The sequence below is a fragment of the Pradoshia sp. Z6_59 genome (genome assembly GCF_058267515.1).
Window position 1 is genome coordinate 1 of record NZ_JBZCPP010000026.1, and the last position, 45,207, is coordinate 45,207.

A 45,207-nucleotide genomic window follows, 5' to 3' on the forward strand; every position below is an offset into this window, starting at 1 on the left:
AAAACTTTATTTTAACTCGAACGTAGGAATGCGGGTTGGAGGGGTGTGTTTTCGGAAAACTTTATTTTGATTACACATAGGAGAGAAAAGAAATGTAGGTGTTTTGTAATATTTCATCTTAATTATGGAGATAAAAGAAGTGGAGAGCTAGAATGGCAACTGATTGGTGAAACACTCTGAATGCTCAAGGTGAAGGGGGAATTTAGGTATAAGGAGATATTCCGAGACATACAGTACTATAACCGGTTGGAGCGGCATAAAGAGTAATAAGCTCTCTTTTATGTTTTCATTAATCACATTTAGAACCTAAGCCATATATTATATAAAGAAAAGATGGGAATACTAAATGAATTAGTGTCTGATTATTACCATATATGTATGATTTGCATAAAATGGTTTTAGTGACGCATTAATTTGTTGACAATTGTCAACAAGTTAATAATTGACCGTTGATACTAAAAAATGTAAAATTAGTATGTCAAATACAGTTGTTATTTCAATTTATTGGTATTAAAGAGGAGAGAGGTGGAAGACATAAATCATAAACAATCTATAGCATATTCTTTGGTATATAAATATTTGTTGGGAAGATACCCTTCTATTGATACTTATGATGACAGAATTATTGCTCAAAAAGTAGGGTATTTAACCCAAATAATGGGTATTTATATCGGGGATATAAAATTCTTTTGGCATCAAAGAGGACCTTATTCTAGAGTTCTCACCTCTCTTTTATTTAATATTAATAATAATAGGAATTATATAGAGGAAGAATGCACCAAATATAGTATATCTGAAGAACATAAACCACGATTAAACCGAGTTAAAAGAATAATTAACAATAAGCCTTCTGATTGTGAGGAAGTATATTGGCTTGAAATATGTGCTTCGTTGATATATATAAGTAAAGAATTTCCAAATGAAATGGATGATGGAGTAAAAAATATTCTTCTAAAAAGAAAACCCTTTTTGAAAAATCATATTAAAAGTATAGAAAAAGCAAGTTCGTTAGTTTTATGATATTAACCAAAATTAACCAATAAAAGGATTATTGTGGTATGATTACCATTATAATCCTTTTTTTTAGGTGGGTGCTAAGATTGAGAATAGCAGAAGCACGCGATTATGTTGCTTGTAGTGGAAATTTGTCCTTATGGCTCGAAAAGATCAAATCTTTTGAAGATATATCTAATTTTAGTGAAGCAGATACTCGTTCTAAGCTTATAGATTCATTATTTAAAGAAGTACTTAAATGGGATGAATCAGAGATAAAAAGAGAAGGTCATGTAAATAGTATTGGTTTTTATGATTATATTTTTAGATCTTCTCAAAATGTCTTTGTATTAGAAGCAAAGAAAACAAAAGTGGATTTTTATATGCCTAAAACTCTAACTATAAAATATCAATCACTTAATGATAAAAAATCTCCATTAAAGGCTGCTATAGAACAAGGAATTAACTATGCAACGATTAATAATATTGATCTCGTAGTTGTCTTCAATGGAAGTCAATTGGCAATAACATACATTCCATATATCAACTATCAGAATTATCATGACACATATTTATTTCAAAATATAGATGATATCCAACATCGTTTTTCTCGTCTATTCAATATATTATCTCCCTTATGTAAGGGGAGCAGTTCTCTTGAGGAACTATTGAAATCAAATGAAAATGCAGTTTTAAGAAATAGACCAGCATTTAAAGATAAAATAACAAGTACACAAGCAGATATTAATGCTAAGGAAAATGGAAATATCTTAGCTAAATATTTTCAAGAAATACACGGCAGATATTTTTCCGATATTACTACAAATAAGGAATTATTAAGAAAATGTTATTGCGAAAGTGAAGCTGCTGGAAAGTTAGAAAGAGAAATAGAAATGGTAATAAGAGATAGGTCACCTTTAATAGGTTACCCAATACAAGATATTGAAACGACAAAGAAATCTGCTGGGAATTTTGAAAAAGTTTTCTTACGTGAAAAAAACAGTACAAAGTTATTTTTGTTAATTGGTGGTTCAGGAGTAGGGAAGACAACCTTCATATTTCGATTTTTTGATTTTATATTGTCAGATACTGATAAAGAGTTCTTAGTATGGCTATATCTTGATTTCAAGAAAATGGATGAAGAAGGAAGAGATATAGAGAATTTTGTATTCGAGCAGATAGAAGAACAACTATCAGAAAAGTATAACGAACTAGAATTATATACTGATCCCGAAAAAACAAAAACTATTTTTCATAAAGACATCAGAAAAGAAATGGGTACGATTGCCCTATTTCCAACTGAAGAAGAAAAAAGAAGGGAAATTGCTAGAGTAATTATAGAAAGCAAAAAAAATAAAAGACACCATGTTAGTAGAATCTTTGATTATCTTCGTTCAATTGGCTATGGTACTTGTATTATTTATGATAATGTTGACCAATTAAGTGCAGAGATGCAAAAACGTGTATTCAAACATTCAAATACTTTAAGAGAAAACTTAAAGAGTACCGTAATCTGTACTCTTAGGGAGGAAGTATACTACGGGCATAGAAAAGAAAAAGATTTAAATTATGCTGAAATTGAGAGATTTCATATTCCTTCTCCTAGGCTCGTTAATGTCATTTCTAAACGCATTAAGATGTTAAAGGAAGAGACGGAAGAGGATGAATTTTACCGTATACCAACAGAAAATGGAGCTGTTGTGACATTAAGAAAGTTAGATATAGTTGAAGTAATGACGCAAACTTTTTTAGGGAATCCAGAAAATTTGCTGATGATTGAAATGCTAGCTAATAATGATTTGAGAGATTGCCTGAAGTACTTTAAATCAATCATGTCATCTTATAACATAAGCTTTGAAAATTTGATTGCATCAGCTATTAAACAGGCAACTGGTACACCATCTGTGAAATTCATTGAATCTAATCAATTATTACGAGGATTAGCTTTGCAGGATAGGATTCATTTCAATGGTAACAAGACTGAACCATTAATTAATATATTTTATATTGATAATGACGGCTTCTTTTCACATTTTACGAAAATAAGAATCCTAAGATATGCTCAATCAAGAATTGGTATTTCACGGGGGCAATTACCTCAAGGATATTTTTCTATTAGTGATATGTATGAAGAAAAATTTAGAAACACGGTAGTAAGACTAGAAGCATTCATGGACATTTTAAAAAATCTGCAGAGGACTGGAGCTATAATTAATTCGAATGGCACATTAGATATAATTGAAGCAAGGGATTCTGTTAGACTAGGCCCGGCTGGAAAGTATTACTTAGATTACCTGATTCATAATCCTTATTACTTGTCATTAATGGCAATAGATACGCAAATAACTGATGAAGAGAAATATAACAGAATAAAAAAAATATATGAACTAGCGTTAAATGAAACAGGTAGTATAAAAATCAAAAGATTTGAGGCTATGTCTAAAATATTCGTTGAGTATCTAGTTGAAGAAGAACAGAAAGAGATTAAATTTTTTGAATCAATGGGATTAGAAGTTGAAGATGATTATTATATTTCAGAGCTAATCCAAGAAAGATTTCTAAAATATATTGGATAAAAAGAAATGAAAGGAAGAAAATGTACATTGGTCTTTTAAGTTGGTCATAAACGATAGTTACCCTCCAAAAATTTTCTGGTAGACCTTCTTTTTTTATGCCAAATCAAATCAGTATAGACTTTCAATCCTTTATCCTAAACACTAATTGCCTATTTGTTAGATCGAGTGCAAAAACTTCCTATCTTGAATAGTCTGTACTCATACCTCTCACAGAATGTAAAAAAGTGGTTTTTTACACTTGCTTATCAGTTTTTAATTTGCTGGTTCTGTTGAAGAAAGGTTCTAAAAAAGGATACAATAAAAAAGTCCACCCACTAATGCAAGAGTGGTGGCTGTCATAAAGCGGATTTGTAAGTCATGCCATCTTTTACTGGCGGGTGAGGGTGGCAACAAGTTTGACCCAACAAACAATGCATAGAAATCATTGAAGAGCCGAGAAGTAATTACTGTGGCGAAGTAAACGTTATCCAGAACGTTGCTACGGTATTGCTTCTCGGCTTTTTCTTTTGTTTATGTTATCTATACATTATTGTATACTGTTCAATTTCTCTTTACTGGCTAATGGCTTTTATATAATCACTTCAAAATTTCTTTAACAGTTGGCTACCTGACTATATAAAACTGTGATTTCATTTACTCAAAATAAAGGGAAGGACAAATGGATATGAAGAACCTTATTGCCAATAGGCAAAACAAAGCACATTTTCTCCGCTCAATTTTGCAGAAACGGCAAAACACATTGGACAAATCTTCCGCTCATCATTGCATGTTACCAGTGATTTTTATCTGTTATTATCCCGTTTTATTGCCTAAAGGCAAAATATCACACAATTTTCCCGCTTAAAAATGCAGAAAAGATGAAACTACGCATAAATCCTCCGCTTAATTTTGCAGTTTTGCTCTAAACTAGCCTCCTGTTTTTTGCCTAAAGTCAAAACTATGCATGAAACCTCCGCTCAAAAATGCAGAAAAGACAATCTGTAATCCACAGAAGAGTAAATATATTGTTTATAAAGATTGTTAGATATCTAATAAAAAAGACTAAAGGATCTATCAAATTTGCTCGAACTTACTAAGACATGAAAAAGATTATTTAATCTGGGTTTACATGTAAAATAAAGAAAACAATTAAAAGGTTTCCGTTCGCCAGTGAACAACCTTCTGTATGTCTCTAGATAATTCTCAAGCCTTAAACCCATTCATTTAGGTTTCCTCTAAAAAGCTATTATTCATGAAAGATTGTCCATCATGTATCGCCTAAAACACTATCTCAGTTTGTAAATAAAACTAGAAAAGGTCTGATTGGCCTACCATGATATGTGCTTTTTAAAATGAATTCCCAATCCATGTTCTCATCAAGGAGGTTTTAATTATGAGTTTAGCAGAACAGCTACTCCAAAATTCAAGTACAGATTCAGAACGAGCCATTAAGGAATATAAAAAAAGAAATAAACAGGCATTGCTAGAATTACCATCGGTACCTACTTATGCCCCCAAAAATCAGAATACCTATTGTCCTTATCAACCAAGGGACATAGATGATTTATTGGAGGTGATGATTGGTGTTCCTAAAAATGTCTTGGATATAAATCTAAGGAACTATGGTTTCTCTGAACACCGTTTGTATGCTTATCAGAAATTAGGATTAACTGAGGGGAAAAAACGAAAAAGGAAAACCGTTAATGCTCCTTCAAAAATAAAATCCTCTTCCACTCACTTATCTGAACTGACAGATTTCTTCTCCTTTGCTTTTGATACAGAAGCCAATGCTTTTGTACACTTGTTGAATAAAGAAACAGGAGAGACATACTTCCAACCCATACAATCCCTAAAAGATAAAGTCAAGTTGCATTCAATCTTGCAATCGAACCGTTTTGCACCAAACGTAGATTTGATGTATTCTCTATCAACCTACAAAACAATGAGGAGTGCTACAGAGGACAACGTGTTTTCTGTTCCTTTGATACAGATAGATGTGGATTTTCGAAAAATACCAAAATATAAAAACAAGAATCCTCAACAAATTTGGCAACATATTCTAGAAAATGAGGTAGGGAACACTATTCCACATCCATCTGCTATCGAATATGGCCATCAACTAAGGCTGCTATATAAAATGAAGGACCTCTACGTAAAAATTGGTTCTGACGGATCCAAAAATGTAGCGAGGAGGATATCAAAGGTATTTGCTAAACGGCTGTCCATGTACGGTGCAGAAGCTCAACCGACAACTTCACACGGAAGAATTCCTGGTAGTATCAATAGCAAGGATGGCAGTAAAGTTAAAGTAGAGGTATTTGGATATGAATATGAGGTGGAAACCATAAAAGGGAAGTGGTTAGATCCTTTGCCAGATTGGTATCCAGCATGGAAATCCAAGCCGAAGAAAAAGAGTAAAGTCATTTATCTCCGTAACACATATACCCTCAACACAAACAGATTAAGAGACTTCTTCAAGATTGTCGACTATTTCAATGGTGACTTAGATGGTAGAAGGTTCTTATGCCTCCTCGTTCGATCACATGCTCTCTTGGCTGGATTTACTCCTACGGAAGCAAAAGAAATGATGTTCGAACTGAATTCCCACTTTAAAATCCCACTAAAACAATCCCTCATTGACCAAGATACCCGGAATGTTGAAAGAAAGCAGTATTTATTCAAAACCGAAAAGATTTTAGAAAGGCTAGGTATAACGCCAGAGATGGAAGAAAAGATGCAACTAGAGACGATAATAAGTGGTAAAGAAAAAAAGAGAAGAAACAGAATGCAGAAAGTGAAGCGGTACAGAACAGAAATGTATGGAAATCCAAACGTAAGCAAGAGGATTTTGATGGAAGAGGAGAAACAAAGAATAAGGGGACTGTTAGGCGAAGGGCTCAAGAAAAAGGAAATATGTCGCGAATTAGGTATACAGCCTAAGACATTGCAAAGGCGGATAAAGGAGATGAAAAACGAAGGTCTACACATATAGGCCTTCGTTTTTTTTGTTTGTTAGGTCCATTTTGTAAACTTTATTGCTAATGGCAAAAAAGATAGATAGATTTTCTCTGTCTCCTTGTTCCGCTAAAGCCCCCTTTTGTTTAAGTGCATTTATTCACAACTTAATATACTTTTTCATTGCCTATTGGGAGTTTCTCACCCACTTTAACTCGGGATAGAAATTTTTAAAATAAGAAAACCACTAGAATCTAGTGGCTCTTGTTATTCTCCTGTATTTACGCTTTCATCATCTACAGTGTTAATAATAAAGTCCTTAGAATCGACAGCAACTCCAACACTATTAATTTTATCGCTTATCTCAGCTAACTGGAATGCTATTACTCCTAAAACCACAACGAGGAAAGCCAATAATACAACTATCGTTCTTTGGATACTATCATCAGTCAACGTAATCACCCACTTTACCATATTTAACATTTAATTCGTTATTCTGTCTCGATTTTCCTTCTTCCGCTAACCTGCCCCGTTTCTACCATAAGGAGTTCAACAGAAAAGGTTATTTAATATTTTCTATTTTGAAATCGTTACTATTTTTAATTTAATGAGCTTTCCACTAACGTATTATTCAACTAATTCAACGGATAGGGTATTAATTTTAGCAGGACTGGATTCTTGCATTACACCATCATAACCTACTTCTATTTCGTCCCCAATTTGAAACGTTACTGCACGATTTACCGATAGATCAACAACTATTCTACCGCCTTTGGAATCGACAACAATAGCACTATCCTCATTGATTTCTTCAATGGTTGCTCTAAATTTTACTTCTTGAATACAGGCAAATAACAAAACGCTTACTAAACCTATAAATAAGGCAATAAATTTCTTATTCAATAAATATCACCTCTTTGACACCTATTTTTCACATTATTCGATAAATATTAAATGCATTCCTTCTTCAGCTAAACTGCCCCTTTAACGGAATAACAAAAAGAGCTGATCACAGCCCTTCGGAGTAATGACCTGGTACTTTAAGAAAACTGATACAAGGCATACATAAGTAAGAACCTATTAAAAGGAAATCATAGCTCCACGTTCATCGAATACTGAATCTGGATTCCAAGCAATCTCCCAAAGGTTGTTTTCAGGGTCCGAAAAATAAGCTGTTCTTCCTCCCCAGAAGGCATCGCTTGGTTCTCTTAAAATATTCCCACCTGCTTTTTTAATAGCATCAATTGTTGTATCAACTTCTTCGGGTTTATCTACGTTGATTGAAAAAGATACTCCACGAAAGGTATCTACGCTTTGAGTAATTTCAACTGCTGCATCCTTAGCCAATTCCTCAATAGGAAATATTGAAAGATTGACACCTGCCGTTTTAAAGACAGCGTAATTATCAGAACTTATCTCTGTTTCTTCCCATCCTAAATTTTTATAGAACGAACGTAAAATAGGCAAATTGAATGCACCGATAGTAATTAGGCTAATTCTTTGCAAGACCATTTATATTCCCCCTCATATATTTTTATAAAGTAATGATTTCAACAAAACGTTTAAATTCTCCTTCTTCAACTAAACTGCCTCGTTAGTTGAAGAGCTAACTTTATTTAAACGTTTCTATTTAGAAGCAACAATTTATATGAAAACAGTCTTTGTTAAAATAGAGTTTTATTTCATTTGGGTCACTTATAGTGCTATGTTTTGTATTTTTAAAGTGGATATTTTTTTCTTCTTATATGGGGGAACTAATGTGGTACGACAGGAACACATAGATATAACTAGCGTCATTATATGGTATCTATGAGAATTAAATATCTTAGGTGAAGAAAAAGGATCTAAGGGTCTGTATCTACTGCTCTTTTTGTTCGTCATTCCATTCCTTTATCCAATCTACATAATAAGAGACCTCGGGATCTTGTTTCATAATCTCGATTGCTTTATTTATGTATTGCTCATCAATGCTCTTGATTTTATTTCCATAATAAAAATAAAAGCCAACCTCTTCTTTCACTTCTTCTTTTTTGTGTTTAAACAAGTCGAAAACATGAGCTTCAATAATCTTGGGATTTGGATAATGGCTGAGATAGGTAAGGGCTTTGTTAACGCTGATTCTATTTGAAGCACTCAGGGTTTTGACTAATTCCTCATCTATAATTTCACCATTATTCCAACGTTCTTCCTCATCTGGATCTTCATGCTGTGGCAATTCTTCTTCTATATAAAGTTGATTAAGAAATTCATCTAAACTAGAGGCAATCGTAACATCTACCTCTGATTCATTGTCCAGAAAGACGATAGATGGCTCTTCTTTGTTTTGTCGATAATCAAGAGCTATCCAGGAATGTCCATCACCACTTAACAATATGAGGTCAGTTGGCATTTCCCATTCTTCTAATAGCCAAGGTGAATCCAAGATACCGAGATCCTCACCCACTCCCATCAAGTAAGTCAACTCAAGATAGGGTTCATCATGAATGGTTACATTCTCTAAGCGGACGGCATTATATCGTATGCTTCCTCCGTTTTGTTTTTTCAAAAGGGTAACGAAGGTTTCGGGTAGTCTATGACCAAGAAATTTTTCTGCCTTATGCAATGCAGCTTCCGTAAGTCTTTTGAATCGGTAAGGGTCATCTTTTTGTTTAAACCATAGCTCCATTTCCAAACCTCCAGCTTAATTAGATGTTAATTAGATATAATTCGACAAGCGATAGATAATTACCTTTCACTTCATTCTCAAAATACAGTGTCATGCAGACTATTTCATAAAGAATTAAATAGGGATAGCGAATGCCTTCAGGTGAATAAGAAAGTGGACATTTTTTTCTTCTTATATGGGAGAGCTAATGTGGAACGAGAGGAACACATAGGTATGACTAGCATCATTAGGCAGACTATTTAAGGAAATCACATAAGAATCATTTTCTTTTATCTTTTGCTTTTGATCCTATCGATTCTTTCGAGTGTTTTTCCTAACCATATAGAATTGGTCAGCAGCCCTTATGCCTAAGCTATTCATACGGAATGAACATCACCCGTATATATAATGGATTCATGAAGTGTCCAGTTAGTATCAAAGAAGGATAAAAGCTCTTTTCCCTCTTTTCAACAGGGAAAAGATATTCTACATGGAAAAACACTTCATAATCATGATTATCTCGTTGATGTTTTGAGGTGCCTCTAAAATCTTGCCTTATTTTAAGTTTGTCTTTTTCTACAAAAAAAATCAAAAGAATAAAGGAATTTCCAATCTATTGGCTGAATTACTCTATTGTAAAATAATTAGAAAGGACCAATGAACTTGAAGACATTAGACTCATTAAAACAACGGTTAAATGATGGTCAATTGTTGATCCAACAAGAAGATGGAGAGGTGCTTAACGCTTCTTTTACATTCAATCTACCGGCTACCGAATCCGAATTAAAAAAGCTACCCGATTTTGCTCCGAGAGCATTGAGGGAGTTTTTAATGCAGCATAATGGAGCCACCCTTTTTGAATATAAGGGAGGTGATGGGACTACCTTATTTTCTATTGAAGAAATGGAAGAACATAAGGAATTATGGGAGTGTCCAGATAACTTTATTCCGGTGGGTGTCGGATTGGACGGAATAGAAATAGTCTGTGAATGCGATTTAGAGAGCGGGACTAACAAGATGTGGTTAGGAGAAGCTATGAATTTTGAAGATGAAGAGCTTGTTAAATTCCCATTTGGATTTGCTTCATTTTTAGATTATTTCATCGTGGCTCAAGGCACATCTTTTTGGGAATGGTTTGTAAGAGTAGGCGAATGAATCTAAACTAAATAGAAGAATGAACGAAAGACGTTGAGTAATTCAGCGGCTTTTATCGTGTAGTGGTGAATCAAAAAAAGCCCACCTAATGGAAGGATCCTGGTTTTGAAAGAGGACAATTTTTTCTTCTTATATGGGAGAGCTAATGTGGAACGACAGGAACACATAGATATGACCAGCATCATAAGGTGACTTATACGAGGAATATCACATAGAAAGCATTATAATCACTTTGCTAAGGTATATTAGAAGATATGTATGAATCGTATCCCGGATACTGAACAAATCACTTCATTCATAGTAATTAACCTCACCATATCAAGTAAGGCAGTCCCTCTTTTGCCTGTGCTATTCATTTAGAATGGATATAACAAGCAAATATATTGTCATTCAAATATCTAAAAGGATAATAGCATACCTGTAATTACCATATCTAAAAGACTGGATATCAGTTAGAATTAATGTATCACTAGGAGTATAAAGGCATATGAAACTGTATAACATTTTTTTTATTGAATACATAACTATATATTGTCAAAGTAGAGCACGTTTCCATTGAGGAGCGTGCTTTTTTTATGCCATTGCCTATAGTTGATGGGAAATGTTTGCGTATCACATATGTCTATAAACCTAGTAAATAAATATACGAAAGGATGACAAATATGAATTTAAATTTAATTACTGAAAAGGGCGGGTTACCGGTAATTATGAATTGTGTAAGGACGAAAGGAGAAATGGATGAGGTAAAACGAAGAATTGATGAGTTAGACACTGCGATATGGTATCCAGAAGATGAAGGAGAGTGCGTTCAAGACATTCGTGTGGGTACGGGGATAGATTGGTATTTTTACACCACAATGATTGAAAAGTGTGATGAAGTATATATTCATATCACTTTGACCAAAGATAAAAATGATGTTCTTATACAAGGAAGAGTAGATAAGGATGAGGATTATGCTAATTTCCTGGCTGCATACAAAGAAAGTAGCCATCATTATAGAGTTGGATTTTATTGTTTGGAAACTCGAGAAGAATATCATTACAGCACGATGTTTTTGCAGGGACCTATGAAATTTGTAAAAGAAAATTCAGGTGTCATTTGAATTCTATAACCAATGTCTTGACTTGAGGAGTAGTTACTTATTATCCCTTTAGGCAATTATGATTTCAATCGTTCGAAGAAATTGGTAGAATGCTGTTTTAATCGAGGGCACCTAATCAAATTTCCCTCTATATGGGCTAAGCTAGAAAAGTATAAGAGAAGAGTTATAACTCCTTCATTACTCGAGTAGTATACCAAGTATTTAAGAGAAAACAGGAACTATTCGTAGTTATTGAAGGAGGAAATAATGATGGAGAAAGAGGAATCATTTGAATTTGGTAAATTGGTTAGAGAACTAAGAGGTAAGAACTTTTATTCCCTAGAGGATTTGGCTCAGAGAGTAAATCTTAGTCCAAGCTATGTATGGCGAATTGAGGCTGTTTTAAGAGAAGCATCACTGGAGACAAAATTAAATATCCTTGTGAATGGATTTGATTTTGGATTAGAGCATCCTTTAGTGAAGGAAATCATAAGGGAAAAAATAAGCATAAAGTAGTTACGAAGATCAGATTGAATTTATGGAAAAGGTAGCAGTTATATTATTGCTGCCTTTTTCTTTATGTCACAGTGTCAGAGGGCGTAGGGTGGAGTACTTTTAATTATAAATAGGTCTTGTTGGTTGATTATTCCTTTTATTACGAACTCATTGACTATATGATGGTTAAAAAGGGAGAGTTGAAATGGATAATCAGATTCTCTTGAAACAACTTGAGAAAGTGCCAGGTTTAAAGCTGAATTCAATAAAGAATAATTTAGTTAATGGAGAATGTATCACTAGAAAGAAAATAGGCCGTAGAAAAAATGTCATTGGTAACATTTCAAAGACAGGAAGTTCATTTTTACTTTATAAAGATGGAAAATGGATACCGCGTACACAATTGGGGGTCAAAACCATTGAAGAAACCATTGAGTGGGTTAAAAGGGACATTGAGTCTCTAAGTTAATAAATCTCAATTAAAGAGGAATAGGAGGCTTTCCGATGGATTCCTTGAGAAAGAGTGGAGTTAAACATGAAGACTTATTGAAGGAGTTGAAAATGGAACTGGAGTATTTAAGAGGTGGTGCGACGAATTACAGAATTAAGACAGCGGAAATGGCATTAAAAATTGCATGCACCATAACCGAACCCGCTCTCTTTGATACTCGAGAAAAGTCTTACGAGACAGTGTCTAATCTAATACCTGGAATGGATGAAGAACGCTTGAGGGATGTTTCAAAGATGATAAATGTAATATATGGTGATCTCTATATGAAGGCAAATCAATCTGATGAAATGGCTGCATGCTTAGCGGAAAGGCAGAGAAGACCACTAAAGTTAGTAAGGAAGTATTAGAAGAGTTGGTATATCTGGCTTTTTTCTACTTGAACATATTCGAAATTTTCTATTAGTTACCTTTATGACTAATTCAAGGTGAACCAAAGTCGAAATCATTTTCGGCCTTCGACACATTTTAAGAATCCTACTATGATTGATTATAAAGGTGAGGAAATCAGTACAGTCGAAGCATTGAGTTAGTTAAGCAGCTCCATGTCGAGGCAGATCAGTTACGCCTATTTCACCATACAAATAGGTACTTTCCACTAATGCAAGTGAACGGAAGACCTTTAGTTTACGAAGTGTACGAACGGAACAGTATGTGATGTTGGCTAATTGATGTAATTCATCCACACCTACATTTCCTGTACTGTCTGCAAGTCCAAGGAAAGAGAGTAACTGTTTGATCATCGTGCGATTCCAGCGAACACTTAGCCATTCATCTGGGATAGTAGTGCTACTCATAGAGTTTCTTCCCATCTATTGTTTTTGCATTTTTATTAAGACCTTATAAAGTAATAAGCAATTTATTTGCAACTGGTACATGATTTTTGAAAACAAGCTCCATGAGTTTACACCTCCCAAATTATGGCTAGATGTTTGACTATTTAGGTATACCAATTTTCACTACAATTCGTCAAAGCTACAAAATTATGCGGAAGAAAAGTGCGTAGTTTGGTTTTTCTGCAAAATTGAGCGGAGGAAAAGTAACCTGTTTTGCCTATTGGCAATAAAAATGGATATATTAGGAGAAGTATGAGTGGGTTTTTGCAAAATTGAGCGGAGAAAAAGTAACGCGTTTTGCTCAAACAGTGACTTCGAATGATTGGGGTATCTATCTAAATTATGGACAATTGAAAAGCAGAATCTAAAAGAAAGACCTGGACCCCATAAGTGGGAACCAGGTCATTTTTTATTAACCTTTCTTTCTTTTGAAGAGACATCGGCCACTAAATACACCAATGAACTCCCAACCTTCCATCCCTAACTCATTGAGCTTCTCAACATCAAGTTCCTGATAATATGGTTTAGTCAAAGAGCTAAACACAACTTGTTTATATTCAAAGGTATACATGAGAGCTCCTTTCCAATGCGTCACACCATCTGCAAAATGCTTTTAAGATGGGCTGTGTATTTTCGCTATCCAATTCTCCCGCAAAGCCAATGAATCCGTCTTTGTTAAAGGAGATGGCTTCCCTTGATTCAAAATTACTTCCTTTTACTTTTAGGTAAGCATATTCTAAACCGGTATCCATTACTTTTAGATCCTTTTTCAATACTCTTCGGACTTTCATATCCATCGCTTCGGCATGTTCCCATCCTGAACTTTTATACAGCTTCAGTTCCTCAGCCAAAATCTTGTTGAGAACTTTAATATCCTCTTCACGAATGGCTGAATAGGTCAATCCTAACTCCTTGAAATAGTTCCTTGCCCCATCATTTGTCATCATTTCATTGTCTCCTCCAAATAATTGTAGAAAAAAAGAGAGACACTTTAGGCATCTCCCATTTCTTGATTTAACTTTTTACGCCCATCCATGAGTAGAGACTTGGCGACACCGTGAGAAGATTTCTTCTTTAGTTGCCCCCTCTACCAAATAGGGTTTCAAATACGCATATATCTGTTCTTTTGCCTCTGCTTGCGTGAGTTGTTTAAACTCTTTTGGTTCACCATCCAAAGCTGGGTTGTATTGATCTAATGCTACCATAGGTTTATCTTGAATCAAGGCGAAAATGCCATTACCCGCAGATGCCGTATCTTCGACAACCACTGTAGATTCAGCCGGAACAAAAAATTGCATAGATTCGATGGTTTCTATCCAATCCTCTGACTTCCCGCCTAGTGCCATTGGATAAGGAGAAAAATCCATTCCACCCAGTTGCAAGTTAAATCATTAATAAGAAATTAATCGCTTCAAAATAGCTACAAAGATTGATGACATTGGTATTCAATTTGTTAATGCTGGATGTGGATTCATTGCCATTAAAATTTCAAAAGCCGACATTTCGGGCAATTGGTTGGCAAATTCGATTAATTCTAATTTTGAATGGAAGGTAAATGCTCCAATTTCGTGTGTCGGGTAAAACTTTTGGTCTTCATCACATATTAATTGATAGAGCCTTAATAAATGTAAATTCTTTATTCTACCGGATACGCCAGATACGCCGACGCTATTATTAATGGGGCTTACTACAATGAATTCGATTTTCTTTCCTTTTAATATTTCATCTGGAAATACGACTTGCGTGTTATCATTAGCATTAAACAAACTAATCCCTCCTTGAATAACCATCGAACCTATTTTAAAAGATTCACCTCTCTATATGTTAATAAAATACAAATTGTTCTTATTTTGACATAACTTTATGGCGGAAATTATACGGTTAAACAGTAATCATTTTATAGGAGGCTTTTAATGGAGCTTCAACCGTTCCAGTTAGCTTCCTTACTGGATAGGATCAGTTTCTGTTCTTGTGTATTTTCTATTGTATCTATTGCTGAAAGTGGTGATTTTCATGGATTATTTAAGTTTATTGAGTAAGAATGACGTACCTGGTTTAAGGAAATATTTAAAGCAAAACGATGTAAATGAAGAGGTTCAGGGACAGACTCTACTGTACTGGGCAGTTTTTAATAATTGTATTGAATTTGTAACGGAACTTATTGAATGTGGTGCTAATCCTAACATGAAAGATTCTCTTGGAAGAACGCCGTTGTCCACATCGTGCTTCTTTAATTTTGTAGACATTACAAAGTATTTATTAAAGAATTATGCCACAATAGAACCTCTTTCGTTGGATCGGGCATATTTTGGATGGAATGGTGAAGTTCAAACTGAAACAATTAAGTTACTTCGAGAATATGGATGGGTCAACCTCTATTTGGATGATTTACGAGATATACCAGAGGGGTTTATTGGTGTTAAAACAGTGGAAGGGGCTGTCCATGTAATAGAAACTAAAAAAGTGCATATTCTTTCGTTAGACCATGACTTAGGGTTGAATGAAACAGGTGAAATACAAAGGACTGGCTATGATTTAGTAAAAATCATTTGTGAAAATGGTTTAAGACCTGGGAATAAAATTTACATTCACACTGATAATGTTGTTGGTCGAGAAAATATGTATCAAACGTTAAAGGCTGCACAGAGAAGGGGATTTATTGATAAGGATATCGAAATTTATCATTATCCGTTTATGCCTAATAAATATTCAGGTGAAGAGTGGTAGATGCAAGAAGATCTACTATTAACAAAAGAAAGAGAATCCTGTGCTACTTCTCAGGACTCTCTATTTCTTTATGACCATATGTTTTGACGAAATCAAGAAGACATTTACTGAAGATGTCACGAAGTCGTAAATGTGAAAATTGACTGGAATGCAGTTCAGAAAATTTACGGTAGATATCACCGTTGACTTGAATCGTCTTTGTAATAGTCTCGCTGCTTGGAGTGTAAATCTCTGGTTCCAGCATCAATTGACTACGGTATGCGTTCAATATTTTCTTTAAATCTTCAAGATGTTCAGCAACAAACTCAAGTGTTTCCTCTGTTTTTTCCTCGTTTGAACTCGACTCGAGGAATTTCTTGTATTCCTCAATTGGCATAATACGATCGTAAAGTTTAGTTGTTTTGTTGAATTGAAAAGTTGCATTATTTCTCATGATTTTTGAGAAAGTGGATTCGGATAATCCTAATTTAGAAGCCACATTCTTTAAATGATCCTTTTGCTCCATTTTTAACATTTTGTTGACTGTTTCTACTTTAACTAACGAGGATAAACTCATAAATTTTTGTGTATCCATCATCATTCCCCCTTTAAATTTATTGTCCTTTTATAATAGATAACTGTTAAAGAAATATTCCATTTCAATAGAAAAAAGATTTAAATGCTATGACCTCCATTAAACCAATAAGGGTCTATTAAACTCCATAATTAATCAAGATAGTGATTTGGTAGCTGGCATTTCCTTTGTAGAAAATCGATTTTACAGAAACATAAACCGATATACCTTTCAAAAATAGGATTTTGGCATTCTGATGCTCCATTGACAAAGAACATTCACTTAGGGGAATAAAGGGAATGGTTGAATAATAAAGCACTGCTTTAATGAAGTGAAAGAATTTAATCAATAAAGGAAATAGACTAAATTTGAGAGGAAACCATTAAATCCCAAATTCATTGAGTGTGACCTTATACATGCTAAGCACTCCAGAAAGTATTCATTAATCCTGTAGGATAATAGATCAGTGCTCTATATGAAGAGTAAAGAGGAATGAATCAGTTTTGTGTACTTATCAATAACCTAGATGGGTGAACCCATAATGTTCATGGATCAACCTTGGCTCATCATAATTTCGGGGTAATTAGATAGTGTTCAGTAAATAAATATTTTTGAAAAGTCATTTACTATAGGAAAAGTTATGTCACTAAGTTAAGGTTCAAACTAAGGGGTGTCATTTCTATTTTGAAATATCACGCGATTTACTATTGACTATAGGTAATGGTAATGTTAGAATAAAATTATAAGGTTGTAAGCATCTTAAAATTATTGGGAGGTGAATCTTTGGAAAACGAAACAACATTAGGCTTAGGGTCTCTTATCAAAAGAGAGAGAGAATCTAGAGGTTGGTCATTTGCAAAATTCTCAGAGGAAACAGAGAAATGTGGACATAAATTAAGCGATTCTTATTTATACAGACTTGAAAGTGGTAAAAGGAAAGATCCAACTACTCAGTCTTTAAAAGTAATTATGCGGGCTTTGAACTTGTCGTTAGAAGAAGTATTGAAAAGCTTAGGTATGGAAACATTTCTAATCAAAGAGAATATGCAAACATTGGAAGTGAATGAATTCATTTTTCCTGATGATATGTTCCGATTGAATGTTGTTAGACGAACGGAATATGGGAAGGAAATCATAACAAATGCTCAAAAGAAGTTGATTGGTGAATTAATTGATGACTGGTATAATATCACCCTTCATGTTGACCCAACACACTTTGATGATACATTTGTAAAGTATTGTTTGCGGTTAGGTGAACTTTTGGAAAAGGAAAGGAACCTAATTGAGTTAGTTGAGGGAAATTTAAAACTTACAATTAATATTGAGGTAATGCTCAATAAATATGGTATGTGTAAAAACGATATTCTAGCTGAATTGAAGAAATTAAATATAGCAGCACTTTATAATTCCAAATCTTCCTCGATTCCATTGAATTTAATGAATGATACGTGGATGACACATAAAGAAGATAATATAATTGTAATTTTAGATAAAATTTCTGAAATAGCAAATTTATATATGACTGATTAATATTTAGCGGGTGTAAACCCGCAATAATATTACCTTTGTATTGCCTAAAGGCAGTAAAGTAAAAAAATACTTCAATTCAGAAAGGAAGATCAAGATGGAAGCAACGTTAATTTGTAAGAGATGAGCTGATCAATTTACTGAATATGTCTTACGGTGTAGTTGATTGGGAACGAAAGGAGAAGGAGAAATATAAGGAAATAGGAGTGACAAGGCACGTAAAAAATAAAGTAACACCTATCTTCATCGTATTTACCTCGCTGGAGTTTTACCCGTAAACAGAAATACACGAGTTAACCAAAATCCAGTAGTCAAACAGGATAATCAAAGGAGTAAGCGTGTTGGTTGTTAAAGAAATCTTCACAATACTCACAATCGAGTCAAAACCTCAAAGAAATCAAATGGGAAAGCCGTAACAATAATTTATCAAAAAGATAATTTAAGGAGGAATTAGCATGGGAGTACAAGCATCTTTCATCAATTTTGAGGATAATACAACAATGAAAAGAGAGTTAAGGAAGTATCATAAAAGGGACAAAAGTGATGATGTGGTTGACATCATTGCTTTAGAAAAGGTTAAAAAGGATATTTGTCCTTTTAAGAAAGGTGAAATCGTTGCAGTTGTCGTTGGAGAACGCTGGATTCAAAGAGACAGAAAAGAGTTGTGTAAAGAGCTAGGCGTAAAAAACATTGCTGAAATTGTCTTTGTCGATAATCCATACTATTGGGAAATGGCCATTAAGGAGGATAAAAGCATTGATAAATTTCTAAGTGAGCATATTGAACAGCTATCTGAAGAGGAATGGATGGAATTTTTGAAATGAATGATTTGACACTACTCAAACCTTGCCATTTTGATAATGTTTGAGATCGAGTAGATATTCAAGCCTGTTCTTTCGTTCATCTAACAAGTGATTACAGAAAAAAATAAGGTAGAACCATAAAAGGCGATTAAGCAAGAGGGAAAAGGAATACGATAAATAATAATAAAAAAAACTAGAAAAGGGAGAGAAAATCCTATGAAAACCAATGTAATTGATTTTGTTCAGAATAAATCCAATATGTATGACTTCGATTTTGAAAGCTTGCTAGAAATGATATTGGACCACGAAGATAGTTTAGAACCGATTTGCAAAAGTGCTAGGGTAGATAAAGATGGGAAGTACTATGATGAAGAATTCTTTTTGAATAGGGATGGAGAAGTCATTTGCGGATTATTCTTAATCAGATATAAGGAATGGGAAGCATTTGACGGAGAAATAAACGTTTATAGGGAAGTCTTTATCACAAAATCCGGAGAATGCTTAGTCTTTTATAAAACTTATGAAAAGATTTATGGACGCAACAGTGATGATGAACAGTGTAGAATACATCGTTTCTTTCCAAAGGACCAATCCGTACCGGAGGACGAAAAATGGGAAGCCATGCATGAACTATTGTATAAGTTTTATAAACGCTAAATGAAATTCAGTTTTGAGAACCCACAAAAAAAGATCGGTCAACTGAAGGATAAATTAGGTTGGATAACTCTTCTATTTTGCTGATTTTGTATGTTCCTAATCCTTCGTTATCGAATTTAAAAGGAGATGATTCAAATTGAATGAAAAAGTTAGGCAAATACAACAAGAGTGTTGGAAAGTTCGGAAATTATCGAATTACAATATCTTTGATATTGAAAGTAACCTGAAAAGCTTGGCTGAGAAAGGACTTGTTTGGATTCTGAAAGATTCAAAAGAAATATGTGAAGATGAGAAAATTCTAATTGAACATTATCTAAACAAGTTCAGATCTAACCAACTCTTGTCTCCCCCTTAAACACTCCACAAAAGAATTGCACCTTAAAAAACCTCAACATTAACTCTGTGATTAAACTTCCCAAAAACACATTATCCCGACAGGAGGAGATAGAATCAAAAGAACTCAAAGGCGTTAAACGATTCCGAGGATATAAGATCTCGAAAGAGCTAGAAGAAAAGGTATATGTAGCCTTGCAGGCAACCTTTTATATCCCCAGTGTAAAATTAAATCATAGAATTAAAAAAATTAAAGAAATGAGGAATTAACTATGAATTCAAAAATGGTGATTGAGGAATTTATGAGTAATATGTGGGAATCGATGGAGGTATCGAAAATTTTCCTCCTTGATCGTGAATGCAACCCGCTTGTCCTTATGGTGCCAATGGTGGAAAATCAAAACATGAAAAGCCAGATAAGGCGGTTGGGAAGATACTTTGCGGAAAAGGATACAGTAAAAATAGCTATTTTATCCGACATGGTGGATATGTACTTCTTCTCGGACTTTGAAAGTCAAGGTGTAATGGATACAAAACCGTTCTACAAGATTCCTTTGCTATCTTTCACTGATCAAGATATTGAATTTTTAGAACAGTTTCAAAGAGAATATTTCTTGGATCACTTTCATGAGCTTTATGCTAAGTGGAAGGAACAATATACCTTTAAAATGAATGCTGTATCCATGCTGTAAAGTCAGGAATTCTGCTAAATGTTAAGTTTACATAGTGAAAAGGGAAGTAAATTAGGAAGATGATATAAATTAAGGGACGTTGGGGAAGTAGTTCCCCATTTAATTCTATATCAGTTTAGGCCTCTGTTTTTTCTCTTTTTTCTATAGCTCTCTCGAGGGTTGGCTTTCCATAAACAATAGATGTAAGAAAACAGAATTTAATAGTTTAGGTATAAGACACGTTCGAACCTAAAAAAATATTAAATCCTGGGAATAGATAATAGAATAGAGTTAGCAATAAAGATAAAGAGAGAAAAAATGTTGCTGCTAAAGAAATCATGAAAAGGAGAAAGAATTATGGTAGAAACTAACTCATTAAATCAAATGCTAGTAGAAAAGGAGACTGTAAAATGAAAAATCAATTATCAAAAACAGAATTAAAGAAGCTTGAGAGAATTAGAGAGTTAAAAGAAGAAAAATTTAGCCCGGTTCAGAACTTAAATGAGGCAATGAAAAAATGTGTAATAGTTGAATTTAGAGAAGAACCAATATTTAAAAGAGAGAGTTGGAAAGATGGAGAACCTAAAGAAAAGACTAAAAGAGAATACTTTAAAGGAGAAAGTGGTGAATTCATTAAGGGATTTAGAGTTTATCATAAAGCTATGGAGTTTTCGAATACTAACACTGGTACTTCAGGAATGAACAAAGAGATTTTTATCAATTCGAAAGGTAAATGTTTGGTCTTCAATAACAATTTTAGGACATTCTTTTTTGGAAGAGTTGTATTGAACAGAGAGTTATCAAAAGACCAATCATTATCTGAAACAGAAAGGGAGGTAATTTTGGAGCTTTTGAACAGTTTCATAAAATGTGAGTATAGACTGTTTTTGAATTTGACAGAAAGGAAAATATTAAGAGATAATGCTCCTATTGACTACAGGGCTATATTTCAGAAGTAAGAAAGAAAAACAAGAATAACCTGGTAAATGATCTGATTCTCCCAAGCTATCTGTTCTCCAATTTGGATGAAATCCTCACATCTTCATTGAACAAAATCACCCATTTTTTCTTACACCAAACTACAAAAAAAACTCAATAATGAGTGATCAAGGTTTGCAATGTTAGACATACAATGAACTTTCTTGGTTTACCCCAAAATAAGAAGTTTTGTAAAGGAGGTGAAACTATGAACGAGTTAGTAACAAGGACTCAAATGAATTATCGAAATTACAGGGAAGCAGTCTTTTTCAATGTTTTTGATGTTCAAACCATCTTATTGCAACTAGCAACAGAAGGAAGAGTATGGATGATTCAAGGGATGGCAGATCTCACCGAAGCTGAAACGATACTCATTAACCACTATTTGAATGAGAATAGAGAACTACAGATATATGATTTTGATCCTTCCCTTTAAAACACAACGAACCCCCCTCAAAAAAACACTTCAAAACCAGTAATCCCAAATTAAACGAAAATAAAAATAGGAGTGATGTCAATATGCAACTTACCAAAAAACAGGTACTTAATCCAAGAAAACTGGATGTTTATCAATGTGCACTGAAATTTAAGAGCCAAATCTCTTCAATGATTAAGGGTTTTCCTGAATTGGAGAAATACAATATGGTTGACCAACTGCGTCGTGCCTCAACAAGTATAGTGGCAAATATCAGCGAGGGCATTGGTAATCATTATTATGGGAAAGAGCGTGATCGCCTGAACAGTGCTCTGGGTTCTGCTGCTGAGTGCCAAAGTTTTCTCGATATGGCAAGGATGGAAGATTATATCTCACAGGAACAATATCGCAAGTTAGATGATGAAGCGGAAATCATATTCCAAATGCTTTTAACAAAGATTCGAGAGATTGATAAGATACTCGACCAAAAAGGCATAGAGGAGGAAAGGAAATGATAACAGAAGTAGAACATTTTCGTAAGATGAATCTTTACAAACAGGCAATTAGATTCACGCATTTGGTGTTAGAATGGACGGACATAAATCGGGAAGAAATAGATTTGCGGGAATTCAATCGAATCCGTGGAGCAGCTATGGAAATTCCAATTTATATCGCGAAGGCTTTTACAGAAACCAATGTTAAGAACAAATACAAAAAGCTTAATCGTGGTAAAGAATCTCTTCAAAAATTAGTGCCAGCACTACGAAATATTGGAATGGTTGACAGCGAAAAGAAGATAGTCCCGCTCTCCTTGGATTTGCTGAGATTGTTTAACGGGTGTTTTGGCATGCTGAATAGAAGGAAGAATGCTAGTTAAGGGTAAAGGTAGAATGCTTTACCCTTCTTTTACGTGAAAGGTGTAGAGATTACTGGAAACCTGCATTAAAAAGTTATGTATAGAGTTTTTAGAGACTTAATTTTGTGAGGATAGTATTGAACGGCGATCTATAGATGTGGATGTCATATTGTCTATATACATAACTTAGAGTTATTTTTAGAGATTATTATTTGAAATATGATTGACATTAAACATTGAAGTTAGCGGATGAAAATTATACGGTGTATTCCATGTGAAATTCTTGTATTTGGGATTTGTAGTGTTTCACTGTAAAGTGATACTAAAGTAAATGGATTTTTCATGAAAAGGTGTATATTAATAACTAAATTTATCTAAAAAAGGGGAGACTCCTTAGCTGGAATTCCCCATTTTATCGATTGTGAACTTTTTATTAATATCCAAAGCCAAAACTTTTTTATCATTTATTTTTTAACTCTTTTTCAAATTGTTCTTTTACCATTTTAGCAATATCTTCATGGGAAAGTTCGTCTAAATCTTCAATACTACTTAGTTTTTCACAAACCTTAATATAAGCAAATGCTAGGCTTGTTGTTAATGTTGATGCAACAGCACCATTAATAAGTCCACCGGCAAATGTTCCAACAGCAGGAATGAATTTGAGAATATTACCTACTAATGCCCTTCCAACAAAGGAAGCAGTGCCAGAACCTGCAATCGCTGAAATTATAGTTTGCATGAGTGCCCTGGAATTTGGAAAGCCAAATATGTTTGTTATTTTTGTAATTAAAGTTATTTGTATCCCTGCAAGGGCTATTGCATCTGAAAATGGAATTGGAGTAAATCCAACTCCGAAAGAACTAGCAATGAAACCAAGTGACCACTTTTTTGCTTGTTCCACTTTTAGTTTAATATCTGTTTTTTGAGCATTTACAAAGGCTCTTTTTGTGACTTCTGGAAGAACTTCAAAAGTTGCATGGACTAATGTACTTAATCCATAAGGAGGAACTACAAAATTACCCATAATTTTTTTAGGTGAGGCTAATAGTTTTACTGTATTTATAACAGGGAGGTTTAGGTTGTCTAATTGCTTGGCAAAGGCTTCATCATCACTAATACATTGTGTTAATACTAGGATGACAGGCATTTTCTTTGAGAATAGATGAATCCATTCAATTTCTTCCTCTTCTATTCGACCAGATTCGTATGAGATACAATACCACATCAAATGGATATGTTCATTTACATCATTGTTTTTTTCTCTACTTTCTATTTCTTCGATTATCTCATTTCTTACTTCTTCTCTTGCTATATCCTCCAGTTCAAGTCCTTTTGTGTCGAAAAGAATAACGGGTACCGATTCTTTGGATATTTTTTTTAAATGTTGTGTTACTGGTTTTCCTGTCCCTGTTCTAGCCATATTCTCTCTAAAAATAGAGTTTATCAATGTACTTTTACCAACACCTGTTTTTCCAGCAATCATGATGTTAGGTTTGATCATTTTTTTATAATCAGCTTCTAATTCTTTAAATATATCATCTAATGAAAAATCTTTCTTATTTGTAGTCGTCTCCACCTTATCATCTCCTGATTAATGTAAAATAAAAATATTAACATTTTAGACAATAAATTATTGGCTATCATTCTACTTATTTCAAACATTCCCTCTTTTTTACAAAAATACACTTATTTTAACATATTTACTGAGAGTATTTTAAAATGTTTTAAGAAAAACCGAATTAAATATTACTTACTTTGATAACTCTACCTATTGGTGTTATTAAAACTTTACAGAATCAGGTTGTGTAAACAAAGGAATGCTGATTTATCAGTACTCCTATTTTTTTTGATTACAGGGTAGCTGGTGAATCTTACTTAATCCTTAAAATCAGGTCATTCTGTAAAGTTATAGGCTAAAAGAGCAGAATGTGAGTAAAGCCTAAATCTAGAAGGTCTCTCTATTGCCTCCAGGCTCTTGTGGTTTCCTGAATCTTGGTATTAAAATGATTTGTAAAGGAACATTTGGAGGTGAGAATAGATATGAATATGGTTCAGCCAATTCGAGAAGAAAAACAACTTGAAGCAGTAAAGGGTTACTTACGTGGGAAAAATAAGAGAGACTACCTTCTATTTATGGTGGGCATTTCATCAGCACTTAGAATCAGTGATATTCTAAAACTTAAACTGAAGGATGTTTGGGATGGGAAAAAGCCATCTAGCTTTATAGAACTACATGAAAAGAAAACTGGAAAATACAAAAGATTTCCTGTCACTATCAATCTGTCTAAAGCAATTAAAGAATTTATGAAGGAATTCCCCGATAAAGATTTAGATGAATATTTGTTTATTAGTAGAAAAGGGACCAATAAACCGATATCTAGACAATATGCTGCGGGGATGCTTAACGATGCATGTGACATGGTGGGGATAAAAGAAAAGTTTGGTACTCATGGAATGAGAAAAACTTGGGGATTTTTCGCATTTCAGAAAGGAATATCTTTAGACTATATCTGTATAGCATTGAATCATAGTTCGATTGCTGAAACAAAACGCTATTTAGGTATTCTGCAAGAGGATCTTGATAATTTGTACTTAGAGGTGAATCTTTGAACTTGAACATCAGCAAAAATATAATAATAAAACTTGAAATTGACTATTGATAATCTATTCAAAAAAAACGAATCAGATTGTCTATAGTCAATTTTTTTATTCAAAAATGGAGGGAGTTCAATGGCTAGTAATCAATGGACGAAGAACACACTCGAAAGATACATAAAGGAAGGAAGGGGACAAGGCACAGGCCCCAATTACAAGCCTTGGAAGAATACTTATGAGTATTCCTCTAAAGGGAGGGTCTCAAGGATACTGGGAATAAAGACAAGACGAATTCATCAGCTCCACTCTGACAATCAGTATCGTGCATTCCTGTTGTTCGAGTTTCATTCGAAAGTCACAGATATCAGAGAGAGTTATCCCCTATTAGATGTTATGGAAGTTATAGATGATAGAAGAGATTTACGATTCGAAAAGTTTAGAGATAAGGAAACTAATGTCCAGTATATGCTCACCACGAGTTTTTTAGTGACTGTAAAAGATGAAGAGGGAAGAGAATCACATATTGCTAGATCGGTAAAGAACTCTTCAGAACTTAAAAGAAAGATTACATTTGAGAAACTCGAAATAGAAAGAAGATATTGGCTTGCTAGAGGTGTTGATTGGAAAATCATCACGGAGAAACAATTGCCGCGGCAACTTGCAAAGAACATTGAGTGGGTACGAGAAACCTTACTTCCAACAGAAAATGCAGAAAAAATAAATGAATTATCATCTTTATTGTATCGATTTTTAATAGAAAATCAGGATATTTCTATTAAAAATGTCTTGAAACTGTTTGATAAAACTGAGGGTTTAAATAAGGGAGAGGGGTTATACCTCTTTCGGTATTTATTAGCTAAAAAGGTAGTTTTGATTGATATGAACAAACCAATTAACCTTTCTGAAAGGGTAATAGAATTATTGAGTTGAGGGGATAAACATGGAATTAGTGGAGAATATGCTATTGGAATTAAATACCAACAAGACAGTGCGAGTAGTGTATTGTGATCGTCTTTCTTCTATATTATATGTCATCCAAATGAACACTATGAAATGGCCATTTTTAATTAGTATAGACAATATCCTTTTAGGTCTTAGTGAGGGAAGTGTTCATGTCATAGATAATGACCGGTATCAAATGAATGTGATTGAAGATGAACTAAGTAAAGCTGTAATACAAAGAAGGGACAAAGCATGGGAAATTGTCAGTTGTGTATTGCAACAAATTGATAATGAATCCGATACTTTTACTCCAAAATACAGAGAAAAAGCAATCAGAACGGCTTTGGATGTCTATGGAGTAAACTACTCCACTGTAAAGAATTATTTGATTCGTTACTGGAAAGGAGGAAAAATTCGAAACGGGTTGTTACCATACTACTCTAACTGTGGTTCAAGAGGAAAGGAAAGAAGAAGCAGTGAGAAAAAACGGGGAAGGCCAAGAAAAGATGCGACTATAAAAACAGGTGTGAACATAGATGCTAAGATTAAAAACTATTTTAAAACTGGATTGAATCGCTACTACTATAATGATCGTCAAAACTCGTTGAAACTCACCTATGAACTCATTCTAAGGGACTTCTTTACCGAAAAGAAGAAGGACCATTTGGGAGATGACATTTCGATTATTGAAAATCTATCCGAAGTTCCCACCTACCATCAATTTTTGTATTGGTATAGAAAGATGAATAATCCGAAAAAGGAGGTTATAAAACGAGAGGGTATGAGAATTTATAACCAAAATTATCGAACCATTATCGGTGATTCTACGCAGGATTCAGGGCTTGGCCCAGGAACGCTTTGGCAGATAGATTCAACCCCCTTTGATATATACCTAGTGTCATCTGCAAATAGAAATATTATTGTAGGTCGCCCAACACTTTACTTATGTATAGACATATATAGTAGGTGTATTGTGGGGTTCTCGATAAGCTTCGAACCTTTTAATTCGTATACTGGCGTTATGATGGCCTTGGTAAATAGTATGACTTCAAAGGAAGCGTTCTGTTCACAGCATGGTATCACATTGAATGAGAACGAATGGGATATTGCTGGTGTTCCTCAACGTATATTGGCAGACCGTGGGGAGCTAAATGGTAGACAAATCGAAAGTGCTATTGAAAATTTAGGAATCACCATACAGAATACGCCAGCTTACAGAGCGGATTATAAGGGGATAATTGAACAAGCCTTTGCTCAATTGAACCTCAAAGTCAAGCCGTTCACTGATGGTGTTGTGAAAAATGGGAGCACTGTTGTGCAAAGGGGTGACGGAGATTATCGCCTAAAAGCAAACATGACACTTGAAGAATTCACTAGAGTCATTATAAAGTGTGTTCTTTTTCATAACAATTATCACGTTTTAAGCCAGTATGTTTTGGATGAAATGATGATTGGTAAAGTTGAAAGAATCCCATCCCAGATTTGGCGGCATGGACTACAACATCAAAAGGGACATTTGAGGACTTTGTCAGAGGAGACAATGAAACTTCACTTACTCCCAACCGAAACGGCATCCATAACCGCTCGAGGAGTCAAATTCAAAAAGATGTTATATGTTTCGGATTATAGCTTGAAAAACCAGTGGTATCAGGATGCCAGAATAAATGGGTCGAGAAAAATCAAGATATGGTATGATCCACGAAATCTTACTCATATCTATACACTCAATGAAGAAAAGGAATTTCATAAATTATCACTACTTGAACACCTGACATTATATAAGGGGAAGGGAATTGAGGAAATTACTCAAATCATCAAATACGAAGAGAATTTAGATAGCAAGAGCAAGGAAAATGAAATACAGGCAAAAATGATATTGTTTGATGATCTCGAAGAAATTGTGGAAGAAGGAAGAAAAAATACCGTTGCTCAGAAGGATGACCGTATTAGCCGAACACAAAGGATAAAAGGGATTAGAGAAAACCAGAAAGTCGAGAGAGAACTACAGAGGAAGAAGGTAATGGAGAATGAATCACCTACAAGGGAAGAAGCTATTCCTTCAATTGAAGATAGGGAGGATGGACTCGAGATGTTTCGTTTGCTCCAGAACTTAGAGTGGGGTGATGAGGATGAGTAAGGTTATATATTTGCCCAATGGAATGGAAGCTATTCAGGCAGATTATATAGAATTTCCTCTTCAAGAGTTCAATGAAAATCCACTGATACAAGCATTACCCCCAATAGCAAACAAAGAGGAAATCATTAGAAAAATGATGGTTTTGCCAAGATTCCATAAAGATGAAAGAAATGTAGAGAGTTACTATCGCTTACATATGGTCAATAGATTATTTCAGTTGTTTCAACCATTACCAATTCATATTGACGTTTGGAGGATGGTTCAGTCATTGATCATACAAGGATATTCAGCAAGAAATCCATTTGATAAAAATTATCAAAGATACATAAATGAATCTGGCAAGGAAATCATCAATCGTTCTTTTGAAATCCACAGTAGAAAAAACTTCAGAACGACTGCTGGGTGTGGCACGTTTATTGGCTTTTCAGGAATGGGAAAGACAACGACGATTAATCGTGTGTTGTCAAATATACCTCAGGTAATCGTTCATAACCGGTATAAAGGGCTGCATTACAATCAGATTCAACTGGTTTGGCTTAAATTGGAGGCTCCAAGCAATTCAAGTTTAAAGGCGTTATGCTTACAGTTCTTCATGAAGATTGATGAGTTATTGGGCACAAATAATTATAAGAGGTATGTATCGAGGAATATGTCAATAGATGCCATGCTCCCTTTAATCAGTCAGGTAGCACACAATATAGGACTTGGGCTTTTACTAATAGACGAAACACAGAACATAAAAAATCGAGGGGCCGATCAAATCATGAACTTCTTCGTCAGTCTTATTAATACGGGAGTAAATGTAGCGTTGATAGGAACGCCGGGAGCTTATGATTTATTCGGAAAAGAATTAAGGATGACTCGTCGTTTAACGGGTAATTCAGAAATTATTTATAACAATATGGAGGATGGGGAGGAATTCAAATTCTTGCTAGAGGCCGTTTGGAAATACCAATGGACAAAAAAATACGTTCCTTTAAATGAACAATTTATAAAATTGTTTTATGAAGAGACCTTGGGGATTTCAGACTTGTTAATTAAGCTATTTGTCTATTCTCAACAGGCTGCCATTGAAAAAGGTAGCGAGGAATTGTCACTTGGGCTTATTAAGAAAGTTGCTAAAGAAAGATTTAAGCTTCTAAAACCAATGCTGGATGCGATACGGTCCAAGAATCCTCATAGAATTGCAAAATATGAAGACATTATGAGAATTGAAATTAGCCATGAGGACACTAAACAGTTTCCTTCGAACAGTAATAAGACTGTGGATACCCCTCCTAAAAACATTACGGTCGAAAAAGAAAAGAGGAACAATATTCCACCTATTGATTTGCCTAAAAAGATAGGAAGAAAAGTTACTGAATATGGAGATGATGATTTAAGAGGATATATAAACAAAGAATCAGAAAAGTCTCCGTATGAAGCATTAATGGAAGCGGAAATTATTGATGATATGACATATTGGTTAGAGGATGTACGGTAATGATTAATTTTTTCCCGATTTTATATGAAGATGAATTACTGTACAGTGCCATCAGCAGATATAAACAAACGTGTGGAATGGTTAGTAAACGTGCTTTAGAGAGGGATTTATTTAATCAAAGGCATGGTCAAAAATCTGTAGTATTCCCCACACATCTCACAACTCTTATCTCAAACCTTCCAATTGGCTCTGAAATAACTGTACAGGAGTTGATTATAAATCATACTTTGTTCCCCTTCTATACAGCCTTTTTGTCGCAAGAAAAGACAGAAGCAGCGTGTAGAGCCATGCAGGAAAACAATGAGTGTAGCATTGAAAACATGGTTGGGATGACCGGGAGTAAGGTAAAGTCTGGAGATTATCTTAGATACTGTCCTCTTTGCTTTCAGGCAGACTTGAACGAAAAAGGAATTAGCTATTGGAGAAGACTACACCAAGTACCTGGCGTTCTTTATTGCCCGAAACACAAGATTTTGTTAAAAAGTTGTGATGCAATCATTAATGATAGTAGAGCGGATTATCTCTGTGCTGATGAGGAAACCTGTAATAATGAATTGAAAGCAGACCCTTATTCTCAAAATGTAAAAACGCTAAATCTACAGTATATAGAGAATGTTAGCTATCTCCTAAGTGAAGACTTCTATAGGTGCGGACCATCCTTTATTGTTCAGTTCTATATAGATAGATTGAGAGAAAAAGGTTTGGCATCCACCAATGGAACATTGTTTATGACAAATGTAATCAAGGAATTTATAGCATTATATCCATCGGAGTATTTAGATTTGATGCAAAGCAGTGTTGATCTTGATACTGAATCGGATTGGCTACGTCTCTTTGTCAGAAGGACACAAAAAAATCGTAGCCCGGTAAGACATTTGCTGTTCCTTCAGTTTCTAGGGGTATCAGTAAGAGAACTATTTGAAGCAGAAGAAGTCATAGGAAGGAAGAGCGTTGTAATTAATCGTAAGCCCAGATTAGATTTAGAAGAAAGAAGAAAAGAATGGTTGCAATTAATTGAGGATAATCCAGCAGCGACTCGAAGTCAGTTAAAGAGAATAGGCAAAGGATTGCATACATGGGTCTATGTTAATGATAGGGATTGGTATAATCGTGTAACACCCATAACTCAAAAGAGACAGAAAAGAGCGGACAACATTGATTGGGAAAAGAGAGATAAAGAATGCCTGGCTCTTGCTAAGAAAGGTTATGAATTTTTAATGAATATGGAAGGGAGGCCGATAAGGATAGTCCCAAGTAATATAAGGAGAGCGGTTGGTGTTAAGAGGTGGTTCTATCATGATAATTTAACGAAAACGAGACAATTTCTTATGGATATTTATGAAGATATAGATGAGTATCGTATTAGAAAAATAAGGTGGGCTATAGAAGACAGGATAAGAAATGGGGAAGCATTAACTCACTACAAGATAGAGATTCATGCAGGGTTTGGAGGAGGGGGGAGATGGATCAGAAAGCTAACAATAAAGCTCTTAGAAGAATATATATAATAACATCATTTAGTACCATATAAAAAAGGGTTAACTCTTCAATTAACAGTGAAAGAGCGGTCCCTTTTTTGTTTTGATTATAATAACAAAATATTAACCTGACTTCCAACCATTTATCGAAAATACCTTCCTCATATTTTTGATATATCGTTTATTTGCAATATTAACCCCAGGTTCATTTTTTTAAATCAGTCAAATCGAGCAATACTTTTTCTTTATACTCATTATATTTATTATCTATATACAGTATACCTACTAACTCTAATAGTAAGCTAATTGGAATATCCATGATGACTTTTCGTAAATCATATGGGATTCTTTGAAAAGGAATGAAGTTGATTACCTGAGAAAAGGTCATTAAATCATGTGGTGCTTCGTTGAAAGAAAGTGTGACTGTCCAGTTCATAGATAGAGACAAAAAAATCAGTCATTCTGACCGTAGAATGACAGAAGTAAGGATGGGGGGAGACCTGAATGGTTGTCTTTTCTATACTTCATTGCTAACGATTCAAGAAAGAAGGATGGATCAAATAATCCATCCTTTTTTCTTATTGAATGTTTACCACATAAAAATTTAAATTAACTTGGTCTCCATCGCTCTCATAAACACTATAAGAAAGTATTCCGTTTGTATAAACAGGTTTAGAAGTGCTGATTATTGATTTTGATATGGGACTGGCTATACCCTTTGCTATATTTAGAATATAGATTTGTTCCATTCCGCTACGAAAAATCAGGGTATCTTCATTGACATAAATCGGGGTATCAAGTGTTGTATTAATAGAATCATCTTTGAAAATCGTAGCTTGGTTCAGTTTGTTTTTATTAAAGATATAAAGGGAAGAACCATTTGTATATGTGACATAATCGTTATGATAAGTAAAATCAATAATTCCATCTTCTGTTGCAATCACTTTAGATTTTTCACCATCTTCATTTAGATTTAAGGTGAATTCCTTTTCACCATTTTTAAAAATAGATTTATAAAGAAGATAATTTTTAGAATCTAAATTCTGTTGAATAATATGGTAGATGCCCTTACGTTCTTGACTTTCATCTAATACATCTTTTTCTTTTATGGAGAGTTTCTTGGACTTGGTATCATAAAACATTAATTGAGATTGAATCGTTTTTGTTTCATCATTTGCTGTGTATTTTACCCAACTAAGTGTACCATTTCCGATACGGACGGCAGGAGTGGGTGTTTCATAATAGCTTCCGCCTGTATCTATCTCAGAAACTTCGAAATTGGATAAATCTAACGCTTTGATTTTCCAATCCACATCTGTCATTTTCCTGGTATCATATTCGGACCAATATAAAAATCCATCTTCTCCTGTCAAGTTTCCAATTCCATCATTTCCATTCGTCTTATAAATAGGCTGACAGGTTCCTTCATTTCTATTAAAAAGCATAATGCGAGTGTTATGAGTATCTTGAGAATCAACGAATATTATCCCGTTATCATCGACATAATTAGGGGCTGTCATTGACTTCACACCACATTTTCCGCCACTGATGGAATATTTCTTGGTTTGAATTTGATTTTCCGTCCAGCTAGACAGATGTTCAATATACGTAATTTCCGACTTTTCTTCGACTTTATTCGACTCATTTTGAGGAACAGGTTTCTCCTCTTTTACCACTTTTTCTTCCTTTTTGTTCTCATTAATGTCTGTTGAACATCCAGTTATAAAGAATGCCATAACTAAGACTAAAGATTGATATTTACGCATTTTGCTCATAACAGCACTCTCCATAATGAAAGATTTACATGCAGCCCAAATGGCCGATCTGATTAAGACCAGCCATTCAGGAATATTGTATTAGTAAAGTAAAGCTTTTCTAAAATGGGCGTTATTAGCATTATAAACACCCTTATGAGGATGCCATACATTACCTAATGTGACGCCTCTACCGCCTTGGTCAAAAGGATCAGTTAAACGTATGAGAGCACTTGAGCTCGTTCTTAATGTAGAATCTACTCCTGACACGTTTAATATATGCCCCTCAACTCCACTGGTGTATTTTGGCATGTAACTTGGAGTGATCTTCAAATCTAATACCGGTGGATAATTTTTACTTAAAGAAAAATCAATTTTGTCGGACCAGTTAGAATAGGAACCAATTGAAATGTATACATAGTTGTTTTTAGATTGATTTTTATTTAAGATATTGTCTACTAATGAAAAATCTGAACCATCAGTTGTGGTTCCTAATTGAGAGGCGTAAGTAGCTTGAGAACTTGATGAACCTTTAAGGAATCCAACTACTTGTTTTACTGTAGCGGGACCGCACCAATAGTTTTTTTCTTGCTTGTAGGAAGGAACCGCAATCGTTTTATAAACGCCATCTGGATCTGCCAGAATATTCACCTTGGTGTTGATGGCGGCTTCTTTTTCTGCTGCTGCTTTTACTTGTTCTTCAGATTTTATATCTCGTGTAAAATTTGGGTTATCTCCAGTCCCCGCTGCATGCGTGTTGACACTAGATAACGCAAATAAAGAACCAACTAAAATTAAACTTATCGATAATTTCCTCATATAAACCTCCCTTTTCCTATTATGATAGCGGCCGCTACTTAAAAAAATTTTACATTATATGTAAGAATATTACTACATTTTCCAATCTAATTATTTCGACAATATAAACTATACCCGACAACATATTTTGACGAAAAGACTTCAACTTGAAAAATGCTAATTCTTCCAATTCTGTAATGGCAGTCAATTCAACTGTGTCTCTCTTATTCTTTAAACATAAACTGTTTAAGAAAGCTTGTAATATGATTTCTCCAAATAAATGACTTTTTCTATAGGTCACGATTTATTTTCCAATGAAATAAAATGGAAAATTAGTATCGTTGATAGACTGGTTAAAAAGTACTTATCTTTAAAAGATTTTGAATTTTATGGATAATAAATACATATTATGGTAATATTTTAGTCGAGAGTTAGACAAAATAGAGCTAGAAAGGAGAAAAAATTGGTGAAAAATAGGAAATTAGGATTTTTTGCAGTTTTTAATTTGATGGTACTATTGCTCTTAGTAGGGAATACACCAGGAGTAAATGCAGCACCTATTGGAGGAGGCAGTAGTTATCAATTGTTTGACAACGACCATGGTTCTAAAGGCAGTTCTAACAATGCAATGGAAGGAACCTGGACTTATGGAACTTATGGGAATGATTACAAAGGGGACCATAGGTTGGCAAAAAATAGAGGAGCAGAGTATGAGTGGAGATTTAGTAAAAACTCTGGGCAACGACAATATTATGCATATTTACGTCATCCAGATTTCGTAAATCCATCTGCTTCTTACATGGTGTGGACACATAGCCTGACATCCGAATTGTCATGGAGTAATAATGTGGGCAATATTAATCAGAATACTGCCTATCCAGGTTGGAATAAAATAGGAAGCAAGAAATCATATGACTCAGACACAAGATACTTTAGAGTAATGTTGATTAATGGAAGTTATAAAACGGGTGCAGATGCAGCCGAAGTAGATTTCTATAAATAAAAAAGGGGGATACTATGAATAAGCTAAAAGTGACAATCTTGGCTACATCAATCCTTGTTGGCGGAACCGTATTGGGTTATGGATTTAATAACCCAGAATTGTATGCCAAGGCAAGTGTGGATCAGAAGAAACAGGATAGCGTGAGTGCCAAAGATGAATTAAAACTAAGTCCAAAAGAGGACATTCAAAACAAAATGTATAACTCAATTGATAATTTTAAGAATCTACAAGGTCGATTCATCTACGGAAGCGATGCAATCGGTGACAAGTTTGTTGTCGATTATCAAATACAACAAGGAAATGACTCCTTCACCCATGTAAAAACCTCCTCATCAGAAGGATTGAACGAACAATTTTATTCTGGAAAAACGAATGAAGTTACACGTGTCAATCACTCAGCAAAAGTAGCAATTAACTCCTATGTGCCTAAATCCGCAGAAACTAACACAGTGAATACAGATGAAGTGCAAGACCCTCGTAAAAAAACGTATAAAAACGAGGATGGAGAGAAGGTCTTCGAAAGAAGAGAAGACACTACATACCTAGATGGAGTGGCTGCCACTTCGATATTCCCTCAAGATATAGCTGCGTCCTTTTTAGAGGATTATAGCAAGTGGGACATCGTGTCAGAAAATGAGAAGATTAATGGGCTTCAAGCTGTACTGATTCAAGGGACATTAAGTGACTATTTCCAAGAAAAACATAACGCAAAAACATTTAAACTTTGGGTTCATCAGGACACAGGTATCTTGTTAGCGATGGAAGAAATTGATGAAAAAGGCGAAGTAAAAGAATTTATTGAGACAGAGAACATTCAACTTAATCCAAGCCAAAGTGTACATGTCCAACAAAGCCTTTCCATCCCGTCTGATTATGAAAAAATCGGGTTTGGCATGAGATAATGAATAAAAAAAGTCTAACTCTCAAATTTTGTTTGTTCATTATGTTAGTATGTTTGCTAACCGGTTGTTCTCAAACACCTTCTTCTAATAGTTCGGAAAGTACAGGGGTTCGGGAAGATGTCTTATCTTTAGGTATCACTTACATCAATACGATGATAGACAGTGTTAACGATGGTGATATGGAAATTGAAGGAAAATTAGAGGACCTGGCTTATGAATTAAAAGTAGTCTGTATTGAAAACAATGACTATAAAAGCTTTTCGGATAAAGAACTAAATTTTGTCGATAAATTAGGGGAAATCCGTATTGCTTATGAAGACGTTGTGTTTGCTCTCAATCCCCAATATAACAAAAGTAAAAAGCAAAGAGAGGAAGCTCTTAATGCCTTTAAGCAATTAACTTCACGTTTTCAGGATGATTATGAATGAATCGGATGACATAAGGAAAGGCACCGTCTTTTTGGGCAGTGCCTTTCTTGTAACTATTTCTCAGACATATGAGATAGTGTTTTTCTGCTTCTGTAATCCATTATTGCTTTTCCCGTTAAAGCTATTGAAAAACAAAACCCCGGATAGAGGCACTTTTTTTCAGTGTCCTCTATCCGGGGAATACTTCAAATATGTTTGGCCCTTTTTTCTACTCTACAGATAATGGAGAGTTTTTCTTTTTATACTTTGCTGGTGCTTCCGCTTTAAAATCAGATGAATGGAAAGAGGAATCCACCTTAAATTTTGTAGTATTTAGGCTGGTCATAACCTCGTTATCCTTGCTATACTCCTCTAACTTTAATAAGATACCGCGATTTTCATCAACCCACAATTTGAATGTTTCTGCCTGATGTTTTTCAGCATAATATTCATTAAATGTTCCGTTTATGATGACCGCGTTTTGTCCAAGATACTTAACATTCCCACTTATTTCCCACTTTGAATAATCCTCTAAAAATCCTAGAGCTATCTCTTGAGGAAATACGGAGACTGAAGCAGCTGACATATAGGTGGGATCCGTCCGATAATTATATACTTTTTCATTTTTCTCCGAATGGTCATATCTTGATTTGATAGATTTGTCCGCTTTTTCAGATTTCGCCTGTACCTCTATAGTGTTTTCATCCATTTTATATTCTTGGTAGGATTCCTGTTCCGGGAAAGATTCAACAAGCGTTTGGCCATCATAGACAGAATTGATTTCTTGGATACTATCCTTAATTTTAACATTTGAACGATTTCCATTTCTTGTTTGAACCTTGTAATCTACGGAATAATTAAAATCAGCAGGCTTACTTTTATAGACAAACGTTCCTTGAGCACTTTTAAAATAATCAATGCTATTCAGCATTTTGGAATGAATTTTTTCTTGATTAACCATCACCGTTTCAGCGGCCTTGGCGGTGTCTAATTTTTTATCGAGAGAATATATTCCTACACCTGTTAAAAGAGAAAATGTAACTGCAATTGGAATCAACTTTTTCATAATAACCCACCTATACGTTTAATTTTTTACAAATTTTATCCCATCTGCACCTGTTTTAGCCCCAGACACTCCCTGGTCAGAAAGCCAAATATTCGGAGCAGAGTTCACATATCCAAATCCAACATAGTTCCATCCTCCCGGGGCATTATATTGGTCAACATATTTTGTTATAGTGGAGTTGTTAGTCCCTGAGAATTGATAACGAGCCTTCGTATTCGTGAAGTTTGCATTGTTTAAATAAGCGTAATAATAGTGAGATGCTTTACAGACACCACCAGGAGATGTCCAACTATATGCCCCATCTCCAGAAGTATTCTTAGACAGTCGATAATCGCCTCTATAAGAACCTGAGTGCTTTGTGTAAGTGCTAAAACCTTCTCGTATTGTTAATTGGTTTGGGTCATCATTATCTTCGTAATAGGTTCCACAAGCCGCTTCCGCAGATGAAATACTGGTAAAACTGGCTATTAAGCCAAAAAGAATAGCTAGGGATAAAACACCGAATCCTTTAATCGTTTTTTTCATAATAACCCTTCCATCTGTTTATTTATTTTGTTGAGAATTTAATTCCATCTGCACCCGTTTTTCCCCCATTAGAAACAGAACTAAGAGAGAGGTATGGTTGTCTATCGTTGAGTCCAATACCAACATAATTCCATCCTCCGGGAGCATTGTACTGATCAACAGTCCTATATCCGTCACCGCCACTAGATATTTGAAAATTATATCGTGCGGCTGTATTGGTAAAGTTTACATTGTTTAAGTAAGCGTAATAATAGACATAACCTTTACATGAACCTCCTGGTGACCACCATTGGTGAAACTGGTCATTAGCAGATTTCGTGGATAATCGATAATCTCCTCTATAAGAAGCTGAGTGCTTTGTGTATGTAGTAAACCCTTGACGATACGTTCCACCATTTGGATCATCGTTATCTTCGTAATAGGTACCACAAGCTGCTTCAGCAGTTGGGATATCGGTGAAATTGGCTATTAAGCCAAAAAGAATAGCTAGGGATAAAACACCGAATCTCTTTAAAATGGTCATATTCCATACCTCCTAAGTGAATATCAAACGTTAAAAATTACTTGGTGCTTTCAGCAGATGCTCTTTATCTAGCATGTATGTAGGAAAATTGAAGTAATCATTGTTGAGGTGTTACTCTGACAAATTAGTTCGAAAAATAGTCAAAAAGTCCATTTATCAACCCCTTTGCTCAAATAAATATTTTGAATTACTCAACTATTTTACCAATTCTACCAATTTTTAACAAGTATTTTACAAAAAAAACCATATTTGTATTTTTTAATGATATACTCATTCACATAACGGAAAGGGGGAGAATCATGAATAAAAGAATAGGAGTATCGATTGTTTTATTCTTAGCCATACTTTCAACTCTTTACTTTGCTTTTTTTGAGAGTAGTTCGACTGAAAAGAAAGGAGATGCTGCTCAATCAGTACAAAGAAAAGAACAAAACAACAGAGTAAAAGAAGTAGAAGTGGTGACGGAAAGCGAGAAGCAGAATGCTTACATTGTTTTTGAAGGATATTATTACATGAAAACTGGTGAAGTAGTGCCTGAATCAAGCTCTCATTGGGAAAAGGTTGGAGAAGTGAAGCGAATAGGAGACTGGGAGATTAAGAAGTCTGGGGATTCAAATGAAGTACCACCTGGTCCTATTTATCAGATGGATGGGAAAGACAAATCCATCATCGCAGCCAAAGGTGCTTATTTTGAAGATGGAGCAAATAAAGAAGGCTATTTGCTGTTTAAAAAGGATAAAGAGGTAGCAGAAACAAATCCTGATACTATTCAAAGTGCAGTTTCAGACACAGATGAATTATCCATAGCGTTTAACAACGTAAAGAAAAATTTCCCTGATTTTTATGCCTTTATGAACGATGACAAGTATCAATTAAATTTATTAAATTCCTTAGAAAACTATGACTCAATCAAGATGATTTATCTGTTACCTGGACAAGACGAAAATTCCATTTTGGTATTAGAGTATAGGGATAAGATACCTCCCGATTCTGCTTTTCATAAGAAGAAAAAACCCCCAATAGAACAGAATGAATTAGACATAAACAAAATGAATTGGACAATTTATAAAGACCAGGAGGGCCTATATTTAGCCGTGACCTCATTCAACCAAAAACACTATGAGATTCAATTTGCTGGAAATGTTGAACTTTCTTTTGTAGAAGAGTCTTTAAATTTATTCCATAAAGTAAATTAGGTATTAAAAAAACCGCTCGTCCTTAAAAATGGGTAAGCGGTTTTTTTACAGATAATTTGATTACGCCTTTTGCTTTTAAAAAGGCTTCTATTTGTTTTAGGAGTTTCTGTATTGGTAAAGTTTACATTGTTTAAGTAAGCGTAATAGTAGATAATCCTTACATGAACCTCCAGGTGACCACCATTGGTAAAAATGATCAGAAGCAGATTTCGTGGATAATCGATAATCTCCTCTATAAGAAGCTGAGTGCTTTGTGTATGTAGTAAACCCTTGACGGTGCCTTGTTACCATTATCTGAAATACTCCTTAATTACACAAACTTTTCCAGTTAGAGCTTGTTCGAGGTATTAAAAAAGACAACCTGATTATGTCGCCTCATTTTATTCATCTATTTTCGTTAATTTCTCCATCCTTTAGATGGATTGTTCGATTACATCGGTTGGCTACGGCTTGGTCATGGGTAACGATAATCAACGTCATTCCTTCTCGATGTAAGCTTTGAAATACCGATAATATCTCCGACTCAGTCTCTATGTCCAATGAGCCAGTCGGTTCATCTGCAAGAATGATAGAAGGTTCGTTAGCTAACGCCCTAGCAATCGCCACACGTTGGGATTGTCCTCCTGAGAGATTATGAGGGAACTCATATTCCTTATCTGACAGATTCATTTGTTTTAATAAGGCCTTCACACGAGCATCAATTTCTTCCTTTGTCTTGTTGCCATATTTGAGCGGCAATGCAATGTTTTCGTGAATCGTGAATTCTTCTATCAACGCATCCTTCTGCAAGACATAGCCGACATTCTGTTTTCTCCACTTCGTTACTTCTGATTGGGACAATTTCTCTAAGTGAGCCTCTCCCACTAAAATTTCACCGTTTGTTGGTTTTTCCAAGCCAGAGAGTAAATGCAAGAGAGTAGACTTTCCGACCCCACTACGACCCATGATGGCGACCATTTCCCCGCGTTCAATGGATAAGTCGATTCCTTTTAAGACTTGAAGTAGTCCCTTTTGTGTTTTATAGGTTTTTTCGATATTTTTTATATGTATCATCCAGTCACACCTTCTTTAACCATTCAACTAAATTCATACGTTTCATTTGTATTACTAATGGGATAAAGCCAATCAGCAGGAGTATGATCCCCACCCCGGCAAGCCCCAGGTAATAGGTAGCAGAAAAAATACCTATGAATGACATCAAAACAAACACTGTACAGAGTGAAAAGATGACGATTAAAACCATTTCCACGAATAGGTACGTGAAGATATTCTGATAAGCTGCTCCGGAAATCAAGTAAATCGCATATCTTTTCATATTTAAATTCCATTTACCAAGCGAAGCAATGGCTACTCCTACTACCGTAAAGCAAGCAAGTATGGAAACTAACGTAAGCAAAAGAATCTTATTTTGTTTCAGCATGCCTATGAAAATGGAAACAGAATTATCATTGGCCCCAATAAGTTGATATTCGTTGAATCCAACCTTATCTGTGATGGTTTCTAATGCCAAACGGGTTTGAATGGGATCCTCCTTCGTATAAATGTCTCCATTGACTGCATTTAAGTAATGTTTCTGCTGAAAGCTATGGAAGGTAACATCTTTGGTTTCCGGGAAATCCAAAAACGGTACCACCATGAAACGGTCTAAATAGAATTCAATTTCACCATTATTCGGAATCATGACATCCCTTTCAAGGATTCCTGTGACGACAGCTTTAAATGGATAGTTTAAATAATTTATCGTCAATTCGTCTCCCAAACTGTATGTATCCTTATATTCTGAGCCTAAAAAGATAGGTATGGGTGTATCTTCTTTGTAGATATAGTCATTTTCTTTCGGCAGGCTTCCTTCGGACAGTTTAATAAAACGTTCAATCCCCTTCTGATTAACTTGTATGGCTTTAGGGAAAGAATGCCCCATATATTCTGGTTGTATCGCATTATCTTCATATCCATCCAACAATTGTTCTTTTCCTTTGTAGTCCACCACCCCAATGGATTGATTGTTAGAAATCATATAGGAGAATTGCTGGGTTTTCGATAACTCCCGGTATAATTTCTTGAAGACATCCAATTCGGCGGGATTGTTCCAATATGCCTCTTCTCTCTCTCCTGTCAATTCATCAGAAAGTTGATAAATATTCTGACCGTTATATTGTGCTAAGTAACTTTCCGTTTTCGTATCAACATCAAACCACTTAACATACAGAACAGAGAGTAATAACAATAATGAAGTCATTACAACGTATAGGAGAATAGAAATCATTCGTTTTTTCCAAAGGCTGATCTTTAACTCTTTCAACAACTGACTCATGATTCGTTCAACACCTTTAATGTTTCTTTATTCGTTATCCTATAAAAAGCTATGGCAAGCAAACAAATATTTAATAGAACGTAAAGAGAAAAGCCACTTCCCAAATAAGTTCGGTACATTCCATCTCTTATTAAGTCAAATTGAGGGTCTAGCCCCACATAACCCAGGCAGCCAATTCCCGCTCCAATCAAAAACATTATTCCATATTGAATAGAAAGCTGCTTGATAATCAGATAAGTAGAGTGACCAATTAATTGATGGACAGCTACAAATCTCTGTTTTCTATGTATCCAAAACGAGACCAACAAGGAATGAATCCCTATCACACCTCCTATTAACAATAGATAGATTGGAAGAGATGAAACGGAGGAAATTCGTCCAGTTCCCTTTTTACCTACTTCTAATGTCAATAATGAGGCAGGATTGTTAATTTCCTTTATTTCCGAAAAGATATTGTTTGTTTGATTCCTTCCGTTAAGAACGTAAGGGACCGAATTCCCTTTTTCCTGTTTTTCAAAAGCGTCCAGATTAATAAAAGCTTCTTTGTTCATATCAGACTCTATCGGCGGACCTAAAATTCCGATTACTTCATATAGCTCTCCCTTGAATTCAATGTATGTAGCACCGTCTATTTGCTGGATATCGTCATAGTCCTCGCCTATTAACGCGACCTTCTTTTCTCCAAAGTAATCCTCTTCCTTAAAGGAACGGCCATCCTTAACAGGAAGAAAGATATCTAATCCATGATTGAAGACTGCATGAATTCTCCCGGTTGAATCGATTCCTCTCTTTAACAATAAAAAAGCGTCATCTATTTGTTCATTCATTTCCTTTAATTTCAAACTTTCGTTTTGTTCAGCATAAAACGTAATGCTGCTTTTCTCGGATAAATCATTTGTATAAATATCAAGCATTTCTTGTTTTTGAGCATTCAATATAGTGAATAAAAGTACCAAAAAAGTCGTAACAAAAAAGAAGAGAATTAAGAGGTTTTCAGTTTCCCATTTCTTCACCAGTCTGTTCATTCCATACATCCTTATTAGAGAAATGAGTGGCTAAACTGTAGCCACTCATTTCTGCTATATTCTATGTAAACTCAGCGTTGCATGTTATATATTACGAACCCCAATACGTCTTTGCTACATAGGTACTTAGGTCCTGTGATACAGATCCAGATAATGCTGAAGATGTTCCTGTACCCCATTTTCTTCCACTATCACCTTTAATGCTACCACCACTGTTTTCGAATCGAGCCCTTGAATAGTGATATTTACAAGTCCATTTGGTGTTTGCCTTGACCTTCCATAAGGTTCCATTACTATCCTGAGCAATCTTTTTAGCTGTATGACTTTGCGGTTTGCTTGCTGCCGAACATCCATCTGGAACCTCAACTGCCCGAGGTGCAATTGTGTTAGAAGAGGAAGTAGGAATAGATGGATCTGAATACCCCTTGTCTTCCGACCAGCCACCCGTCTCAGCTGCACCCAAAGAAGGAATGGCTAAACATCCTATCATAGCAGCCATGAAAACTAACTCTTTTATCTTTTTCATCACTTTTCACCTCCTTTAAATAAAGTTGAAGTCTTAAAAAATACATAGTAATAAGACCCAGAACTAATTTACCACATATTGTATTTATTTGTAAATATAATATTCAGAAATATCAAAAAAAGACAGTCGTCCCCAGCTGCCTCTCTTTTTACAGCTTGATTCCCGAAGAACCCCACTTAACTCGTTTTAGATTTTGACTTTGGATTTTTTTTCTGAAAGATTCAATTCCTTGTTTTCGCTCTTATTCAATAGAATGGCGAATTCAAGGCTATCTTCTTCTTTCAAAGATAAGCTGGCAACCCCTTTGGCTGTTTTGCCTTGGGCGGGAAAGCTGGGGCATCAATGCTCGCCACAAATATTCTATGTGATTTAAGGATTACTTCTGATTTGGTCGAAGAGAGAGCTCCTGCATAAGTTAATTCATCCCCATCTTGAAGTCTAGTGCCGGCTACCTTTAATCTAGTGGAAATTAAATCTTTTCTGATACTTGTTTGGACCAGCCCTGTTTGGTCACGAAGAGGTAGGTGTCTTGTTCCATTTTCCCCATTGTGGTGACGAAGATAGGATGTTTTTCTGCTCAAACCTGCCAATGTTGAATGGTGGATCCAAAAGACTATCTATACCCAATGCAAAACTGAATCATTTGAGTTTAGCTCTAAAAGGATAAAGACAGTTTTACAAAGACTTGGATCATCTGAATTAATGAGTGAGAGGCAATACTGAAAATGCAAGTGGAAATGATACTGTTAGTTGATTATGCTGTACTTAGAAATAGTAGTTTTCAAGATGAAATTAAAATTTTGGAGAATCATAAAAATACGTACCGTTTACACATAAAAAAATACCAAAAGTAAAAACATGATCTATCTGATACACGTTGTTCTGAAGCGGAGATGGCAAAATGTGTCTTTTTTATTCAGCCATTAGCAACAATCATTACTGACAAGACAAAACCCGTAGATAAATATTTAAATGAGCTATCTATACCATTATATTTTCACCTAGAACGTCTTCTTTCTCCTATGTAACCATAAAATAAAGTTTTCCGATTTCCGGGTTTTTTTCATATCTCCCCGGGTTCCATCCAATACGAATCCGGGCTTTTTTCTGTTCTCATTCTGCATGAACCAGAAGGTAAGTTTAGCCATTGTTGCCCAAAATATATCTTTATCATGAGACCTTGTTGTTAACACTGTTCTAAACTTCGTTAAGATATATCCGATATATATTGGGTAATTTACAGAAGGAATTAGAAAGTAGGCGTGTGTATGGTATTACTAATTTTCATAGCATGGATAGTGATAGTACTCATTAATATAGAACAAGATAAAGAAAAGAAACATAAGCTAGAGCGAGAAAAATACTGGGCCTCACCAGAAGGTATAAAAGAAAGGCAGCGGCAAATAGAAGACGGTGATAAGGCAAGAAAATGGATGGATTATATCGGAGCCGTCAGAAGCTTTAAAAAGAGGCATCAGTGGTGTTGGTATTGTAAAGCCTCAATAAACATAAAAATTAATACGGATGAACGAATTTACTTTAACAATAAACAAGAGGAAGAACAATTTAATAGAGAACTATTTAGAATAGTCTGTCCCCAATGTTATTGGGTTAAATGCGATGATTGTAAATCATGTGGATGTGGGAAAATACGCTAAAGTATAAACTGACGGATTCCCCTTAATTTAATGATATGTATCTGATTTTCTCCTATGTAACCATAAAATAAAGTTTTCCTAGACATAATAAAGTTTTCCGATTGAGACTCGGTTTTCGGTAAAATAAAGTTT

The 45,207-nt window shown here is 34.8% G+C and carries 51 protein-coding genes; 30 read left to right on the plus strand and 21 right to left on the minus strand.

Going from position 1 to position 45,207, the window contains the following annotated elements:
* Positions 1–525: 525 nt before the first annotated feature.
* From AC4D4B_RS18035 to AC4D4B_RS18045, 3 genes are all read left to right on the plus strand, one after another.
* A complete protein-coding gene (locus AC4D4B_RS18035; RefSeq protein WP_491000693.1) occupies positions 526–1,020 on the plus strand; it encodes a hypothetical protein in 495 nt (164 codons plus the stop codon).
* 80 nt (positions 1,021–1,100) lie between these two features.
* The gene (locus AC4D4B_RS18040) at positions 1,101–3,569 is read left to right on the plus strand and encodes a hypothetical protein (protein WP_491000694.1); all 2,469 of its coding nucleotides are present in this window, start codon (positions 1,101–1,103) and stop codon (positions 3,567–3,569) included.
* 1,372 nt (positions 3,570–4,941) lie between these two features.
* Entirely contained in the window at positions 4,942–6,540 is a 1,599-nt protein-coding gene (locus tag AC4D4B_RS18045) for a helix-turn-helix domain-containing protein (protein ID WP_491000695.1), read from the plus strand.
* A gap of 230 nt (positions 6,541–6,770) precedes the next feature.
* Here AC4D4B_RS18045 and AC4D4B_RS18050 read toward each other — a convergent pair whose 3' ends face one another.
* From AC4D4B_RS18050 to AC4D4B_RS18065, 4 genes are all read right to left on the minus strand, one after another.
* On the minus strand, positions 6,771–6,977 hold the full coding sequence (locus AC4D4B_RS18050) for a hypothetical protein (RefSeq protein ID WP_491000696.1): 207 nt from the start codon (positions 6,975–6,977) through the stop codon (positions 6,771–6,773).
* A 153-nt stretch (positions 6,978–7,130) separates the two neighbouring features.
* Positions 7,131–7,406 (minus strand): DUF3221 domain-containing protein, encoded by a 276-nt coding sequence (locus tag AC4D4B_RS18055; RefSeq protein ID WP_491000697.1) that lies wholly within the window; start codon positions 7,404–7,406, stop codon positions 7,131–7,133.
* Between the two features lie 177 nt (positions 7,407–7,583).
* Positions 7,584–8,015 carry a VOC family protein gene (locus tag AC4D4B_RS18060; RefSeq protein WP_148630922.1) on the minus strand — a complete coding sequence of 144 codons (432 nt, stop codon included), beginning with the start codon at positions 8,013–8,015 and terminating at the stop codon, positions 7,584–7,586.
* A gap of 346 nt (positions 8,016–8,361) precedes the next feature.
* Positions 8,362–9,168: an SMI1/KNR4 family protein gene (locus AC4D4B_RS18065; RefSeq protein ID WP_491000698.1), complete on the minus strand. Its 807-nt coding sequence runs from the start codon at positions 9,166–9,168 to the stop codon at positions 8,362–8,364.
* Between the two features lie 636 nt (positions 9,169–9,804).
* Here AC4D4B_RS18065 and AC4D4B_RS18070 point away from each other — a divergent pair.
* From AC4D4B_RS18070 to AC4D4B_RS18090, 5 genes are all read left to right on the plus strand, one after another.
* A complete protein-coding gene (locus AC4D4B_RS18070) occupies positions 9,805–10,302 on the plus strand; it encodes an SMI1/KNR4 family protein (protein WP_491000699.1) in 498 nt (165 codons plus the stop codon).
* A gap of 662 nt (positions 10,303–10,964) precedes the next feature.
* Positions 10,965–11,405 carry a hypothetical protein gene (locus tag AC4D4B_RS18075; protein ID WP_491000700.1) on the plus strand — a complete coding sequence of 147 codons (441 nt, stop codon included), beginning with the start codon at positions 10,965–10,967 and terminating at the stop codon, positions 11,403–11,405.
* 249 nt (positions 11,406–11,654) lie between these two features.
* The gene (locus AC4D4B_RS18080) at positions 11,655–11,900 is read left to right on the plus strand and encodes a helix-turn-helix domain-containing protein (RefSeq protein WP_491000701.1); all 246 of its coding nucleotides are present in this window, start codon (positions 11,655–11,657) and stop codon (positions 11,898–11,900) included.
* 184 nt (positions 11,901–12,084) lie between these two features.
* Positions 12,085–12,348 carry a hypothetical protein gene (locus AC4D4B_RS18085; RefSeq protein ID WP_491000702.1) on the plus strand — a complete coding sequence of 88 codons (264 nt, stop codon included), beginning with the start codon at positions 12,085–12,087 and terminating at the stop codon, positions 12,346–12,348.
* A gap of 35 nt (positions 12,349–12,383) precedes the next feature.
* Complete coding sequence (locus AC4D4B_RS18090; protein WP_491000703.1) at positions 12,384–12,737, plus strand: hypothetical protein; 354 nt, start codon at positions 12,384–12,386, stop codon at positions 12,735–12,737.
* Between the two features lie 183 nt (positions 12,738–12,920).
* Here the strand turns inward: AC4D4B_RS18090 and AC4D4B_RS18095 are convergent, their stop codons facing one another.
* From AC4D4B_RS18095 to AC4D4B_RS18110, 4 genes are all read right to left on the minus strand, one after another.
* Complete coding sequence (locus tag AC4D4B_RS18095; RefSeq protein WP_491000704.1) at positions 12,921–13,184, minus strand: hypothetical protein; 264 nt, start codon at positions 13,182–13,184, stop codon at positions 12,921–12,923.
* A 596-nt stretch (positions 13,185–13,780) separates the two neighbouring features.
* Positions 13,781–14,170 carry a hypothetical protein gene (locus AC4D4B_RS18100; protein WP_491000705.1) on the minus strand — a complete coding sequence of 130 codons (390 nt, stop codon included), beginning with the start codon at positions 14,168–14,170 and terminating at the stop codon, positions 13,781–13,783.
* Positions 14,171–14,245: 75 nt separating this feature from the next.
* Positions 14,246–14,569, minus strand: coding sequence for a hypothetical protein (locus tag AC4D4B_RS18105; RefSeq protein ID WP_491000706.1), 324 nt, complete (start codon positions 14,567–14,569; stop codon positions 14,246–14,248).
* A gap of 99 nt (positions 14,570–14,668) precedes the next feature.
* The gene (locus AC4D4B_RS18110) at positions 14,669–14,989 is read right to left on the minus strand and encodes a hypothetical protein (protein WP_491000707.1); all 321 of its coding nucleotides are present in this window, start codon (positions 14,987–14,989) and stop codon (positions 14,669–14,671) included.
* Between the two features lie 147 nt (positions 14,990–15,136).
* Here AC4D4B_RS18110 and AC4D4B_RS18115 point away from each other — a divergent pair, with 147 nt between their 5' ends.
* Positions 15,137–15,262, plus strand: a complete 126-nt coding sequence (locus AC4D4B_RS18115; RefSeq protein ID WP_491000708.1) for a hypothetical protein — start codon at positions 15,137–15,139, stop codon at positions 15,260–15,262.
* Positions 15,237–15,950 carry a cyclic-phosphate processing receiver domain-containing protein gene (locus tag AC4D4B_RS18120; protein WP_491000709.1) on the plus strand — a complete coding sequence of 238 codons (714 nt, stop codon included), beginning with the start codon at positions 15,237–15,239 and terminating at the stop codon, positions 15,948–15,950. Before AC4D4B_RS18115 ends, AC4D4B_RS18120 begins: the two co-directional genes overlap by 26 nt.
* 43 nt (positions 15,951–15,993) lie before the next feature.
* On the opposite strand, the gene AC4D4B_RS18125 is transcribed toward AC4D4B_RS18120, so the two are convergent.
* Complete coding sequence (locus AC4D4B_RS18125) at positions 15,994–16,524, minus strand: hypothetical protein (protein WP_491000710.1); 531 nt, start codon at positions 16,522–16,524, stop codon at positions 15,994–15,996.
* Between the two features lie 762 nt (positions 16,525–17,286).
* On the opposite strand from AC4D4B_RS18125, the gene AC4D4B_RS18130 reads away from it, so the two are divergent.
* From AC4D4B_RS18130 to AC4D4B_RS18175, 10 genes are all read left to right on the plus strand, one after another.
* Positions 17,287–18,033 carry a helix-turn-helix domain-containing protein gene (locus tag AC4D4B_RS18130; protein WP_491000711.1) on the plus strand — a complete coding sequence of 249 codons (747 nt, stop codon included), beginning with the start codon at positions 17,287–17,289 and terminating at the stop codon, positions 18,031–18,033.
* 143 nt (positions 18,034–18,176) lie between these two features.
* Positions 18,177–18,308 carry a hypothetical protein gene (locus AC4D4B_RS18135; RefSeq protein WP_491000712.1) on the plus strand — a complete coding sequence of 44 codons (132 nt, stop codon included), beginning with the start codon at positions 18,177–18,179 and terminating at the stop codon, positions 18,306–18,308.
* A gap of 177 nt (positions 18,309–18,485) precedes the next feature.
* Complete coding sequence (locus AC4D4B_RS18140) at positions 18,486–18,854, plus strand: hypothetical protein (RefSeq protein ID WP_491000713.1); 369 nt, start codon at positions 18,486–18,488, stop codon at positions 18,852–18,854.
* A gap of 195 nt (positions 18,855–19,049) precedes the next feature.
* Positions 19,050–19,490, plus strand: a complete 441-nt coding sequence (locus AC4D4B_RS18145; RefSeq protein ID WP_491000714.1) for a hypothetical protein — start codon at positions 19,050–19,052, stop codon at positions 19,488–19,490.
* A 136-nt stretch (positions 19,491–19,626) separates the two neighbouring features.
* A complete protein-coding gene (locus AC4D4B_RS18150; protein WP_491000715.1) occupies positions 19,627–19,845 on the plus strand; it encodes a hypothetical protein in 219 nt (72 codons plus the stop codon).
* A gap of 250 nt (positions 19,846–20,095) precedes the next feature.
* Positions 20,096–20,515: a hypothetical protein gene (locus AC4D4B_RS18155; RefSeq protein WP_491000716.1), complete on the plus strand. Its 420-nt coding sequence runs from the start codon at positions 20,096–20,098 to the stop codon at positions 20,513–20,515.
* Between the two features lie 389 nt (positions 20,516–20,904).
* A complete protein-coding gene (locus AC4D4B_RS18160; protein ID WP_491000717.1) occupies positions 20,905–21,453 on the plus strand; it encodes a hypothetical protein in 549 nt (182 codons plus the stop codon).
* Positions 21,454–21,680: 227 nt separating this feature from the next.
* Positions 21,681–21,908 carry a hypothetical protein gene (locus AC4D4B_RS18165; protein WP_491000718.1) on the plus strand — a complete coding sequence of 76 codons (228 nt, stop codon included), beginning with the start codon at positions 21,681–21,683 and terminating at the stop codon, positions 21,906–21,908.
* Between the two features lie 83 nt (positions 21,909–21,991).
* Positions 21,992–22,402: a four helix bundle protein gene (locus AC4D4B_RS18170; RefSeq protein WP_491000719.1), complete on the plus strand. Its 411-nt coding sequence runs from the start codon at positions 21,992–21,994 to the stop codon at positions 22,400–22,402.
* A complete protein-coding gene (locus AC4D4B_RS18175) occupies positions 22,399–22,764 on the plus strand; it encodes a hypothetical protein (RefSeq protein ID WP_491000720.1) in 366 nt (121 codons plus the stop codon). Before AC4D4B_RS18170 ends, AC4D4B_RS18175 begins: the two co-directional genes overlap by 4 nt.
* 439 nt (positions 22,765–23,203) lie before the next feature.
* Here the strand turns inward: AC4D4B_RS18175 and AC4D4B_RS18180 are convergent, their stop codons facing one another.
* Positions 23,204–24,319 carry a GTPase gene (locus tag AC4D4B_RS18180; RefSeq protein ID WP_491000721.1) on the minus strand — a complete coding sequence of 372 codons (1,116 nt, stop codon included), beginning with the start codon at positions 24,317–24,319 and terminating at the stop codon, positions 23,204–23,206.
* 464 nt (positions 24,320–24,783) lie between these two features.
* Between AC4D4B_RS18180 and AC4D4B_RS18185 the strand changes: the two genes are divergently transcribed.
* The 5 genes from AC4D4B_RS18185 (at position 24,784) to AC4D4B_RS18205 (ending at position 31,408) form a co-directional block, all read left to right on the plus strand.
* Positions 24,784–25,353, plus strand: a complete 570-nt coding sequence (locus AC4D4B_RS18185; protein WP_491000722.1) for a tyrosine-type recombinase/integrase — start codon at positions 24,784–24,786, stop codon at positions 25,351–25,353.
* Positions 25,354–25,473: 120 nt separating this feature from the next.
* On the plus strand, positions 25,474–26,268 hold the full coding sequence (locus AC4D4B_RS18190; protein ID WP_491000723.1) for a TnsA endonuclease C-terminal domain-containing protein: 795 nt from the start codon (positions 25,474–25,476) through the stop codon (positions 26,266–26,268).
* Positions 26,269–26,278: 10 nt separating this feature from the next.
* Positions 26,279–28,417, plus strand: a complete 2,139-nt coding sequence (locus AC4D4B_RS18195) for a transposase family protein (RefSeq protein WP_491000724.1) — start codon at positions 26,279–26,281, stop codon at positions 28,415–28,417.
* Complete coding sequence (locus AC4D4B_RS18200; RefSeq protein WP_491000725.1) at positions 28,410–29,900, plus strand: ATP-binding protein; 1,491 nt, start codon at positions 28,410–28,412, stop codon at positions 29,898–29,900. Before AC4D4B_RS18195 ends, AC4D4B_RS18200 begins: the two co-directional genes overlap by 8 nt.
* Complete coding sequence (locus tag AC4D4B_RS18205; protein ID WP_491000726.1) at positions 29,900–31,408, plus strand: TnsD family Tn7-like transposition protein; 1,509 nt, start codon at positions 29,900–29,902, stop codon at positions 31,406–31,408. The genes AC4D4B_RS18200 and AC4D4B_RS18205 overlap by 1 nt, the downstream gene beginning before the upstream one ends.
* 175 nt (positions 31,409–31,583) lie before the next feature.
* Here the strand turns inward: AC4D4B_RS18205 and AC4D4B_RS18210 are convergent, their stop codons facing one another.
* The 3 genes from AC4D4B_RS18210 to AC4D4B_RS18220 form a co-directional block, all read right to left on the minus strand.
* Positions 31,584–31,814, minus strand: coding sequence for a hypothetical protein (locus tag AC4D4B_RS18210; RefSeq protein ID WP_491000727.1), 231 nt, complete (start codon positions 31,812–31,814; stop codon positions 31,584–31,586).
* 142 nt (positions 31,815–31,956) lie between these two features.
* Complete coding sequence (locus tag AC4D4B_RS18215) at positions 31,957–33,153, minus strand: hypothetical protein (protein ID WP_491000728.1); 1,197 nt, start codon at positions 33,151–33,153, stop codon at positions 31,957–31,959.
* A gap of 81 nt (positions 33,154–33,234) precedes the next feature.
* The gene (locus tag AC4D4B_RS18220; RefSeq protein ID WP_491000729.1) at positions 33,235–33,951 is read right to left on the minus strand and encodes a C39 family peptidase; all 717 of its coding nucleotides are present in this window, start codon (positions 33,949–33,951) and stop codon (positions 33,235–33,237) included.
* A 445-nt stretch (positions 33,952–34,396) separates the two neighbouring features.
* Between AC4D4B_RS18220 and AC4D4B_RS18225 the strand changes: the two genes are divergently transcribed.
* Genes AC4D4B_RS18225 through AC4D4B_RS18235 form a run of 3 tightly spaced genes read left to right on the plus strand, consistent with a single transcriptional unit; the run spans position 34,397 to position 36,263 of the window.
* Positions 34,397–34,933 carry a hypothetical protein gene (locus AC4D4B_RS18225; protein WP_491000730.1) on the plus strand — a complete coding sequence of 179 codons (537 nt, stop codon included), beginning with the start codon at positions 34,397–34,399 and terminating at the stop codon, positions 34,931–34,933.
* Between the two features lie 14 nt (positions 34,934–34,947).
* Entirely contained in the window at positions 34,948–35,835 is an 888-nt protein-coding gene (locus AC4D4B_RS18230) for a hypothetical protein (RefSeq protein WP_491000731.1), read from the plus strand.
* A gap of 41 nt (positions 35,836–35,876) precedes the next feature.
* Positions 35,877–36,263, plus strand: a complete 387-nt coding sequence (locus AC4D4B_RS18235) for a hypothetical protein (protein ID WP_491000732.1) — start codon at positions 35,877–35,879, stop codon at positions 36,261–36,263.
* A gap of 208 nt (positions 36,264–36,471) precedes the next feature.
* Here the strand turns inward: AC4D4B_RS18235 and AC4D4B_RS18240 are convergent, their stop codons facing one another.
* Genes AC4D4B_RS18240 through AC4D4B_RS18250 form a run of 3 tightly spaced genes read right to left on the minus strand, consistent with a single transcriptional unit; the run spans position 36,472 to position 38,356 of the window.
* On the minus strand, positions 36,472–37,308 hold the full coding sequence (locus AC4D4B_RS18240; protein ID WP_491000733.1) for a hypothetical protein: 837 nt from the start codon (positions 37,306–37,308) through the stop codon (positions 36,472–36,474).
* Between the two features lie 18 nt (positions 37,309–37,326).
* Positions 37,327–37,833 carry a hypothetical protein gene (locus AC4D4B_RS18245; protein ID WP_491000734.1) on the minus strand — a complete coding sequence of 169 codons (507 nt, stop codon included), beginning with the start codon at positions 37,831–37,833 and terminating at the stop codon, positions 37,327–37,329.
* A gap of 22 nt (positions 37,834–37,855) precedes the next feature.
* Positions 37,856–38,356, minus strand: a complete 501-nt coding sequence (locus tag AC4D4B_RS18250) for a hypothetical protein (protein ID WP_491000735.1) — start codon at positions 38,354–38,356, stop codon at positions 37,856–37,858.
* A gap of 299 nt (positions 38,357–38,655) precedes the next feature.
* Between AC4D4B_RS18250 and AC4D4B_RS18255 the strand changes: the two genes are divergently transcribed.
* A complete protein-coding gene (locus AC4D4B_RS18255) occupies positions 38,656–39,552 on the plus strand; it encodes a hypothetical protein (RefSeq protein ID WP_491000736.1) in 897 nt (298 codons plus the stop codon).
* A 384-nt stretch (positions 39,553–39,936) separates the two neighbouring features.
* Here AC4D4B_RS18255 and AC4D4B_RS18260 read toward each other — a convergent pair whose 3' ends face one another.
* From AC4D4B_RS18260 to AC4D4B_RS18280, 5 genes are all read right to left on the minus strand, one after another.
* Positions 39,937–40,605, minus strand: a complete 669-nt coding sequence (locus AC4D4B_RS18260) for an ABC transporter ATP-binding protein (protein ID WP_491000737.1) — start codon at positions 40,603–40,605, stop codon at positions 39,937–39,939.
* 4 nt (positions 40,606–40,609) lie between these two features.
* Positions 40,610–41,866, minus strand: coding sequence for a hypothetical protein (locus AC4D4B_RS18265; RefSeq protein WP_491000738.1), 1,257 nt, complete (start codon positions 41,864–41,866; stop codon positions 40,610–40,612).
* Positions 41,863–42,891 carry an ABC transporter permease gene (locus tag AC4D4B_RS18270; protein WP_491000739.1) on the minus strand — a complete coding sequence of 343 codons (1,029 nt, stop codon included), beginning with the start codon at positions 42,889–42,891 and terminating at the stop codon, positions 41,863–41,865. The genes AC4D4B_RS18265 and AC4D4B_RS18270 overlap by 4 nt, the downstream gene beginning before the upstream one ends.
* 91 nt (positions 42,892–42,982) lie before the next feature.
* Positions 42,983–43,417, minus strand: a complete 435-nt coding sequence (locus AC4D4B_RS18275) for a hypothetical protein (RefSeq protein WP_491000740.1) — start codon at positions 43,415–43,417, stop codon at positions 42,983–42,985.
* Positions 43,418–43,698: 281 nt separating this feature from the next.
* Positions 43,699–43,998, minus strand: coding sequence for a hypothetical protein (locus tag AC4D4B_RS18280; protein WP_491000741.1), 300 nt, complete (start codon positions 43,996–43,998; stop codon positions 43,699–43,701).
* A gap of 687 nt (positions 43,999–44,685) precedes the next feature.
* On the opposite strand from AC4D4B_RS18280, the gene AC4D4B_RS18285 reads away from it, so the two are divergent.
* Complete coding sequence (locus AC4D4B_RS18285) at positions 44,686–45,075, plus strand: hypothetical protein (RefSeq protein ID WP_491000742.1); 390 nt, start codon at positions 44,686–44,688, stop codon at positions 45,073–45,075.
* The last annotated feature ends 132 nt before the right edge of the window (positions 45,076–45,207 follow it).

What these genes read in the sequence shown, in the direction of transcription:
- AC4D4B_RS18170 (WP_491000719.1), top strand. Translation starts at nt 21,992, where the DNA reads ATGCAACTTACCAAAAAACAGGTACTTAATCCAAGAAAACTGGATGTT.
- AC4D4B_RS18175 (WP_491000720.1), top strand. Translation starts at nt 22,399, where the DNA reads ATGATAACAGAAGTAGAACATTTTCGTAAGATGAATCTTTACAAACAG.
- AC4D4B_RS18140 (WP_491000713.1), top strand. Translation starts at nt 18,486, where the DNA reads ATGGGAGTACAAGCATCTTTCATCAATTTTGAGGATAATACAACAATG.
- AC4D4B_RS18100 (WP_491000705.1), bottom strand. Translation starts at nt 14,170, where the DNA reads ATGATGACAAATGATGGGGCAAGGAACTATTTCAAGGAGTTAGGATTG.
- AC4D4B_RS18265 (WP_491000738.1), bottom strand. Translation starts at nt 41,866, where the DNA reads ATGAGTCAGTTGTTGAAAGAGTTAAAGATCAGCCTTTGGAAAAAACGA.
- AC4D4B_RS18245 (WP_491000734.1), bottom strand. Translation starts at nt 37,833, where the DNA reads ATGAAAAAAACGATTAAAGGATTCGGTGTTTTATCCCTAGCTATTCTT.
- AC4D4B_RS18060 (WP_148630922.1), bottom strand. Translation starts at nt 8,015, where the DNA reads ATGGTCTTGCAAAGAATTAGCCTAATTACTATCGGTGCATTCAATTTG.
- AC4D4B_RS18135 (WP_491000712.1), top strand. Translation starts at nt 18,177, where the DNA reads ATGTCTTACGGTGTAGTTGATTGGGAACGAAAGGAGAAGGAGAAATAT.
- AC4D4B_RS18195 (WP_491000724.1), top strand. Translation starts at nt 26,279, where the DNA reads ATGGAATTAGTGGAGAATATGCTATTGGAATTAAATACCAACAAGACA.
- AC4D4B_RS18160 (WP_491000717.1), top strand. Translation starts at nt 20,905, where the DNA reads ATGAAAAATCAATTATCAAAAACAGAATTAAAGAAGCTTGAGAGAATT.
- AC4D4B_RS18095 (WP_491000704.1), bottom strand. Translation starts at nt 13,184, where the DNA reads ATGAGTAGCACTACTATCCCAGATGAATGGCTAAGTGTTCGCTGGAAT.
- AC4D4B_RS18255 (WP_491000736.1), top strand. Translation starts at nt 38,656, where the DNA reads ATGAATAAAAGAATAGGAGTATCGATTGTTTTATTCTTAGCCATACTT.
- AC4D4B_RS18065 (WP_491000698.1), bottom strand. Translation starts at nt 9,168, where the DNA reads ATGGAGCTATGGTTTAAACAAAAAGATGACCCTTACCGATTCAAAAGA.
- AC4D4B_RS18240 (WP_491000733.1), bottom strand. Translation starts at nt 37,308, where the DNA reads ATGAAAAAGTTGATTCCAATTGCAGTTACATTTTCTCTTTTAACAGGT.
- AC4D4B_RS18045 (WP_491000695.1), top strand. Translation starts at nt 4,942, where the DNA reads ATGAGTTTAGCAGAACAGCTACTCCAAAATTCAAGTACAGATTCAGAA.
- AC4D4B_RS18080 (WP_491000701.1), top strand. Translation starts at nt 11,655, where the DNA reads ATGGAGAAAGAGGAATCATTTGAATTTGGTAAATTGGTTAGAGAACTA.
- AC4D4B_RS18215 (WP_491000728.1), bottom strand. Translation starts at nt 33,153, where the DNA reads ATGAGCAAAATGCGTAAATATCAATCTTTAGTCTTAGTTATGGCATTC.
- AC4D4B_RS18260 (WP_491000737.1), bottom strand. Translation starts at nt 40,605, where the DNA reads ATGATACATATAAAAAATATCGAAAAAACCTATAAAACACAAAAGGGA.
- AC4D4B_RS18275 (WP_491000740.1), bottom strand. Translation starts at nt 43,417, where the DNA reads ATGAAAAAGATAAAAGAGTTAGTTTTCATGGCTGCTATGATAGGATGT.
- AC4D4B_RS18120 (WP_491000709.1), top strand. Translation starts at nt 15,237, where the DNA reads ATGGATTATTTAAGTTTATTGAGTAAGAATGACGTACCTGGTTTAAGG.
- AC4D4B_RS18155 (WP_491000716.1), top strand. Translation starts at nt 20,096, where the DNA reads ATGAATTCAAAAATGGTGATTGAGGAATTTATGAGTAATATGTGGGAA.
- AC4D4B_RS18270 (WP_491000739.1), bottom strand. Translation starts at nt 42,891, where the DNA reads ATGAACAGACTGGTGAAGAAATGGGAAACTGAAAACCTCTTAATTCTC.
- AC4D4B_RS18185 (WP_491000722.1), top strand. Translation starts at nt 24,784, where the DNA reads ATGAATATGGTTCAGCCAATTCGAGAAGAAAAACAACTTGAAGCAGTA.
- AC4D4B_RS18205 (WP_491000726.1), top strand. Translation starts at nt 29,900, where the DNA reads ATGATTAATTTTTTCCCGATTTTATATGAAGATGAATTACTGTACAGT.
- AC4D4B_RS18190 (WP_491000723.1), top strand. Translation starts at nt 25,474, where the DNA reads ATGGCTAGTAATCAATGGACGAAGAACACACTCGAAAGATACATAAAG.
- AC4D4B_RS18085 (WP_491000702.1), top strand. Translation starts at nt 12,085, where the DNA reads ATGGATAATCAGATTCTCTTGAAACAACTTGAGAAAGTGCCAGGTTTA.
- AC4D4B_RS18200 (WP_491000725.1), top strand. Translation starts at nt 28,410, where the DNA reads ATGAGTAAGGTTATATATTTGCCCAATGGAATGGAAGCTATTCAGGCA.
- AC4D4B_RS18235 (WP_491000732.1), top strand. Translation starts at nt 35,877, where the DNA reads ATGTTAGTATGTTTGCTAACCGGTTGTTCTCAAACACCTTCTTCTAAT.
- AC4D4B_RS18210 (WP_491000727.1), bottom strand. Translation starts at nt 31,814, where the DNA reads ATGAACTGGACAGTCACACTTTCTTTCAACGAAGCACCACATGATTTA.
- AC4D4B_RS18220 (WP_491000729.1), bottom strand. Translation starts at nt 33,951, where the DNA reads ATGAGGAAATTATCGATAAGTTTAATTTTAGTTGGTTCTTTATTTGCG.
- AC4D4B_RS18105 (WP_491000706.1), bottom strand. Translation starts at nt 14,569, where the DNA reads ATGGCACTAGGCGGGAAGTCAGAGGATTGGATAGAAACCATCGAATCT.
- AC4D4B_RS18230 (WP_491000731.1), top strand. Translation starts at nt 34,948, where the DNA reads ATGAATAAGCTAAAAGTGACAATCTTGGCTACATCAATCCTTGTTGGC.
- AC4D4B_RS18125 (WP_491000710.1), bottom strand. Translation starts at nt 16,524, where the DNA reads ATGGATACACAAAAATTTATGAGTTTATCCTCGTTAGTTAAAGTAGAA.
- AC4D4B_RS18050 (WP_491000696.1), bottom strand. Translation starts at nt 6,977, where the DNA reads ATGGTAAAGTGGGTGATTACGTTGACTGATGATAGTATCCAAAGAACG.
- AC4D4B_RS18285 (WP_491000742.1), top strand. Translation starts at nt 44,686, where the DNA reads ATGGTATTACTAATTTTCATAGCATGGATAGTGATAGTACTCATTAAT.
- AC4D4B_RS18250 (WP_491000735.1), bottom strand. Translation starts at nt 38,356, where the DNA reads ATGACCATTTTAAAGAGATTCGGTGTTTTATCCCTAGCTATTCTTTTT.
- AC4D4B_RS18115 (WP_491000708.1), top strand. Translation starts at nt 15,137, where the DNA reads ATGGAGCTTCAACCGTTCCAGTTAGCTTCCTTACTGGATAGGATCAGT.
- AC4D4B_RS18145 (WP_491000714.1), top strand. Translation starts at nt 19,050, where the DNA reads ATGAAAACCAATGTAATTGATTTTGTTCAGAATAAATCCAATATGTAT.
- AC4D4B_RS18070 (WP_491000699.1), top strand. Translation starts at nt 9,805, where the DNA reads ATGAACTTGAAGACATTAGACTCATTAAAACAACGGTTAAATGATGGT.
- AC4D4B_RS18075 (WP_491000700.1), top strand. Translation starts at nt 10,965, where the DNA reads ATGAATTTAAATTTAATTACTGAAAAGGGCGGGTTACCGGTAATTATG.
- AC4D4B_RS18090 (WP_491000703.1), top strand. Translation starts at nt 12,384, where the DNA reads ATGGATTCCTTGAGAAAGAGTGGAGTTAAACATGAAGACTTATTGAAG.
- AC4D4B_RS18165 (WP_491000718.1), top strand. Translation starts at nt 21,681, where the DNA reads ATGAACGAGTTAGTAACAAGGACTCAAATGAATTATCGAAATTACAGG.